The sequence below is a fragment of the Streptomyces sp. NPDC056144 genome (assembly GCF_042264145.1).
Lineage (GTDB): Bacteria > Actinomycetota > Actinomycetes > Streptomycetales > Streptomycetaceae > Streptomyces.
Genome location: NZ_JBHJVF010000003.1, coordinates 112605 through 168536 on the forward strand (window position 1 = coordinate 112605; position 55932 = coordinate 168536).

Here is a 55932-nt window from a genome sequence, read left to right on the forward strand (position 1 = left end):
GGCGGGGAGTGGACATCGCGTTCACGCCCCGGCGGGTCTCCGTCGGGGACGTGTTCCCCGTCTTCCTCCCGTACGAGCCCCTGTACGAGGGCTTCACCTTTCTCGTGGTCCGGAGCGGCGGCCTGGCCATGAGCACCGACCCCACGGGAGGAGTCGCCTGCCGCCCGCTGCCGACGGGGCTGCGCCTTCGGCGGGTACGGCGGCAGCTGCGCACGGACCCGGGCCCCGGCGCCGGCGGCGGAGGACGGTCCTTCCACCAGTACCACCTCGCCGAGTGCGAGACGGACGACGGGCGCACCCTTCTCGTCGCCGGGTACCTGCCCCAGCTCGAACGGCTGGCCGGGGCGCTGCTCAGTTCATCCGCGCCCGAGCCGCCGTCGCCCGCCGCCTGATCGTCGTCGCCGAGTCCGGGTCCACCGCGTCCATGATCTGCGCGTACGCCTCCATCTCCACGGCTCCGGTGAGGAAGTCCCCCCGCTGTACGAGCAGTTCGGCCCGCTCGTACCGCAGGCGGGCCGGGTGGGAGGGCAGGAGGAGGGAGAGTTCGACGGCCCAGAGGCCGACGTCGGAGCGTTCGGGGCGGGGGGCCGCCCAGGCGCGGATGTTGTTGAGGACGCGGAGCACGATCGCGCCCGGTTCGGCGGGCCGCAGCATCGAGCGGTCGAGCGCCTCGCCCGTCGCGCTCGCCACGAGGAGCTCCGCGTCCGCGCCGGTCATGCCACGGCCGCCGGCGAAGGGGTCGGCGAGGTCCAGGTCGGCGGGGTCGCCGAAGCCGACGACGAAGTGGCCGGGGAGCCCGAGCCCGTACACGGGAGCGCCCGCGCGGCGGGCGACCTCCATCCAGACGACGGAGAGCAGGATCGGCAGGCCCCTGCGGCGGCGCAGCACCTCGTGGAGGAGCGAGGACTCCAGGCGCTGGTAGTCGGCGGGCACGCCCTCGAAGCCCTCGCGGTCGCCGAGGAGCGCGGCGAGCTCGGCGGCCCAGGCGCCGGTGAAGCGGGTCGCGTACGGGACGAGTCCGGCGAGGCGGTCGAGTTCCATCTCGGCCTCGTCGATGTCCCTGCGGGTGACGGAGGGGTCGGCGACGGCGCCGACGAGCAGGCAGAGCCGCGCGAGGTCGGGCCGCTCGGACCTGGCCTCCTCGGCGAACTCCCGCCGCCAGTCGGGGGCGTCCTCCTCGGGGGAGCCGGGCGGGTGGTCGGAGGGCTCGGGCGCCCCGGACTCGGGCGTGACGAACGGGGGAGCCGCGTACTCGGGGGCGGTGTAGGGCGCCATGTACTCCGGCAGGGCGTACTGGACGGGCCCGGCGGTGTCGTCGGCGGCGTCTCCCGACACCTCTCCGGCCGTCTCTCCCGACACCTCTCCGGCCGTCTCGCCGGGCGCCTCTCCGGTCGCCTCGGCGGGTGCGGGGTCGTCCCCGGCTGGTGGCCCCTCCGACGGCCCCTCGCCGTTCGGCGCGTCCCCCGCCGGGCCGCCCTCGTCCGCCGGTCCGTCCGTCCCGGCTCCGTCCTCCGTCATGCCTCCGTCACGACTCCGTCCATCGGTAGTGGTGGTAGTGGTGATGGACCGCGAAGCCCATCCCGTCGTACAACGCGCGGGCACCGTCGTTGTCCGCCTCCACCTGGAGCCAGGCCGCCGACGCGCCCTCGTCGAGCGCCTGCCGGGCGAGTGCCGTCATGACGGCCGTCGCCAGGCCCCGGCGTCGGTGGTCCGGATCGACCTCGACCGCCATGAAGCCCGCCCAGCGGCCGTCGACCACACAGCGCCCGATCGCCGCCGGTACCTCTCCCGTGCCCGCCACGGACGCGAACCACACACTCGGACCGGAGGAGAGCACCGTACGGACGGCGGGACTCGCCTCCTCGAAGCGCTGGTACCGGCGCAGCCACGACTCGTCGAGCGTCCGGGACAGCCGTACGGCCGGGACGGCGGAGTCGTCGGGGTCCTGGTCGCCGATCGGGGCGAGCGACCCGACCCGCACCTCGGCGGAGACCTCGCGCCGCCATCCGTGCCGGTCGAGGGCCGCGCACAGCAGCTCCTGGGTGCCCTCGGCGCCGGTCGAGGCCTGGACGATCGCGGGCAGCTTCCGGGCCGCGTACCACTCCCGTACGCGGACGAGCGCGTCCGGCACCGGCATGCCGGGATCGCCCAGCGGGAGCGCGGAGTTGGCCCGCCGGGTGAACCCGTCGGCGGCCCTGAGCGTCCACTCCCCGAGCGCCTCGCTCTCGGACGGCTGCCACGCGCGCGCGGTGGCGCGGGCGAGCTCCGGGAAGGTGGCGGCGGGGCCCTTCCGGCGGGCGGGAGCGGGGGGTACGACCTTCCCCGCGACCAGGGAGACCTCGTCGATTCTGACGGTCTCGCCGCTCTTTCGTGTGATCAGCAGCACACCGGAGTTCCACGATGTGAGAACCCCGACCGCGTCGGTGAACTTCTCACCCCTCGTCCCCGAGTCCGTCGTGTACCGAACGGAGACACGTTTCCCCACGTCAGCGCCGGTGATGCGGACTTCGAGCCGTCCTCCGCCGATGATTTCCACAGCTTCTCCGCCCCTCCTGTTCGGATCGCCCCCAAGAACGGAGATACTAGGTGCGGGCATCGACGACGCCGCGCTCCCGCGCAGACCAGCCCTACCGAGGAGGAACGACAGCGTGACTTACGTCATCGCGCAGCCTTGTGTCGACGTGAAGGACAAGGCCTGCATCGAGGAGTGCCCCGTCGACTGCATCTACGAGGGCAAGCGGTCCTTGTACATCCACCCGGACGAATGCGTCGACTGTGGGGCCTGTGAGCCGGTCTGCCCGGTGGAGGCGATCTTCTACGAGGACGACACCCCGGAGGAGTGGAAGGACTACTACAAGGCGAACGTCGAGTTCTTCGACGAGCTCGGCTCGCCCGGTGGTGCCTCCAAGCTCGGCGAGATCGAGCGCGACCACCCCTTCATCGCCGCCCTCCCGCCGCAGAACGGCTGAGAGAACGACCGCGCTTCCGGTCCCGTACGGCCTTCGGTCGCTGTACGGGACCGAGGCGTTTTCCCGTACGTACAGGAAGTGAGAGCCAACCCGTGAGCGCAGTCTCTTCGCGCCTGCCCGTCTTCCCCTGGGACAAGCTGGAGCCGTACAAGAAGACGGCCCTGGCCCACCCCGACGGAATCGTGGACCTCTCGGTCGGCACGCCCGTCGACCCGGTCCCCGCGCTGATCCAGGAGGCCCTGGTCGCGGCGGTGGACTCGCCGGGCTATCCCACCGTGTGGGGGACGAAGGAGCTCCGGGACGCGCTGACGGGCTGGTGCGAGCGGCGCCTCGGGGCGGTCGGCTTCGCCCACGAGAACGTCCTGCCCGTGGTCGGCTCGAAGGAGCTGGTGGCCTGGCTGCCGACGCAGCTCGGCCTCGGCGCCGGTGACGTCGTCGCGTACCCGCGTCTCGCCTACCCGACGTACGAGGTCGGCGCGCGGCTCTGCGGCGCGACCCCCGTCGTCTACGACGACCCGGTCGCCGACCTCGACCCGGCCGCGGTCAAGCTGCTCTGGCTCAACTCCCCGTCGAACCCGACCGGCCAGGTCCTCGGCAAGGACGAGCTGATCCGGATCGTCGCCTGGGCGCGCGAGCACGGCATCCTCCTCTTCTCCGACGAGTGCTACCTGGAGCTGGGCTGGGACGCCGAGCCGGTCTCCGTGCTGCACGAGGACGTCTCCGGCGGCTCGTACGAGGGCATCGTCGCCGTCCACTCCCTCTCCAAGCGCTCCAACCTGGCCGGCTACCGCGCCGCGTTCATCGCGGGCGACGCGGCCGTCCTCGGCGAGCTGCTCCAGATCCGCAAGCACAGCGGCATGATGACCGCCTCGCCCGTGCAGGCGGCGACGGTGGTGGCGCTGGGCGACGACGCGCACGTGGCGGAGCAGCGCGAGCGGTACGCGGCCCGGCGCGCGGCGCTGCGGGCGGCCCTGGAGGCGCACGGCTTCCGGATCGAGCACAGCGAGGCGAGCCTGTACCTGTGGGCGACCCGGGACGAGCCGTGCTGGGAGACCGTGGCGTACCTGGCGGAGAAGGGCATCCTCGTGGCGCCCGGTGACTTCTACGGCGAGGCCGGGGAGCGGTTCGTGCGGGTGGCGTTCACGGCGACGGACGAGCGCGTGGCGGCCGCGGTGAAGCGGCTCGGGTAGCCGGGTAGCCGGGTAGCCGGGTAGCCGGGTTTCCGCACGCCCTGTACGTACGCCGGAGGCCCGGGGAGCAGATGATGCTCCCCGGGCCTCTGGCGTACCGCTGTCTCCGGACTCAGCCGATCGGCAGGCCCGCCGGGAGGCTGCCGGCGCCGACCGGGAGCCCGCCGAGGGAGGACGGGGCGGCGGCGGCCGGGGAGCCCGCGCTCTCGGCGGCGGCGCCGGCGGTCTGGCCGACGGCCTCGCCGGTGGCGCCCGCGGCCTGGCCGGCGACCTCCTGGGCGGCGGGGGTGGCGGTCTTGGCGGTCGCGCCGACGGTCTTGCCGGCGGCCGGGACGGCCGTGCCGACGGCCTCGCTGCCGGTGGCGCCGACGACGCCCGTGGCGGTCCGCGAGGCGCCGTCGACGGTGCTGCCCGCTCCGGCGGCGTCGAGGGCGGTGAGGCCGCCGACGGCGCCCACGGGCGAGCTGTCCAGGGCGCTCGCGGAACCGGCCGCACCGACGACCACGGGGGCTCCGGCCGCGATGAGGAGGGCGGCGCGGGCGATCCGGCGGGTCAGGGGGAGGGACATGGTGCTCCTTCGACGGGGTGCGACGAGTGGTGAGATGTGGTGCTCGGACGCAGTGACAACCGGCCCTGGGGGAGGGTTGGTTGCGGAAGTCGAAGGTAAAGAGTTGGCAATGCGTCGTATTGTCGGGTGGGGAGGAAAGCGGACGAACGCGATCATTGAGCGAGAGAGTGGCGAACCGTCACTTCCCTTGTGGCGCAAGGGGAATGACGGGTCCAACCGTGGCCCGCGGGAGGCGGCGCGAAGTGCCGCGGAAACGCCGGGAATTCGCGCCGGGCGCGTGACACGGGCGAGTGAAGGGCCGTACGGACGAGCGGGCCGAGACGGGCCGGAGCGGTCCGGCGGGCGACTACTTCGCGAGCCGGATGCGGACGTTCGCGGTGTCGGAACCCGTGCCGGACGCGGTGCCGGAGGCCGTGCCTTCCTCGGGGGTCCCCGAGGACTTCTCCCACTCGCCGGACGCGTCACTGGCGCGCCAGACCCGCCCGTCGTACGCGACCTCGACGACGCGGAGCTCGTCCGCCCGCGCGACCGCCCACTGCGCGAGCTCCCACCCGCGCCGCTTGCCCGCCCCCGAGTCCGCCTTCGCGCCGACCGGCACCACGAGCAGCGGCGGCTCCGTCGCCGAGCGGCCCGCGCTCGCGCCACCGGTGACCGTCTTGGGCGCCGCCCGCTCGCCGAAGGCGCGTACCAGCTCCGCCCGCACCTTCGACGGATCGCCGGGCTCGCCCTTCAGGTCGCTCGCCGTGCACGTCAGGGCGGCCGGTGAGCGGCCGGTGAGCGCGGCGGAGAGGAGGGTGGCGTCGGGCTCGTGCTTCGCGTACGCCTGCGGGAAACCGCTCCGCTGCACCTTCTGCGCCGCCACGGTCAGCGGCAGCCGCGAGTACCCCGGGACCTTCTCCAGGCCCTCGTAGAACTTCCCGGCGGAGTACACCGGATCCATGATCTGCGCGGGCGTCCCCCACCCCATCGAGGGGCGCTGCTGGAAGAGGCCGAGGGAGTCCCGGTCGCCGTGCTCGATGTTCCGCAGCGCCGACTCCTGGAGCGCGGTCGCGAGCGCGATCGTCACCGCCCGCTCGGGCAGCCCGCGCGAGGTGCCGACGGCCGAGATCGTCGCCGCGTTGGACGCCTGCTCCGGAGTGAATTCGTACCGGTTGTCACCCGTGCCGACACTGCACCGAGGCGTGCCCTTACTGCCCGTGACCTGATGGAACGCCACGTACGAGGCAAGGCCCGCGAGCGCGACGAAGGCGGCCGCGGTGCGGGCGAGACGACCGCGACGGGCGGGCCGGTCGCGACGGGCGGGGCGGGTGGGCTCGGACACGGGGCCCACCGTACTGGAGGGGGCGTTAGGGTCGGCACATGGCTGACATCACTCCGTACGAGACCCGGCTCGACCTCTCGCAGGACGGAGCCGCGCTCACCGCCGCCCTCGTCGACTTCCCGTCCGTGAGCGGTACGGAGCAGCCGCTCGCGGACGCCATCGAGGAGGCCCTGCGCGCCTTCCCGCACCTCACCGTCGACCGGTTCGGCAACAACGTCGTCGCGCGCACGAACCTCGGCCACGGCGAGCGGGTCGTCCTCGCCGGGCACATCGACACCGTGCCGATCGCCGACAACGTGCCCTCGCGGCTCGACGAGAACGGCATCCTCTGGGGCTGCGGGACGAGCGACATGAAGTCCGGCGTCGCCCTCCAGCTCCGGATCGCGGCGACCGTCCCCGAGCCCAACCGCGATCTCACGTTCGTCTTCTACGACAACGAGGAGGTCGCCGCGCACCTCAACGGCCTGGGGAAGATCGCCGAGGCGCACCCGGACTGGCTGGAAGGCGACTTCGCCGTCCTCCTGGAGCCCTCGGACGCGCAGGTCGAGGGCGGCTGCCAGGGCACGCTGCGGGTGATCCTGCACACCGCCGGAGAGCGCGCCCACTCCGCGCGCGCCTGGATGGGCTCCAACGCCATCCACGCCGCCGCCCCGATCCTGGCCCGCCTCGCCGCGTACGAGCCGCGCAAGCCGGTCATCGACGGCCTGGAGTACCACGAGGGCCTGAACGCGGTCGCGATCCAGGGCGGTGTCGCCACCAACGTCATCCCCGACGCCTGCACGGTCACGGTCAACTACCGGTACGCCCCCGACCGCTCGCCGGCCGAGGCCCTCGCGTACGTCCGCGAGTACTTCGACGGCTGCGGGGTCTCCGAGCTCGTCGTCGACGACGAGAGCGCGGGCGCGCTGCCCGGCCTCTCGCACCCGGCGGCCGAGGCGTTCATGAAGGCCGTGGGCGGCCACGCGATGCCGAAGTTCGGCTGGACGGACGTGGCCCGCTTCAGCGCGCTGGGCGTCCCGGCCGTCAATTACGGTCCCGGCGACCCGATCTACGCGCACAAGCGCGACGAGCACGTCCCGGTGGAGCGGATCCACCACTGCGAGGCGCGCCTCAGGGAATGGCTCACCGCCTGACTTCCGTAATTTCGCGTTTCGTCACCTCTGTCGTCCTAGGCTGACCGGACCAGAAGATCAGTGGATCTCAGTGGATCGGCGGAGGGAGCAGGCCATGGGCATTCCCGAGGGAATGGCGAAGCCCGAGGAGCAGCGACTGGGACCGGTGCTGAGGCGTCGGGAACAGGTCCAGCCGGGCACCACGGACCAGCGGCTCCTTGACACCGAGGGCGACTCGGAGTGGGTGCACACCGACCCCTGGCGGGTCATGCGGATCCAGTCCGAGTTCGTCGAGGGCTTCGGCGCGCTCGCCGAGCTCCCGAGCGCGATCAGCGTCTTCGGCTCGGCCCGTACGAAGCCGGACTCGCCGGAGTACGACGCGGGCGTACGGATCGGCCGCGCGCTCGTCGAGGCCGGCTTCGCGGTCATCACGGGCGGCGGCCCGGGCGCGATGGAGGCGGCGAACAAGGGCGCGCGCGAGGCCAAGGGCGTGTCGGTGGGCCTCGGGATCGAGCTCCCCTTCGAGCAGGGGCTCAACGCGCACGTCGACATCGGCGTGAACTTCCGCTACTTCTTCGTCCGCAAGACGATGTTCGTGAAGTACGCGCAGGGCTTCGTGGTCCTCCCCGGCGGCCTCGGCACCCTCGACGAACTCTTCGAGGCGCTCACGCTGGTCCAGACCCGGAAGGTGACCCGCTTCCCGATCGTGCTGTTCGGGACGGAGTACTGGAAGGGCCTGGTGGACTGGCTGCGGGACTCGGTGGTGGCGGGAGGCAAGGCGAGCGAGCGGGACCTGCTGCTGTTCCACGTGACGGACGACGTGGACGAGGCGGTGGCCCTCGTCACGAAGGAGACCGGGAAGTGACCATCAGCCCCGCCGGCGTTTGAGGCGCGGGGGTCCGGGGGCGGAGCCCCCGGTTTCGGGAAGGGGCGGGGCGGGGGAGAAGGCCCGCCGCAGGCGCCCCCACCCGGCCCCCGCTCCCGCTACGCGAGCCCGCGCCGGGCGACGGCAGGCGCCCGATGCCCGGCGATGGACGCCACCATGTCGAGCACCTGCCGGGTCTCGGCGACCTCGTGCACGCGGTACACCTGCGCGCCGAGCCAGGCGGAGACCGCCGTGGTGGCCAGCGTCCCGAGCACCCGCTCCTTGACCGGCCGGTCGAGCGTCTCCCCGACGAAGTCCTTGTTGGACAGGGAGACGAGCACCGGCCACCCGGTCGCGGCCATCTCCCCGAGCCGCCGCGTCGCCTCCAGGCTGTGCCGCGTGTTCTTCCCGAAGTCGTGCCCGGGGTCGATCATGATCGCGTCCCGCCGCACGCCGAGCGCGACGGCCCGCTCCGCGAGCCCGACCGTGACGCGGAGGATGTCGGCCATGACGTCCTCGTACTCCACCCGGTGCGGCCGCGTCCGCGGCTCCGCGCCGCCCGCGTGCGTACAGACGAGGCCGGCGCCGTACTTGGCGGCGACCTCGGCGAGGCCCGGGTCGACCCCGCCCCAGGCGTCGTTGAGGACGTCCGCGCCGGCCTCGCAGACGGCCGCGCCGACGTCGGCGCGCCAGGTGTCGACGCTGATGATCACGTCGGGGTGGCGCCGGCGGACCTCCGCGACGAACCCGACGGTCCGCCGGGCCTCCTCCTCGGCCGTGACCTCCTCGCCGGGGCCGGCCTTGACCCCGCCGATGTCGATGATGGCCGCGCCCTCGGCCACGGCCTGCTCCACGCGTGCGAGGGCGGGCTCGTCGCGGAAGGTGGCGCCCTGGTCGTAGAAGGAATCCGGGGTCCGGTTCACGATCGCCATGATCACCGGCTCGTGCGGCCCGAATTCACGCCGTCCCAAGCGCAGCATCCCTTTTGTCCTCCCTCGTCTTCGTTCGCCTGCGACCCTAGCTGTCGGTGACGCATGGCACGATCGGCACGGGACGTTTTCCACTCCGGGGAGAGGCGCGCAGTGTTCTGGTTTCTGCTCATCACGATGGTCGTGGTCGTGGCCGCGGTGACACTGGCCGTGGTCGGCGGCGGGGACAGCGAGGTGCTGCCCGAGGTGGCGCCCGAGCAGCTCGTCGACCCGCTGCCGGCGGCCCGTCCGGTCGACCGCGCGGACGTCGAGGCGCTGCGCCTGCCCGTGGCCGTACGGGGCTACCGCATGGCGGACGTGGACGACGTCCTGGTCCGGCTGGGCGCGGAGCTGGCGGAGCGGGACGCGCGGATCGCGGAGCTGGAGGGCGCGCTCGCGGGCGCGGGTGCGAGGTCCGAGGGCGAGACGGAGACCGAGGAGGGCGACCGCGCATGACGACCGACGCGATCATCCCCGGCGCGGCGATCCCGGGCCCGGACGGCCTGCTGCGCTGCCCCTGGGGCCTGTCGACCGAGGACTACACGCCGTACCACGACGACGAGTGGGGCCGCCCGGTCCACGGCGACGACGCGCTCTTCGAGCGGCTCTGCCTGGAGGCCTTCCAGTCGGGCCTGTCCTGGATCACGATCCTGCGCCGCCGCGAGGGCTTCCGGAAGGCCTTCGCGGGCTTCGGGATCGCCGAGGTGGCGGGCTTCGGCGAGGCGGACCGCGAGCGGCTCCTCGCCGACGAGGGCATCATCCGCAACCGCGCCAAGGTCGACGCGACCATGGCCAACGCGAAGGTGCTCGCCGAGTGGTCCCCCGGCGAACTCGACTCCCTGATCTGGTCGTACGCCCCGGAGCCGGGCCGCCCGGCCCCCCGTACGGTCACGGAGGTCCCCGCGATCACCGACGAGTCGACGGCCCTCTCCAAGGCCCTCAAGAAGCGCGGCATCCGCTTCGTCGGCCCGACCACGGCCTACGCCCTGATGCAGGCCTGTGGCCTGGTCGACGACCACGTGGAGGGCTGCCTGGCCCGCGGCGGACGATAGGCGGACGGCGGGAGCCGCCGCCCGCCCGCCCCGGATCGGCCCGTCTCACCTGCCCAGGTACTTCGGCTTCTCCTTGGCGATGAAGGCGCGGACCGCGATCGTGTGGTCCTCCGAGGCGCCCGCGAGGGACTGGAGCTCGTCCTCCTTCTCCAGGGCCTCGGTGAGGGAGTGGTCGGCGCCGTAGGCGAGGGACTCCTTGAGGGCCGCGTAGGCGACGGTCGGGCCCTCGGCGAGGGTGCGGGCGATCTTCTCGGCCTCGGCGGCGAGGTCGGCGGCCGGGACCAGGCGGTTCGCGATGCCGAGCTCGTACGCCTCCTGAGCGGTGATCGAGCGCGGGAAGAGCAGCAGGTCCGAGGCGCGGCTCGCGCCGATCAGGCGGGGGAGCGTCCAGGACATGCCCGAGTCCGAGGTGAGCGCGACCCCCGCGAAGGACGTGTTGAACGCGGCCGTGTCCGCGACGACCCGGAAGTCCGCCGCGAGCGCGAAGCCGAAGCCCGCCCCGGCCGCGACGCCGTTCACCCCGGCCACGACCGGCTTCTTCATGCCCGTCAGGGCCCGCACGATCGGGTTGTAGTGGTCGCGGACGGTGTTCATCGTCTCGCGCGAGCCGGACTCGGCGTCCGCCATGAGCAGACCCACGTGCTCCTTGAGGTCCTGGCCCACGCAGAACGCCCGCTCGCCCGCCGCGGTGAGCAGCACCGCCCGTACGGCCGAGTCCGCCGCCGCGGTTTCGACGGCGTCCCGGAGGGCGACCTTCGCGGCCACGTTCATGGCGTTCATGGCCTCGGGCCGGTTGAGCGTGATGGTGGCGAGCCCGTCGCTCACCTCGTACAGCACCGTGTCGGCCATGATGTGTGGGTTTCCCTTCGCCTCATTGCGTGGTTGACCCCCCAGCATGGCGGAGATCACCCGCGTCGCCCATGTGAGCTGCGTCAAAGAATTCCACCCCCCGGCCCGATCCAGGGCGGCGCAGTATCGCAGGCCGATCGCCGAAATGTGTGGTTTTGCGTGAGCGCGTTGCCCAAGCGATGCGGATCGATGTTGGTCATCGGGTGCTGAGATGCGGGATAATGACCTGGAAGCAATGTGTTCGAAGCCGGTGAAGCGTGCTCCGCATCAACGAGCTGCCCGGCTGACAAAGAGCTGGTTTCAGGAAGGGGAACAAGCATGGCGGCCATGAAGCCGCGGACGGGTGACGGCCCGCTCGAGGTGACCAAGGAGGGGCGGGGCATCGTCATGCGCGTTCCGCTCGAAGGCGGCGGTCGGCTTGTCGTCGAGCTGACCCCGGGTGAGGCCGAGGCGCTGGGCGACGCCCTCAAGCAGGTCGTCGGCTGACGACCGGACCCCTCGATTCCTGAATCACTGCCCCGGACGGTCCACCGTGCCGGGGCAGTGGTGTACCCGGGAGCCTTTACGGGACCCGAGAGTCTGTACGGGGCCCGGAGCCTGTAAGGGGCTGTCAGCCCCGGCGCACCGCGCACAGCAGGCCGTCGCCCACCGGCAGCAGGCTCGGCAGCAGCTCCTGGCTCTCCCGCACCGCCCGGAGGAGCTCCCGTACCCGCAGGACCTCCGGCGGCTGCGCCGCCGAATCGACCGTCCTGCCGTCCGCGAAGACGCCCTCGAAGCAGACAAGACCCCCAGGTCGGAGCAGGCGCAACGATTCAGCGAGATAGTCCAGGTACTCCAGCCGGTCGCCGTCGCAGAAGACGAGGTCGTACCCGCCGTCCGCGAGCCGCGGGAGCACGTCGAGCGCCCGCCCCGGAATGAACCGCGCCCGGTTGCCGGCGAAACCCGCCGCACGGAACGCCGTCTTCGCCAGCTGCTGACGCTCCGGCTGGAGGTCCACCGTCGTCAGGACCCCGTCGGGCCGCATCCCGAGCAGCAGATAGATGCCCGACACGCCCGTGCCGGTACCGATCTCCGCCACCGCCTTGGCACCCGCCGTCGCCGCGAGCAGGCGCAGCGCGCCACCGGCGGAGGGGGACACCGAGGGCAGCCCTGCCTCCCTGGCCCGGTCCCGGGCCCAGCGCAGAGCCTCGTCCTCGGCGACATAGGCGTCGGCGAACGACCAGCCCGTCTGCCGGTTGGCGGTAATGGCCCTCTCCTGTCCCCGTAGTTGACGCAACGGTGACTGTATCCGCTGTCAGCGGGAACCCGCAGATGGGACCGGGCGTTCACAGGAGGCAGGACGCGACAGCGGGAGCCGGGCGAGTCCCCTCCCAAATTCGCGTAAAGATTCTTATCCGGAGCTAACGGGCGAGGTGGCTATGGTAGGGACTCCACTGGACACCACCAGAGCCGACAGGGGAGGTGCGGCTGCGCCTGTGGATCGGGGAGGACGGCTTCGACGTCTTCTCAGGTCGGCGGGTGAGCCGAAATCCGTGACAAACACCGCTGACCGAATCCGCACCGCCGACTCCGCACCCACCACCGCGACCTTCGCATCGGATGCGGAATCGCAGGCGTGGACCCCTCCCACGTGGGAGGAGATCGTCAGCACGCACAGTGGCAGGGTCTACCGCCTCGCCTACCGCCTCACGGGCAACCAGCACGACGCCGAGGACCTCACCCAGGAGGTCTTCGTCCGCGTCTTCCGCTCGCTGTCGACGTACACGCCCGGCACCTTCGAGGGCTGGCTCCACCGCATCACCACCAATCTCTTCCTCGACATGGTCCGCCGCAAGCAGCGCATCCGCTTCGACGCGCTCGCCGACGACGCCGCCGAGCGGCTCCCCAGCCGTGAGCCCTCCCCGCAGCAGGTGTTCAACGACACCCACTTCGACGCCGACGTGCAGCAGGCCCTCGACACCCTCGCGCCCGAGTTCCGCGCGGCCGTCGTCCTCTGCGACATCGAAGGACTGTCGTACGAGGAGATCGCCGCGACCCTCGGCGTGAAGCTCGGCACCGTCCGCAGCCGCATCCACCGCGGCCGCTCCCACCTGCGCAAGGCCCTGAAGCACCGCTCGCCCGAGGCCCGGGCGGAGCGTGCGCTGGCCACCGTCGGATGGGAGGCCGGGACAGCGTGAGCGGCACACGTCCCTCCTCGTCGAGTTCCGGGTCCGCGGAGCACCACCTCGGGGACCGGCTCGCCGCGCTCGTCGACGGCGAGCTCGGCCACGACGCCCGCGAGCGGGTGCTCGCGCACCTCGCGACCTGTCCGCGCTGCAAGGCCGAGGCCGACGCGCAGCGCACCCTGAAGAGCGTCTTCGCGGCCGCGGCGCCCCCGCCGCCCTCCGAGGGCTTCCTCGCGCGCCTCCAGGGGCTGCCCGGGGGACCAGGTGACCCGTCGGGCGGACCCGGAGGACCCGGTGCCCCCCGCGGGCCCCTCGAAGAGCTCCTCGGCACCGCCGTCCTGAAGTCCGACGGCTTCGCCACCGCCGCCGTCGTCACCCCCGGCGCAGGCCGCTCCACCGGCGGCTTCCGGGTCCACGAGGTCGGCGACCGCGCCTCCGGCACGTCCGGGCGCGGGCGACGCTTCGCCTTCGCGGCGGCCAGCGCGGTCTCCTTCGCGGCCATCGCCCTCGGCGGCACGCTGCCCGCGGAGACCTCGCTCACCGCGAGCGGTCGCGGCGGCCAGGGCGCGGGCAGCGCCGTCACCCCGGTGCGCACCTCCACGTCCGGCGGCGCGGGCGGGACCACCGCCGCCGTGCGCGGAACGCGCTCCGGCGAGCGCGGCGCCCAGTCCGTCGCCGAGGAGCCGCTCGTCCCGCTCACCGCGCGCACCGGCGCGGGCACCGCTCCCTCGGGCGCGGTCCCGGCGGACGTGCGGGGCTCCGGCAACCTGCCGATGGTCCAGGCGCGGCTCCAGACCCAGGCCATGCAGTCGTTCTTCGCGCTCTCGCCGTTCATACGGCCGACGCATCCGGCCCTGGATCTGTCCTTCGCCCCTGAGCCCGGCCCCGTGGCAAGCCCGACGAACGTGCCTCTCGGCTCCCACCGCTGACCCCCGACCTGGTTGAATCCAGGGACAGCGACGCCCGCGTCAGGGGGCGCGGACGGGTCAGCGGTTGCGGGGAGAGCATGAACGACGGGAAGCCGAACTGGTGGAGCCGGCCTTCGACGGCACCGGAGCCGCCCCGGGAGCCGGCACCTGCCCCGGCGCCCGAGGGGTCCGACGGCGACTTCCCGCTGCCCGCGCCGCAGCCGTCGGCAGGTGACATATCCGGGGCGGCCGAGCCGGCCCCTTCGGCCGTACCGGCCGAGCCGACCGACACCGCCACGCGGCCCGACCCGGCGGACGCCGCGCCCGCCGTGCGGGACCACGCGGCGCCCGCCGCGTCGACGGACGACCCGGCCGAGCCCCGCGACACCGCCGTCCTTCTGACGAAGGGTGAGTCCGCCGCGGCCGCCGAGGGCTCCGCCCCGGCAGGGGCGGACCACGCGGCTTCCGCCGCATCAGCGGAGACGCCCGGCGTCGAACCGGCGCCCGCCGCCTCCCCGACTCCCGCCGAGCCCGCCGCCCAGGCTCCGGCCGAGCCCGCCGCCCAGGCTCCGGCTCCCGCCGAGCCAGCCGCCCAGGCTCCGGCTCCCGCCGAGCCAGCCGCCCAGGCTCCGGCCGAGCCCGCCGCCCAGGCTCCGGAGGCCGCGCGGCCTCAGCCGCTTCACGCGCCCGACGAGTACCGGACCCCGCCGTACGGCGAGCCCGGGCCCTGGGCGCCCGCGCCGCCGGTGCAGCATCCGGCCGCCGCCCCGGCCCCCGCGCCCGGTGCCGTACCCCCGCCGCAGGGCGCCGTTCCCCCCGCACCGCCGCAGCAGGGCGGGGGCGCGCCCTGGATGCAGTACGACCCCTGGGGCGGGCCCGCCGCCCCGCTGCCCGTCGCCGCGAAGAAGAAGTCCCGCAAGGGGCTCGCGGTCGCCGGGGCTCTGGTGTTCGCGCTGATCACCGGCGTGATCGGCGGCGGCATCGGCGCGTACGTCGAGCGGAACAACGGCCTCACCACCGTCGAGCTGCCCCAGGCAGAGGCCGGGGAGCTCGACCGGGCCCCCGACAGCGTCGCCGGGATCGCCGCCGGTGCCCTGCCCGGCGTCGTCACCCTGCACGTCAGCGGCGGCGGCTCCGCCGGTACCGGCACCGGCTTCGTCCTCGACACCAAGGGCCACATCCTCACCAACAACCACGTGGTGGACGCCGCCGAGTCCTCCGGCGAGATCTCGGTGACCTTCTCCAGCGGCGAGACCGCCCGCGCCAAGCTCGTCGGCAAGGACACCGGCTACGACCTCGCCGTCGTCCAGGTCACCGGCGTCTCCGGCCTCAAGCCGCTCGCCCTCGGCAACTCCGACAACGTCCGCGTCGGCGACCCCGTCGTCGCCATCGGCGCCCCCTTCGACCTCTCCAACACCGTCACCTCCGGGATCATCAGCGCCAAGGAGCGGCCGATCACCGCGGGCGGCGAGAAGGGCGACGGCACGGACATCAGCTACGTCGACGCCCTCCAGACCGACGCGCCGATCAACCCCGGCAACTCCGGCGGCCCGCTGCTCGACTCCAAGGGCCGTGTCATCGGCATCAACAGCGCCATCCGCGCCGCGGGCGGCGGCGGTTCGGGCGACGGCGAGGGCAGCGCGAGCCAGCCGGGCTCGATCGGCCTCGGCTTCGCGATACCGATCAACCAGGGCAAGCGGGTCGCCGAGGAGCTCATCAACACCGGCAAGGCCACCCACCCCGTCATCGGCGTGAGCCTCGACATGCAGTACCAGGGCGACGGCGCCCGGGTCGGCGAGAAGGGCAAGGACGGCGCCGCCTCCGTCACGCCCGGCGGCCCGGCCGCCAGGGCGGGCCTCCGCCCGGGCGACGTCATCACCAAGGTCGACGGCCAGCGGGTGCACAACGGCGAGGAGCTGATCGTGAAGATCCGCGCCCACCGCCCCGGCGACCAGCTGGAGCTGACGCTGACCCGCGGCGGCAAGGAGCTGATCAAGACCCTGACCCTGGGCTCCTCGCAGGGAACCTGACAGATCCTGACGGACTCATACGGACCAGACGGAACCCGACCGCCATGTGGTGGTCGCCACGAGGTACCCGACCGACAGGTTCGGCGGGTACCGTGGACCGGGCCTCGGACCGGCGAGAAGGAGCTACTAGGTGTTCAGCGACATAGGCGCACTCGAGCTGGTGACGCTCGTCGTCCTCGCCGTGCTCGTCTTCGGGCCGGACAAGCTGCCCAAGGTGATCCAGGACGTCTCGCGCTTCATCAGGAAGGTCAAGGACTTCTCCGACAGCGCGAAGGAGGACATCCGCAGCGAGCTCGGCCCGGAGTTCAAGGACTTCGAGTTCGAGGACCTCAACCCGAAGACGTTCCTGCGCAAGCAGATCGACGGGAACGAGGACCTGCGGGAGCTCAAGGAGCTGCGCGGCACCTTCGACCTCAAGAAGGAGATCAACGAGGTCGCCGACGCGGTCAACGGCCGCGAGACGGCCCCCGCGGCCGCGCCCGCCGCCCCCGCGACCGTCAACGGCTCCTCGCCCGACCTCCTCAAGAAGCAGGACAAGCCGGACGCCGGCGAGCGCCCGCCGTACGACTCCGACGCCACCTGACGACGGCCTGTCACCGAACGACTGCGTCCCGGTGGCTATCCTCCCTCTGTTGACGGATCTGTCGACGGATCGAGGAGGCTGCCGGAATGACGACGACGAGTCGGGTGGAAGCCGAGGGGTTTCTGCGCGCGCCCTTCGCCTGGTACGGGCTCGACGAGGCGTTCACCGGGCCTCGCCGGCTCATGCAGGTCGGTACGGCGGCGGACGGTTCCGTCCAGTACGGCTCCGTCGGCCACGGTGACGAGCCGTCGATAAAGTCCGAGGCCGGCGGCGCGGAGAAGGAGCGCTTCGCGGTCGTCGTGACGGTCGCGGCGAGCCCGGTCCGCAGGACCGGTGACGGTACGGGCGTGCTCGACGCCACCACGGTCTCCTCGGCCGCCTGGCTGGCCGGCTCCGGGCTGCTCGTCCACACCTGGCCCGCCTCGCTCGACCACGTGACCCGGGACAACTGGCTGGACCAGCAGACCGAGACGGCGTTCGAGCTCGCCGACGACCTCGACGGGCCCGCCTGGTCGGTCCTGTCGCTGCCCGTCGACGGCGTCCCGATGCCCTTCCACTACCGCGAGACCGAGTTCGGCTGGGTCCTCGCCGGATCGGCCGCCGGGGTCCACCTGGGGGCGTACGGGCGGGGGATGAGCGCGTACGGGCTCGGCTTCGCGCAGATCCCCGACCTGGACGCGTACGCGTAGACGTAGACGCGGGACGTGGACGTACGAGAAGGGGCGCCCCCGGTTCACGGGGGCGCCCCTTCCTGCCGTACGGATCAGAACTTGTTGCGCGGGGTGATGCCCAGGCTCATGCCCGACAGGCCGCGCTGACGGCCGCCCAGCTTGCCCGCGATGGCGCGCAGGGCCGCGCCGGCGGGGGAGTCGGGGTCGGAGAGGACGACCGGCTTGCCGTCGTCGCCGCCCTCGCGGAGCCGTACGTCGATCGGGATCGAGCCGAGGACCGGGACGGTCGCGCCCGTGGTCTGGGTCAGGCCGTCCGCGACCTTCTGGCCGCCGCCCGTGCCGAAGACGTCCACCATTTCGTCGCAGTGCGGACACGGCAGGCCCGCCATGTTCTCGACGACGCCGACGATCTTCTGGTGCGTCTGCACCGCGATCGAGCCGGCCCGCTCGGCGACCTCGGCGGCCGCCTGCTGCGGGGTGGTGACGACGAGGATCTCCGCGTTCGGGACGAGCTGCGCGACCGAGATCGCGATGTCGCCGGTGCCCGGGGGCAGGTCGAGGAGGAGGACGTCGAGGTCGCCCCAGTAGACGTCGGCGAGGAACTGCTGGAGCGCGCGGTGGAGCATCGGGCCGCGCCACACGACCGGGGCGTTGCCCGGGGTGAACATGCCGATGGAGATGACCTTCACGCCGTTCGCCGACGGCGGCATGATCATGTTCTCGACCTGGGTCGGACGGCCGTCCGCGCCCAGCATGCGGGGCACGCTGTGGCCGTAGATGTCGGCGTCGACGACACCGACCTTGAGGCCGTCGGCGGCCATCGCCGCGGCGAGGTTGACGGTCACGGAGGACTTGCCGACGCCGCCCTTGCCGGACGCCACCGCGTACACACGGGTCAGCGAGCCGGGCTTCGCGAAGGGCACCTCGCGCTCGGCGCCCGTGCCGCGCAGCGCCGCCGCCAGCTCCTTGCGCTGCTCGTCGCTCATCACGTCGAGGGTGACCTCGACGCCGGTGACGCCCTCGACCCGGGACACGGCCTCCGTCACGCGCTGCGTGATGGTCTCGCGCATGGGGCAGCCGGAGACGGTCAGGTAGACCGTGACGGCGACCCCGCCGTCCGGACCGATCTCCACCGACTTGACCATGCCGAGCTCAGTGATCGGCTTGTTGATCTCAGGGTCGTTCACCGTCGCCAGTGCTTCGAGCACCGCGTCTTCCGTAGCCATACGGACGATGGTACGGCGCCGGGCACCGGCCCATGGAGGCGTGTCAATGGTCGGGTACGTCACTTCCGTACGCGTCGTCCGGCGGGAATAGATCGCGCCGCTCCTCCCGGCGCTCCTCGTACCGCTCCTCGTACCGTTCCTCCAGCCGTTCCTCCAGCTCCTTGACCATGTCCTGGAGCTCGGAGCGGATCCAGTCGCGGGTGGCGACCTCGCCGAGGCCCATCCGCAGCGCGGCGATCTCCCGCGTCAGGTACTCGGTGTCCGCGATCGACCGCTCGTTCTGCTTCCGGTCCTGTTCGAGGTTGACCCGGTCGCGGTCGTCCTGCCGGTTCTGCGCGAGGAGGATCAGCGGAGCCGCGTACGAGGCCTGGAGGGACAGGACGAGGGTCAGGAAGATGAACGGGTACTCGTCGAACTTCAGCGACGCCGGCGCGAAGATGTTCCACGCGACCCAGACGACGATCGTCACCGTCATCCAGACGAGGAACCGGCCCGTCCCCAGGAACCGGGCGATGCGCTCCGAGAGCCGCCCGAAGGCCTCGGGGTCGTACTCCGGCAGCAGTCTGGCCCGGCGCTCGCGCGGGAGGTCGAGCCGGATGCGCGCCATCGGCCGCTCCCGGTCCCGGTCCCTCTCCTGCTGACGCTCAGCGGCCATGCGTGGTCCCCTCCTGGTGGAACTCGGTCTCGCGCCAGTCCTCGGGCAGCAGGTGGTCGAGCACGTCGTCGACGGTGACCGCGCCGAGCAGCGAGCCGCTCTCGTCGACGACGGGCGCGGCGACCATGTTGTACGCGGCGAGGTAGCTGGTCACGGCGGGCAGCGGGGTGTCCGGGCCGAGCGGCGGCAGGTCGCTGTCGATGACCGAGCTGACGAGCGTGAACGGCGGGTCGCGAAGCAGCCGCTGGAAGTGGACGGTCCCCAGGTACTTGCCGGTCGGCGTCTCGTCCGGCGGCCGGCAGACGTACACCTGCGCGGCGAGGGCCGGCGACAGGTCCTGCTGGCGGACCCGGGCGAGCGCGTCCGCGATGGTGGCGTCCGGGCGCAGCACGATCGGCTCGGTCGTCATCAGACCGCCCGCGGTGTTCTCCTCGTACGACATCAGGCGGCGTACGTCGGCGGCGTCGTCCGGCCGCATGAGGGTGAGGAGTCGTTCCTTCTCGTCCTCGGGGAGCTCGGAGAGGAGGTCGGCGGCGTCGTCCGGGTCCATCGCCTCCAGGACGTCGGCGGCGCGCTCCTCCTTGAGTTCGCCGAGGATCTCGATCTGGTCGTCCTCGGGGAGCTCTTCGAGGACGTCGGCGAGCCGGTCGTCGTCGAGGGCGGCGGCGACCTCGACGCGCCGCTTGGGGGAGAGGTGGTGCAGGGCGTTGGCGAGGTCGGCGGGGCGGAGCTTCTCGAAGGTGGCGAGGAGGTTCTCGGCGCCCTGGCCGTGCTCCTCCAGGGAGAAGCCGGTGACGGCGGACCACTCGACGGTCAGGGTCTCGCCCTTGCGGCTGAGCACCCCGCCCTTGCCCTTGCGGACGAACACCTTGTCGATCGACCAGTCGCGGCGGGCGGGCAGCCGCTGGATGGCGACGTCGAGGACGGTGACCTCCTCGCCCGAGTCGACCAGGGTCACCCGGCGGTCGAGGAGCTCGCCGAGGACGAGCCGCTCGGTGGGGCGGCGCTCGAAGCGGCGCATGTTGACCACGCCGGTGGTGATGACCTGGCCCGAGGCGACGCCGGTGATCCGGGTCATGGGGACGAAGACGCGGCGGCGGCTGAGCACCTCGACGACCATCCCGAGCAGGCGCGGGGGCCTGTTGCCGACGCGGAGCATGGCGACGAGATCGCTGACGCGGCCCACCTGGTCGCCGACGGGGTCGAAGACGGGGACTCCCGCGAGGTGGGAGACGAAGATCCGGGGGGCGCCTGCCGCCATGCCACGCGCCTCCTGGATGCCGCACGATTCGAGTCGTCGCCGGAGCGGTGTCCGGCCGGTGGCATTGCTTTGCCGGGGATTGCAGAGCTTTGCCGGGTTCAGGCTAGCCCGTGCCGATCATCCCCGCTCCGGCAGCGCCTCCGTCCGGCTGGCCGTCGGCGGCTTCATCCGGCCCGGGTACGCTGCGGTCTGCCGTCCCCCCACTCGGCCCGGAAAACGGACCCGGACATTCCGAACGGTCCGGACAGGGCCGTCCACGGCACCCCCTCCGACGGGCCTCCCCCGCCCACCGCCCCTTCTCCGCCCTTCGCCCCCACGACTTCGAGAGGCAGCGCTGATGGCCGTACGTTCCCCGGCGTCGCGTATCCGCAGGACCGTCGCGCCCCTGGCGCTCTGTGCCGGTCTCACGGTCGGGATCGGCGCCTGCGCCGCCGATCCGGACGAGGGGACCAACGGGGTGGGCAGGCTCTCCGCCCCCGAGATCGAGCAGAAGGCGCAGACCGCGGCCGACTCCGCGAAGGCCGTACGGCTCGCGGGCACGCTGGTCAGCAAGGGCGGCACGTACAAGCTCGACATGCGGCTCAAGCCGGACGGCGCCACCGGCTCCGTCGCCACGAAGAACAGCACCTTCGAGCTGCTCCGGGTCGGCGACGCGCTCTACCTGAAGGCCGACGCCGACTTCTGGGCGCACGAGGGGAAGGCGGCCGAGGAGCCGACCGACGCGGACGAGGAAGCCGCCGACACCCTCGACGACATGTACGTGAAGGTGCCGCAGGACGACCCCACGTACAAGCAGCTGCGCGGCTTCACCGAGATGGACGTGCTCCTGGACGGCCTGATCGGGCTGCACGGCACGGCCGTCAAGGGCGACCGCGACCAGATCGGCGGAGTCCGTACGGTCAAGGTCAAGGGCGGCGAGGGCGGCGAGGGCGGCACCCTCGACGTGGCCCTCGAAGGGACGCCGTACCCGCTCAGGTTCGCGCGCGGAGGGGGAGCGGGCGTCGTGGTGCTCTCCGAGTGGAACAAGGAGTTCCCGCTGGAGGCGCCCTCCCAGGAGGAGACGCTCGACTACGGCATGCAGCTCCCCCGCACCTGAGAGCTAGCCGCGCTTGCGCTTCTTCTTCAGGAGCAGCTTCGGGAGCGCCGCCGGGACCGGCCGGCGGGTGATCGCCGCCGACGGCAGCGGTACGGCGGCGAGGGAGCCGTCCGGCAGCTCGGTCGTCGAGGCGACCGGGTCGAGCCGCAGGACCCGGCACTCGCGCGCCCAGCGGTCCGGCATGGCCTCGCCGTCGGAGGCGTTCAGCCGCTTGCCCTTGAGTTCGGCGACGGCCGCGTCCCACTCCTCCGTGCGCGGGGCGATCTCGCGCACCGAGGCCGTCCAGGCGACGATCCGGCCGCCCTTGTCCTTGCTGCGGACGGTCACCTCGGCCGTACCGCCGTCGGCGAGGCCGGGGAGCGGCTGTTCGCCGGGGCCGTCGCCGACGACGTGCGCCGCCCCGTCGTGCCAGACGTGCCAGAGGGCGCGGGAGGGCCCGGTGCCGCGCACCCAGACGAGGCCGGACTTCTTGGTGGCCTCTTCGACGAGGGCGCCGGTGAGCAGGGTGTCGGTCATGGGCCGAAGCCTATCCAGGGCGGACCGGGCGGCCTACAGCCAGCCGTTGCGCTTCAGGGTGCGGTGGATGGTGAGGCAGACCGCGATGATGCCGGTGAGCACCATCGGATAGCCGTACTTCCAGTGGAGCTCCGGCATGTGGTCGAAGTTCATGCCGTAGACGCCGCAGACCGCCGTGGGGACGGCGACGATCGCCGCCCACGAGGTGATCTTGCGCATGTCCTCGTTCTGCGCGACGGTCGCCTGCGCCAGGTTGGCCTGGAGGATCGAGTTGAGGAGCTCGTCGAAGCCGACGACCTGCTCCTGGACGCGCGCGAGGTGGTCGGCGACGTCCCGGAAGTACTTCTGGATGTCGGGGTCGACCAGCCGCATCGGCCGCTCGCTGAGCAGCGCGAGCGGGCGCAGCAGCGGGGTGACGGCCCGCTTGAACTCCAGGACCTCGCGCTTGAGCTGGTAGATCCGGCCCGTGTCCGTGCCGCGCGTGGAGCCCTTCTTCGCGGCCGGCGAGAAGACGTCGATCTCCAGCTGGTCGATGTCGAGCTCGACGGCGTCGGCGACCGCGATGTAGCCGTCGACGACGTGGTCGGCGATGGCGTGGAGGACGGCGGACGGGCCCTTGGCGAGGAGCTCGGGCTCGCCCTGGAGGCGGTGACGGAGGTTGCGCAGGGAGCCCTGGCCGCCGTGCCGGACGGTGATGACGAAGTCGGGGCCGGTGAAGCACATGACCTCGCCGGTCTCGACGACCTCGCTGGTCGCGGTGAGCTCGGCGTGCTCGACGTAGTGGATCGTCTTGAAGACGGTGAAGAGCGTGTCGTCGTACCGCTCCAGCTTGGGCCGCTGGTGGGCGTGGACGGCGTCCTCGACGGCGAGCGGGTGGAGCCCGAACTCGGCCGCGATTCCGGCGAATTCGGCCTCGGTGGGCTCGTGGAGCCCGATCCAGGCGAAGCCGCCGCTCTCCCGCACCTGGCTCATCGCGCCCCGGGGCGTGAGGCAGGAGCGGTCGTCGACCCGCTGCCCGTCGCGGTAGACGGCGCAGTCGACGACGGCGCTGGAGGCCGAGGAGTGGTCGCGGGTGGGGTCGTACGCGGTGTACGTGGTCGGGGTCTTGCGCAGGCCGGGCCGCAGGCTCGGACGGACGGCGGCGCGCAGGTCACGGATCATCGACATGGGCATGCTCCCTCACGGAGTGGCCGTCGGCGCGATGCGTGGCACAGCCCGGAATGGGGACGTGGAGCTACGTCGTCCACAAAGCGGGCGGCACCGGGGAACCACGGTGACGGCGTTCGCTACAAGACAGGCAAAGGCGAAGTTGCTCTTCCGTCGAGCGAGATGCCGGAGGCGCGGGTCCGTACGGGACCCGGGAATCACCGGAGAGAAGACCGCACCGGGCGGGGGTGCGAGACGGCGGAAGAGCGGCTGGTACTGCCCGACCGACTTCGGTCCATCGCAGTCCCACCTCCTCCGGCCGGTCCCCCGTGGGGGATGACGTGTGACGAGTAATCAGGAGTTCGGGACTCCCGACCAGCGGCCAAGACTATCAGCCGACAGAGGGTCAATCCTTGACTTTGCCCGTTCCATACGCGCTTTATGCTCAACCCATGGGAGAAGTTCTTGCTCTGGTCGAGGCCCGGCTGCGGACGGCGCTCGGCGAACCGGACGCGCGGGCCGCGGTGACCTTCCTCGGCACCGATCGGATCGAGGTCCTCCGCTTCGTCGACCGCGGTCCCGAGGGCGACCTCGTGCGGTACGCGACCCTCGGCATGTCCGCCGCGCCGATGGCGGACCCGACCTCGGCGCTCGCCGACCCCGTCAAGGGCCCGCGCGCCGAGCTCGTCCTCACCGTACGGGCCGGCCTCGCCGACACCGACAAGGTGCTGCGCCCCCTCGCCGTCCTCGCCGCCACCCCGCAGGTCGAGGGGGTGATCGTCGCCCCCGGCGCCTCGCTCGACGTCGGCGAGCCCCTCTGGCCCGGCGCCTCCTTCAGCTCCGTCCTCGTCGCCGAGTCCGGCGGGCTCGTCGAGGACCTGGAGCTCGACGACCCGATGGATCCGGTGCGCTTCCTGCCGCTGCTTCCCATGACCTCGAACGAGGCCGCGTGGAAGCGGGTGCACGGGGCGCAGGCCCTAGAGGAGCGGTGGCTCGCCAAGGGGACGGACCTGCGGGATCCGCTGCGCAAGTCCGTCGCCCTGGACTGACCCCGGAAGGGGGCGCGAGGGGCGCGGGGGCGGGTTCCGGAAGGGGCCCGTGTGGCCTCTGTGGGCACTGCGGGTGAACGGCTCGGGCCGGACGGGTGATCGTCCCCCGGTGTCCTTGACGCGGGGCACGAGGGGTAGGACCGTTGAGCCCTATGAGGGGCGAACCCAGTTGTCCGAAGTGCGGTGGCCGGGTCAGGGCGCCCGGTCTCTTCGCCGACTCCTGGCAGTGTGACGTGCACGGCTCGGTGCACCCGCTCCAGCCCGTGATCCCGCCCAGTGTCGAGGCCCTCGGCGTCGTCGTCCACCGCTCCCACGTGCCCGTGTGGATGCCGTGGCCCCTGCCCGTCGGCTGGCTCTTCACCGGGGTCGCGTACGCCGGGGACGACCGCAGCGGCGGCCGCGCGACCGCCGTCGCCTGCTCGGGACCGGGACCGCTCGGCGGCATCGGCGAGCTGATCCTCGTCGCCGAGGAGCTCGGCGTCGGCCTCGGCGCGCGGTACGCGGGCATCGACGGCCCCGACCCCGGCTCCGGCATGGCCATCGACAAGCCGCCGGCCGCCAAGGTGCTCGCCGCCGGCCGTCCCACCCCGCTCTGGCACGTCACCGGCACCCCGCCGGACCGCGCCGTCTTCGCGGGCGAGGCGCGCGGCCTGTGGCTCTGGGCCATCGTCTGGCCCGAACAGTCGGGCCTCCTCATGTACGACGAGCTCGTCCTGACCGACCTGCGCGACGCCGGCGCCGAGGTCGAGCTCCTGCCGTGCGGCGCGCTCACCCCCAGGCTTCTGGGCCCCTGACGGCCCTCCGCGCTCTCTGACGGTCCGTACGGGAGTGTTCGATTCGCCCGTTATGCTGGAGCGTCCCTCGTCCGTCCCGAGCCCCCGGAGTACCGCGTCGTGCGCATCGACCTGCACACCCACTCCACGGCCTCCGACGGTACGGACACGCCGGCCGAGCTCGTCAGGAACGCGGCCGCGGCCGGGCTCGACGTCGTCGCGCTCACGGACCACGACACCACCCGCGGCCACGCTGAGGCGATCGCCGCGCTGCCCGAGGGCCTGACCCTCGTCACCGGCGCCGAGCTCTCCTGCCGCCTCGACGGCATCGGCCTGCACATGCTGGCCTACCTCTTCGACCCCGAGGAGCCCGCGCTCCTCGCCGAGCGCGAGCTCGTCCGCGACGACCGCGTGCCGCGCGCCCGCGCCATGGTCGGCAAGCTCCAGGAGCTCGGCGTCCCCGTCACCTGGGAGCAGGTCGCCCGCATCGCGGGGGACGGCTCCGTCGGCCGCCCGCACGTCGCCGAGGCGCTCGTCGAGCTCGGGGTCGTCCCCGACGTCTCCGGCGCCTTCACGCCCGAGTGGCTCGCCGACGGCGGCCGGGCGTACGCCGCGAAGCACGAGCTCGACCCGATCGAGGCCATCCGGCTGGTCAAGGCCGCCGGCGGCGTCACCGTCTTCGCGCACCCGGCCGCCGTCAAGCGCGGCCAGGTCGTGCCGGAGAGCGCGATAGCCCGGCTCGCCGACGCCGGTCTCGACGGCATCGAGGTCGACCACATGGACCACGACGAGGCGACGCGCGCGCGGCTGCGCGGGCTCGCGAAGGAGCTCGGTCTGCTGACCACGGGCTCCAGCGACTACCACGGCAGCCGCAAGACCTGCCGCCTCGGCGAGTACACGACCGACCCCGAGATCTACGGCGAGATCACCCGCCGCGCGGCAGGGGCCTTCCCGGTCCCCGGCGCGGGCGGAACCGCCTAGGTTCTGTCCGGCGGATCAGGGCCTAGCTCCTTCCGGGGGCCACGGCAGGCCGGCGTGGTGTTCCCTCCGCGCCGGGCCGTTCCCGCGCGCACACCTGTCGTCCGCGCGTGACCCACGGTCCCGGGCGCCCTCGCGCGCCCGCTCCCGCCCAGGCCGGCGCCCCCCGTCTCCGTACCCTCACGCCACTTCCGGCGCACGCGCGCCCGTCATCCGGAATCTGTCATTCCGGAATGCCGGCGCGACACCCCACCGTTCGACCTCTCCCGCAAGGCACCCTCACCGTGTTCGACGCCGCCGTCTTCGGCTCGCTGTTCCTGACCCTCTTCGTGATCATGGACCCCCCGGGGATCACGCCGATCTTCCTCGCCCTCACCTCCGGCCGCCCGGCCAAGGTGCAGCGACGCATGGCCTGGCAGGCCGTCGCCGTCGCCTTCGGCGTCATCACCGTCTTCGGTCTGCTCGGCCAGCAGATCCTCGACTACCTGCACGTCTCCGTCCCCGCGCTGATGATCGCGGGCGGTCTGCTCCTGCTGCTCATCGCGCTCGACCTGCTCACAGGCAAGACCGACGAGCCCAAGCAGACCAAGGACGTCAACGTCGCCCTCGTCCCGCTGGGCATGCCGCTGCTCGCCGGGCCCGGCGCGATCGTCTCGGTCATCCTCGCCGTCCAGCACGCCGACAGCGTCTCCGCGCAGATCTCCGTCTGGTCCGCCATCGCCGCGATGCACGTCGTGCTCTGGCTGACCATGCGCTACTCGCTCGTGATCATCCGGGTCATCAAGGACGGCGGCGTCGTCCTCGTGACCCGCCTCGCCGGCATGATGCTCTCCGCCATCGCGGTGCAGCAGATCATCAACGGCGTCACCCAGGTCATCCAGAACGCCTGATCCCGGCCACCGCCGGGTACCACTGCGCCCCCGTACGGATTCCGCGGTGCGGAGTCCATGCGGGGGCGCGGTGCGTGGTGTGGACCTGGCCGGTTACGAGGCCGAGGTCTCGGCGGGGCGGATCCAGATGCGCTGGCCGACAGCGGCGGCCTGCTGCACGATCCGATTGACGGAGGCGGCGTCCACAACGGTGCTGTCGACGGGCGTGCCGTCGATGTCGTCCAGTCGCAGAATTTCGAAGCGCATGGGCTTCTCCCTTCGTCTGAGTTGATCCTCCTGGAGGAGAACTGGGTTACGTAGATCTCCAACGGACGGCATCGCGCAAACATTCCTTACGCTAAGGAAAATTTTCGGATGACTAAATACTGGCTGGTAGAAAGGGCCGTATGAACGACGAGGACACGATCGGCGCCCGGCTTGAGCGCACCAATGAGCTCCTGCAACGGATGCTTGCCGAGGTCGCCAAGACCCCCTCCACCCACGCCATCTTCGTCGACGCAGGTTACGTCTATGCTGCGGCCGGGTTGCTGGTGACGGGAACCGAGGACCGGCGCTCCTTCGACCTCGACGCCGAGGGCCTCATCGAGGCCTTCATCGACAAGGCCCGCACGATCTTCGCCGACAGCCGGCTCCTGCGCGTGTACTGGTACGACGGCGCCCGGCGCCGCATCCACACGCCCGAGCAGCAGGTCATCGCCGAGCTCCCCGACGTCAAGGTCCGCCTCGGCAACCTCAACGCCAACAACCAGCAGAAGGGCGTCGACTCCCTCATCCGCACCGACCTGGAGTCCCTCGCCCGCCACCGCGCCATCAGCGACGCCGCCCTCGTCGGCGGCGACGAGGACCTCGTCTCGGCCGTCGAGGCCGCCCAGGGCTACGGGGCGCGCGTCCACCTCTGGGGCATCGAGGCCGCCGAGGGCCGCAACCAGGCCGAGGCCCTCCTCTGGGAGGTCGACAGCCAGCGCACCTTCGACCTCGACTTCTGCCGCCCGTACGTCACCCGCCGCCCGGTCACGACGTACGAGAACGAGGGCGAGCCGCCGCCGTCCCGCGAGGAGGTCCGCTTCGTCGGCGCGCAGATCGCCGCGACCTGGCTCGCCGAGCGGGGCCGCGACCGGCTCGCCGAGCTCCTGCCCGGCGCGCCCTACCTCCCGGGCCCCGTCGACCAGGACCTCCTCGTCGAGGCGGAACGCCTGCTCAGCCGCTCCCTGCGCGGCCACGCCGCCCTCCGCAGGGCCCTGCGGGACGGCTTCTGGCAGCACCTCAAGACGCAGTACTAGCACCCGTACGAGTGGGGGTACGGGCGTCTCCGTCTCCGTCGACCCGGTCCCAGAAGGCCGTCAGCCGCTCCGCCAGCTCGCGCGGATGCGAGACGTTGGGGGAGTGGCCGGCGCCCGCGACCACCGTGTGGTGCGCGCCGGTACGGGCCGCCGCCGCGGCCAGCTCCACCGGCGGCCACACCATCTCGTCCGTCCCGTACGCGAAGTGCAGCGGCATCCGCAGGCCGAGGAGTTCCTCCGTACCGTCCCTGGTGGCGACGAGCAGCCGCCCCGCGCCCGACAACTGCGCGATCCGGGTCCGCATCCAGCGCCGCCGCAGGAAGCGCGTCAGCTCCGGCGCGTCGACCGCGCCCGGCTCCTCACCACGCGCGTCGAGACGGCACATCGCCTCCCAGACCCGGTCCTTCGGCAGCACCGCGAGCGCGCCCCGCAGCACCCGCACGCGGACACGCTGCGGCCGGGCCACCCGGCCCGTGCCGGAGGAGAGCAGGGTGAGCGAGCGGAAGGCGGCCGGGGCGAGCGAGGCCGCGGCGCGGGCCACGAGCCCGCCGAAGGAGTGACCGAGCAGATGCGCGGGCCCGTCGCCGAGGGCGGCGGCCTGCGCGACGGCGTCCAGCGCGAGCGCCCTGCGACGGTACGCGGCCCGGCCCCGGGGCCCGGGCGTCTCGTGCTGCCCCCGCCCGTCCACCGCCACCGCCCGGTACCCGGCGTCGGAGAGCGGCCCGAGCAGCGCGAGGAAGTCCTCCTTGCTGCCGGTGTACCCCGGCAGCAACAGCACCGTCCCCCGCCGCTCGCCCACCGGAGCCGTGTCGAGCACGGCGAAGTCACCCCGCGCGGTGACCAGGCGACGGGCCTGGGTGCGGGGCGGGAGGTCGAGGGACCGGGGCTTGCTCATACCCGGACTGTAATCCCGCCGGCCACGGACAGCCTTTTCGGGCCGGACAGCCCTTCCGGGCGGGGGAGGCCCCGGGTGCAGGTCCGCCGGGGTCCTGTGGGCTCGCGCGGGGGAGGGGCGGTGCGTTGGGGGCTTGGTGCACGGCCCGCGCGGGAGGGTGCGTGGCCGTGACGGCCGGTCGCTGGGGTGGGGGCGCGCCGGGGAGGCCCCGGGGCCCCTGGCCCTGCGGGCCGGGCCCGGGGGTCGGAGGCTCGCATGCGGGGCGGTGGCGGCGGGTGGCTGGACGGGCGCCGGAACGGCCGTGCGGCCCGTCCCTTTTCGGGGACGGGCCGCACGGGCTGTGCTGGGTCGGGCGGGGACTCAGTCCTCGGCCTTGGCCGCTGCCTTCTTGGTGGTGCGGCGGCGCGGGGCCTTGGGGGCCTCCTCGGCCGGGGCCTCGGTGGCGACCGGCTCGGCGGCGGCCTTCTTCGTCGTCCGGCGACGGGTCGGCGTCTTCGGCTCCGAGGCGTCGGGCGCCTCGGCGACGACGGCCTTCTTCGTGGCACGGCGGCGAGGAGCCTTCGGGGCCTCCTCCGTCACCGGAGCCTCGACGACCGGCTCGGCCGCGGCCTTCTTGGCCGTCCGGCGACGGGGAGCGGCCTTGGGGGCCTCCTCGACGGCCGGGGCCTCGGTGACGACCGCTTCCGCGGCGGCCTTCTTCGTCGTCCGGCGGGCGCGCGGGGCCTTGGGGGCCTCCTCGGCCGGGGCCTCGGTGGCGACCGGCTCGGCGGCCGCCTTCTTCGTCGTGCGGCGACGGGCGGGGGCCTTGGGGGCCTCCTCGGCGACCGGAGCGGCCTCGGCGACCGGGGCCGCCTCCTCGACGACGACGACCGGCGCGGCCTCGGCGGCGACCGGCGTACCGGCGGCGCGGCGGGCCGTGCGGCGGGCGCGCGGGGCCTTGGGGGCCTCCTCGACGACCGGCGCGGCGGCGACGGGCGACTCCACGACGATGACCGCGGCGGCCTCGGCGTTCACCGGCGAACCGGCGGCGCGACGAGCGGTGCGGCGGGCGCGGGGGGCCTTGGGGGCCTCCTCGACGACCGGCGCGGGCTCGGCGGCCGGGGCCTCGGCGACCACCGGAGCGGCCTCGGGGGCGCCCGGCGAGCCGGCGGGGCGGCGGGCCGTACGGCGACGACGCGGGGCCGGAACCTCGGCCGTGACCTCGGGTGCGGCCTCGACCGCGACCTCGGCGGCCTTCACCGGCTCGGCGACCGGCTCCGCGACGGCCTTGCGGGCCGTGCGACGGCGCGGGGCCTTCGGGGCCTCCTCGGCCACGGGGGCGGCGACCGGCGCGGCCTCGGCGGCGGGCGCCTCGGCGGTCCGGGCCTTGCGCAGCGCGGCGGCGGCGGTCTCGACCGTCTGGAAGGAACCGGTGTCCTCAAGGGGACGGATCACGCGGGGGCGACGACGGCGCGGAGCCGGCGCGGCCTCCCGCGCGGCCGGGGCCTGGGCACGGGCCGGGGCCTGCGTCCGGGCCGGAGCGGCCTGAGCCGGGGCGGCCTGAGCCTGAGCGGGAGCCGCGGGCGCGGCGGCCTGCGGGGCGTCGGCGCGGCCGCCACGGGAGCGGCGGCGCGGAGCCCGCGCCTCGGCCGGGGCCTCGGCGGCGGGAGCCGGGGCGGCCTGCGCCACCGGAGCCGCCTTGACGGGCTCGGCGACCGGCGCGGCCTCGGCGACCGGCGCGGTCTCCGCGACCGGCGCGGCCTCGGCCGCCGGGGCGGCGTGCTGCGTGGACTGGGGTACCTGCGCGGTCTGCGCGACCGGGACGCCGCCCTGGCCGTTCGGACGGGTACGGCGACGACGGCGCGGAGTGCGCGGGCCCGACTCGGCCGCGGCGTCCGCGGTCACCTCGGCGGCCGGAGCCGACGCGGCGGGAGCGGTCGCGGTGACCGGAGCCGTCGTGGTCGGGGTCGCGGCCTCGTCGAGCTCGCTGCCGCCACGGGTACGACGACGCTGACGCGGCGTACGCGTCCGGGCCGGGCGCTCCTCGGTCTTCTCGGCGCGCTCGGCGCCCTTCGGACCGCGGCCACGACGGCCGCCGGGCTCGCCCAGGTCCTCCAGCGTCTCCGCGCCCAGACCCGCGCGGGTCCGCTCGGCGCGGGGCAGGATGCCCTTGGTGCCCGCCGGGATGTCCAGCTCCTCGTACAGGTGCGGGGAGGAGGAGTACGTCTCGACCGGGTCGTGGAAGTCGAGTTCGAGGGCCTTGTTGATGAGCTGCCAGCGCGGGATGTCGTCCCAGTCGACCAGCGTCACGGCCGTGCCCTTCGCTCCGGCGCGGCCGGTGCGGCCCACGCGGTGGAGGAAGGTCTTCTCGTCCTCGGGGGACTGGTAGTTGATGACGTGCGTGACGCCCTCGACGTCGATGCCGCGCGCGGCGACGTCGGTGCAGACGAGCACGTCGACCTTGCCGTTGCGGAAGGCGCGGAGCGCCTGCTCGCGGGCGCCCTGGCCGAGGTCGCCGTGGACCGCGCCGGAGGCGAAGCCGCGCCGCTCCAGCTGCTCGGCGATGTCGGCCGCCGTGCGCTTCGTGCGGCAGAAGATCATCGCGAGCCCGCGGCCGTTGGCCTGCAGGATGCGGGAGACCATCTCCGGCTTGTCCATGTTGTGCGCGCGGTAGACGTGCTGCTTGATGTTGGCGACGGTCGCGCCCTCGCCGTCGGGCGAGGTGGCCCGGATGTGCGTGGGCTGCGACATGTAGCGGCGGGCCAGGCCGATGACCGCGCCCGGCATGGTCGCCGAGAACAGCATCGTCTGACGCTTCGGCGGAAGCATGCTCATGATCTTCTCGACGTCGGGCAGGAAGCCCAGGTCGAGCATCTCGTCGGCCTCGTCGAGGACGAGGACCTTGACCTTCGACAGGTCCAGCTTGCGCTGGCCGGCCAGGTCGAGCAGACGACCGGGGGTGCCGACGACGACGTCGACGCCCTTGTTCAGCGCCTCGACCTGCGGCTCGTACGCACGGCCGCCGTAGATCGCGAGCACGCGGACGTTGCGCACCTTGCCGGCGGTCTGGAGGTCGTTGGTGACCTGCGTGCACAGCTCGCGGGTCGGGACGACGACGAGCGCCTGCGGGGCGTCGGTCAGCTGCTCGGGCTTGGCCCGGCCGGCCTCGACGTCCGCGGGGACGGTGACGCGCTCCAGGATGGGGAGGCCGAAACCGAGGGTCTTGCCCGTGCCGGTCTTCGCCTGGCCGATGACGTCGGTGCCGCTGAGGGCGACCGGGAGGGTCATCTCCTGGATGGGGAAGGGGGTGACGATACCGACGGCCTCCAGGGCCTCGGCCGTCTCGGGGAGGATTCCGAGCGATCGGAAAGTCGTAGTCAGGGTGCTGCCTCTTCTGTGGACGCGGCGCGACGCGAAAGACGGGGGTCGTACCGTGTCGGGACTCTTCCGCCCGGATCGTGAAGATCACGGGCAGGTGACACGGGACCACTGCCGTCGCTCGAGCGTCTTACCGCTGAGGGTGACCCTTCCGCGGGTCCGCCGGAAGGGCTGTCGGGCCGGAGCCGATCGGGGCACCGACCGGGCATCCTCATTCATGAGTCGGCCCACCGTGTACGTCCGAACGTGCGAAAGCATGTCCGCATACTCAGCAGGCGCCTTATCACTGTACCCCGGATTCGCGCATGTGTGTTGGGAGAAAACGTGATGAGGGCACGGTCACACTGACTGACCAGGACCTTCCCCGGCCCTTCGGGGAGCCGGGAGCGGGCTATTGTGCGCTGCATGGAGACGCCTGACAACGCCACACCGACCGGGATCGCCGCCGAGGACTGGGCCACCGCATCCGCCGACCCCCAGTACCGCGCCGCCGTGATCGACCTCCTCGGCGCGCTGGCCTACGGAGAGCTCGCGGCCTTCGAGCGGCTCGCCGAGGACGCCAAGCTGGCGCCGACCCTCGCGGACAAGGCGGAGCTGGCGAAGATGGCCTCCGCCGAGTTCCACCACTTCGAGCAGCTGCGCGACCGCCTCGCGGCCGTCGACGCCGAGCCGACCGCCGCGATGGAGCCCTTCGCCAAGGCGCTCGACGACTTCCACCGCCAGACCGCTCCGTCGGACTGGCTGGAGGGCCTGGTCAAGGCGTACGTCGGCGACTCGATCGCCAGTGACTTCTACCGCGAGGTCGCGGCCCGCCTGGACTCGGACACCCGCGGGCTCGTCCTGTCGGTGCTCGACGACACCGGCCACGGCAACTTCGCCGTGGAGAAGGTCCGCGCCGCCATCGAGGCCGACCCGCGCGTCGGCGGCCGGCTCGCGCTCTGGGCGCGCCGTCTGATGGGCGAGGCCCTCTCGCAGGCCCAGCGCGTGGTCGCCGAGCGCGACGCGCTCTCGACGATGCTCGTCGGCGGCGTCGCGGACGGCTTCGACCTCGCGGAGGTCGGCCGGATGTTCTCCCGCATCACGGAGGCCCACACCAAGCGCATGGCCGCGCTCGGCCTGGCCGCGTAACGCTCGTAGCGGCGCTCGTAGCAACGCTCGTACGAGGAGGGCGGCGGTGGACTCACACCGCCGCTGAGCGTCGCAGCCGCCGTGCGGCCGGACGGATCAGCAGCGAGAGCAGCACCGCCGCCACCGCCACCGCGCCGATCAGCGTCGCGAGGAAGTGGCCCGGTCCCAGGGCTCCGTGGGTGACGAGCGCGCCGAATACTCCGCCGAGCGCTCCGGTCATGAGGACGGTCCCCCGGGAGGGGAGACGGCCGCCCAGTCTGTGCAGGGCGACCCAGGCCAGGGCGAGACCGAACAGGGCGGAACCGAGGGCTTCCAGGAACACTGCTGATCACCTCGCGGGTGCTGCGGGGCGGGTGGTGCGGTCGACGACTTCCTACCCCGACGGCCCGGAAGACAATCCTCCCCGCCACTCTGACGTGCACGAAAGGCCCGGCGGACCGATGCGGTCCGCCGGGCCTTTCGCCGGAATCCTCAGAGGGCGCCGAAGCCCACCCGACGCACGGCGGGCTCGCCGAGCTCCACGTACGCGATCTTCTCGGCCGGGACGAGGACCTTGCGGCCCTTCTCGTCCGACAGGCTCAGCAGCTGCGCCTTGCCGGCCAGCGCGTCGGCGACCGCGCGCTCCACTTCCTCGGCGGACTGCCCGCTCTCCAGAACGATCTCCCGGGGTGCGTGCTGCACGCCGATCTTGACCTCCACGGCTATGTCCCTCCGAACGGTCAGCGTTGCGCGATCTTCGCGCCGTACGTTGCCCACATTAGCCCGGTGAGGGGACGCCCACGCCTCAGCGCGGCACGCCAAGAGCGAACACGGGCCGATCAGTGGCCCTCGGCGCTCAGCTGCCCCTCCACCGGGTGCAGCGGGAAGCCGGCGATGCCGCGCCAGGCCAGCGAGGTCAGCAGACCCACGGCCTTGTCGCGCGGGATCTGGGACTCGCTCGACAGCCAGTAGCGCGCGACGACCTGCGAGACACCGCCGAGACCGACCGCGAGGAGCATCGACTCCTCCTTGGCGAGACCGGTGTCCTCGGCGATGACGTCCGAGATCGCCTCGGCGCACTGGAGGCTGACCCGGTCCACGCGCTCGCGCACGGCCGGCTCGTTGGTCAGGTCCGACTCGAAGACGAGACGGAAGGCGCCGCCCTCGTCCTCCACGTACGCGAAGTAGGCGTCCATCGTCGCCGCGACCCGGAGCTTGTTGTCCGTCGTCGAGGCCAGCGCCGTGCGCACCGCGTGGAGCAGGGACTCGCAGTGCTGGTCGAGCAGGGCGAGGTACAGCTCCAGCTTCCCCGGGAAGTGCTGGTAGAGGACGGGCTTGCTGACGCCCGCGCGCTCGGCGATGTCGTCCATGGCGGCCGCGTGGTAGCCCTGGGCGACGAAGACCTCCTGGGCCGCGCCGAGCAGCTGGTTCCGCCGCGCACGACGCGGGAGGCGCGTGCCCCGAGGGCGTGCTGCCTCTGTCTGCTCGATGGCGCTCACGCGGCCTCCAAGAATTCGATCCATGCGCTGTCCGCGCCGCGCCGACATCGTACTTTTGGGTAACCCGGCTGTGCGCGGTGCGAACGCAGAATTTCACGGACCGGACACTCTGGTCGACCCATTGGTTCAGGGTTGAACCGAACAAATCAGCGGTAGTCGTCCTCGTCCAGGGCGACGACCCGCGCCTGGTCGGACGCGTCGGCCTCGTTCGCCGAGTCGTTCTCGACGTGCGTGAGGGGCTCGTCCTCGCGCTGCTGGAGCTCGGTGTGCTGCTCGGCGGCGTCGGCCTCGGGGATCTCCTGGTCGAGCGCGACGACCTCTTCCGTGGCGAAGGTGTCCGGCTCGGTCGGATCGACAGTCATGCGGTTCCTTCCGGCGCTCGGGGTCGAGGCGCTCCGACGACCTTCCCTTGACCCTCTTCTTCCGAGCGTAGGAGCACACGCGCCGTGCCGCACACGCACCCGTGACCGCATGGGGCCGAACCTGTGACAGCACCCACACACGTGACCGCGTGATCGTCTCGTAATATTGCGGCCATGTCCTCGACCGAGCTGCCGGAAACCCGGACCGCCGCCGCGAAGCAGGCGCCGCGCATCCGCGACGTACGGGTCGCCGACGGCGAGGAGCTCCGCTCCGTCGGCCTGCCGGGGCTCACCCTCACGGTCCGCTCCCGGCCCGGCGTCCGTCCCGGACTGCCTCCCGCGCTGTTCGTCCACGGCCTCGGCGGCTCCTCGCAGAACTGGTCGGCGCTCATGCCGCTGCTCGCGGACGTCGTCGACGGCGAGGCCGTCGACCTCCCCGGCTTCGGCGACTCCCCGCCGCCCGACGACGGCAACTACTCGGTCACCGGGCACGCCCGCGCCGTCATCCGGCTCCTCGACGCCGGCGGCCGCGGTCCCGTCCACCTCTTCGGCAACTCGCTGGGCGGCGCCGTCGCCACCCGCGTCGCCGCCGTCCGCCCCGACCTGGTCCGCACCCTCACCCTGGTCTCCCCGGCCCTGCCCGAGCTGCGCGCCCAGCGCTCCGCCCTGCCGACGGCGCTCATCGCGGTCCCCGGCGTCGCCTCCCTCTTCGCGAAGCTCTCCCGGGACTGGACGCCGGAGCAGCGCGTGCGCGGGGTGCTGGCGCTCACGTACGGAGACCCGCGCCGGGTCACCGACGAGGCCGTCCGGCACGCGGTCGAGGAGATGGAGCGCCGCCTGGACCTCCCGTACTTCTGGGACGCCATGGCCCGCTCCTCGCGCGGCATCGTCGACGCGTACACGCTCGGCGGTCAGCACGGACTCTGGCGGCAGGCCGAGCGGGTGCTCGCGCCGACGCTGCTCGTGTACGGCGGACGGGACCGGCTGGTCTCGTACCGCATGGCCCGCAGGGCGGCCGCCGCCTTCCGGGGCTCGCGACTGCTGACGCTGCCCGACGCGGGGCACGTCGCGATGATGGAGTACCCCGAGACGGTCGCCCAGGCCGCGCGGGAACTGATCGCCGATCAGGGCGGGAGCTGAACCGGGGCGTGGGACGACATAGTCGCAAGGGCGCCGCGCCCTCGGTGGAGGACACCGGGCGGCAGGCGGCGGCCGGACGGACGGCGGGCCCGACCCCGCCCCAGGCCGCGACCCAGGCCCCGGCTTCGGCCCCGGCTCCGGCTCCCGGTACGGGCCGACGGCGCCGGGCGCCGGGCGCGGGCCAGGAGACCACCGCCGGGTACGGAACCGCCGGGTACGCATCCGGTGCGTACGGCACGCCCGCGCACGGCACCCCGCGCCACGGCACCCCCGCGCACGGCACGCCCGTGCACGTCACCCCCGGCACCCCCGCCCACGGCATCCCCGTCTACGGGACCTCGCCGGTACGGGGCGGGCACCCGCAGCACGACGAGGCCGGGGCCCCGAGGCTCTCGGCGTACGGCGGGCACGGCACCCATCGGCGTACCCCCTCCTCCCCGCGGGATACGCAGGACACACAGGGCACCCCCTTCCTTCCCGGCCCCCGGCGCGAGCTCCGCACCGACGCCGACGCGCTCGACGGGCTCGACGCGCCCGTCGAGGAGACGGCCGAGGAGCCGGCCGGCCGGGTCCTCAAGGGCCGCACCCTGACCGGCATCGCGGCCGCCGCCGTCACCACCGTCCTCGCCGTCGTCGTCGCCGGCCAGGTCGCCGACCGGCCGACGGCCTCGTCGGGCGCCACCCGCGCCGCCGACCGGCCGGCCGAGCGGGCCTCCGGCGACACCTCCGCCTCCCGCTCCGACGACCGGGACGCCCCCGCGAAGCCCTCCGCCGCCCCGTCCGCCTCGGCCTCCGCCTCCGCGGCGGCGCCGAAGCCGACGTACGAGCAGCTCATGACCCGCCAGTTCCCGATCGACCCCAAGCTCAAGGGGTCGGGCGAGTTCGAGGCCGTGCCGGGCTTCCAGAAGGCGCCCGGCAAGGGGCGGCTCGTGCGCTACCGGATCGACGTCGAGAAGGGCATCGGCCTCGACCCGGTGCTCTTCGCCTCGGCGGTGCAGAAGACCCTCAACGACGAGCGGAGCTGGGCCGGTCAGGGCGCGATGGCCTTCGAGCGGATCTCCAGCGGGAACCCCGAGTTCGTCATCACGCTGGCGAGCCCCGGCACCACGGGCGCGTGGTGCGCGAAGTCCGGTCTCGACACGACCGTCGACAACGTGTCGTGCGACTCGGCCTCCACCGAGCGCGTGATGATCAACGCCTTCCGCTGGGCGCAGGGCTCGGAGACCTTCGGGCCGAAGGCGATGTACGCGTACCGCCAGATGCTCATCAACCACGAGGTCGGCCACCGCCTCGGGCACGGGCACGTGAGCTGCGACACCCCCGGCGCGCTGGCGCCCGTCATGCAGCAGCAGACCAAGTCCCTGAAGGTCAACGGCATCCAGTGCCGCCCCAACCCCTGGGTGTACCCCGGCAGTTGACGACTGACCCTTCGTGATCGCACCGCCGCGTAGCGCGACGGAACGCGACCGGAGGAGGAAAGTTACGTGCATTCACCCCTTCCGGTGGTGGGGCGGCCCACCCGCCGGCGCCCCCCCCGGTTGTCCGCGTAAGGTGTTACCCCGGCGAGTGACCCGCCCCACCGTGGGCGCCGGCAACGGGGAGAGGGGGTGGGTGGTGGGGGGGTTGGGGCTGCTCACGGAGGGCGGTTTCCCGGGCGCCGCCGGCGCGTCCGGGCTGTGGTGCGACCGGCTCGTCCGGGGGCTCGGGCAGCACCGGTTCGAGGTGTTCGCTCGGGACGGCGAGCCCTCCCCGGAAGGCCTCCCGCCGAACGCGCGGATCGTCCGCACCGCCGGCCGCCCCGCCGCGACGAGCCTCATCGAGCGGGCCGCCTTCGGCGAGGACCGCGTGTCCCGCAAGGCGTACGGCCGCAGGGACCGGCGCCGGTTCACGGAGGCGTACCGCGCGCTGGCCGACGGCATCTGCGCCGAGGACCCCCACGAGACCTCCTTCCCCACCGGGCTCCACGCCCTCGCGGACCTCGCCCGCGAACGCGGCGGCCTGCCCGGCGCGCTCCGCTCCGACGACGCCGTCCGGACCCTCGAAGCCGCCTGCCGCGCCCCCGGCGCACGCCGGACGGTCGCCGCGGCCGGCCTCCCCGACCACCTCGCCTTCGCCGACCACCTGGAGCGCGCCCTGCGCCCGCTCTCCTTCGACTGGTACGCGGAGGACGCGCTCGGCGCGGTCGACGTCTGCCACGCGACCGCGGGCGGCACGACCGCCCTCCCGGGCCTCCTGGCCAAACGCTTCTTCGGGACGCCGCTCCTGGTCACCGAGTACGGGGTCGGGCTCCGCGCCCACTACCTCGCGACGGACGCCGCCGACCGCCCGGCGCCGCTGCGGGCGCTGCTCGCCGCGCTGCACGGCCGGCTCGCCGCGGAGACGTACCGGCAGGCCGCCGTCCTCACCCCCGGCGACGCCCACGCCCGGCGCTGGCAGGAGCGGTGCGGGGCCGACCGGGCGCGGATCAGGACGGTCCACCCCGGGATGGCGGCCGAACGGTTCGCCGAGGTCGGCGAGGACGAGGAGAGCGGGGACCCCGCGACGCTCGTGTGGATCGGGCGCGTCGAACCCGCCAAGGACCTGGTCGCGCTGCTCCACGCCTTCGCCGACATCCGGGCGCGCCAGCCCGACGTCCGGCTGCGGATCGTTGCCGTGCCGCGCGGGGGCGGGCACGGCGAGCACCGGGGCAACACGTACCTCGCGCACTGCAAGACGTTCGCGGCGCAGCTCTTCCCCGACGAGGCGGCGGGCGCGCACGCGGTCGGCGAGAACCCGGTCACCTTCGAGGAGCTCGGCGGGCCCGAGGCGCCGACCCTGGAGGACACGTACGCCTCCGCGGCGGTCGTCGTCCTCTCCAGCGTCGTCGAGGGCTTCCCGACGAGCCTCGTCGAGGCGATGTTCTGCGCGCGGGCCACGGTGTCCACGGACGTCGGCGCGGTCGTCGAGGTCATCGGCGGCACCGGGCTCGTCGTGCCGCCGCGCAACCCGCGCGCGCTCGCCGACGCCTGCCTGGCGCTGCTGCGGGACCCGGAGCGCCGCTACCGGCTCGGCGCGGCGGCCCGGGCCCGCGCGCTCGAACTCTTCACCGTCGAACAGAACCTCGCCGCGTTCCGCGGCATCTACCTGGAGCTCCTCTCCCACGCGCCGGTACGCCACCGCCCCGGGGACGGCGTCCCCTTCGCCCACCCGGCCGAGGCGCACGTACCCGGCAGCTGGACGCACCCGGCGCCGATGACGGCGGCCACAGGAGCCCCCGATGCCTGAAGGAGACACCCCGATGCGCGGCCCTGCCGCCCCCACGAGCCCCGGAGCCTGGGACCCGCACTCCAGAGCCCTCCTGGACACCACCTCCACCGTCGCCGCCCCGATAGCCCCGCCCTCGGCGGCGGGACACCCGCCCGTGTACGGGACGGCCGACCGTCCCGTACACGACTCCGCCGAACCGGCCCTCGGGCTGCCCGACGCCTGGGCGCGGCCCCGTCCTGCCTCCGACGAGCCGCCGGTCTCCGAGGAGCCGCCGGCCTCCGACGAGCCCCCGGCCCTCACGGCGCGGCCCGTCGGCGGCGGTGCCGACCTGCCCGGACCTCCCGTGGCCGGGGCCGCCTGGCGGCGCGGGCACGGGAACGGGAACGGGGACGGGGCGGTGGCCGGCGGGGTCCGGGTGCGGCGCGGGAACGCCGACCCCGTCAAGGTGCTCATGCACCGGCACCGCGAGCTGTGCGAGCGGGCCGTCGACCCGTTGGAGATCGCCGCCGGTCTGGAGGCCCAGGGGTTCACCGACCGGACCGCCGCTCGGTTCCGGCACCGGGACGTGTTCTCGCTCGCCGAGGAGCTGTACGCGCGCGTGCCGCGCGGGCGCGAGGCGCCCCTCGCGACCGCCACGGGCGAGCCGGTCCGCGCGCCCTGGGTGCTCGCCGCGTTCGCGCCCGGCGCCGCCGCCGCGCTCGGCGGGCTCGGGCTCGCCCTCACCCACGGGGCCCCGCGCGTCGCCGTCGGCGTCGCCGGTGCCCTCGGGCTGACCGGCGCGCTCCTCCTCGCCGTCCGGCGCGGCCCGCTGCGCGCCCCCGGCGGCAGGGCCGTGCCCGCCGCCGGACTCTGGACCCTCTGGCTCCTCGCGTACGCCGTCGCCGGCGACGGGCTCCTCGCCCAGGTGCTCGCCGGCGGTCCCGACGGACGCTGGGAGCTCGCCCCGGGTCCGCTCCTCGCGCTGGCGCTCGCCGTCGCCCCCGCCACCTGGTGCGCGCACCTCTTCGCGAGCCGGGCCCGTCGCCGCCTCGCCGAGAGCCGGGGGCTCGCCGACTTCGCCGCCCGGGCGAGGCCGCTGCTCCTCGGCACCGTCACCCTCCAGCTCCTCGCCCTCGCCGGGCTGCTCGCCCTCACCGGCTTCAGCCCCGGCGCCCTCGCCCTCGGCGCGCTCCTGCTGCTCGCCCGGCTCCTGACCGTCCACGGCTTCCCCGAGACGGCCACCGCCGCGCTCGCCGCCACCTGCGCCGCCGAGGCGCTCGCCCTCGCGAGCGTCCTCGCCGCCCGCGTCCCCGCCCCCGGATTCGACGCACTCGCCGCCCCCGTGCGGGCCCTCGTCGACGCCGCGGGACCCGGGGCCGTCCCCACCCTCGTCTGCGGCGCCGCCGCGCTCGGCCTGCTGGCCCACGCGACCGGCGCCCTCGCCAGGGCCTCCGCCCACGCGACCCCCTGAGCCCCCGTGCACCCGCGGAGCCGACGCCGCGGGCGCACCTCCACCACCCCTCTCATCCCGTCTCATCCCGCAAGGAGAACGAAGACCATGACCCCTCGATCCCAAGGACCGGCCGGTCGGCACACAGGGGCCGCACGATGAGGGTGCTACTGCTCGGAGCCAACGGCTTCATCGGCCGCTTCGTCGCCGACCGGCTGCTCGCCGACCCGGCCGTCCACCTCACCGCCCTCGGCCGCGGCGACGACGCCGACGTCCGCTTCGACCTCGCCACCGGGAGCCCGGGCGCGCTCACGCGCTTCCTGGACGCCGTCCACCCCGGCGTCGTCGTCAACTGCGCGGGCGCCACCCGGGGCGGCGCCCGCGAGCTGACCCGGCACAACACCATCGCCGTCGCCACCGTCTGCGAGGCCCTGCGCCGCAGCGGCTGCGGCGCCCGGCTCGTCCAGGTCGGCTGCGCCTCGGAGTACGGGCCGAGCCAGCCCGGCTCCTCCACCGCCGAGGACGCCGTCCCGCGCCCCGGCGGCCCCTACGGGGTGTCGAAGCTCGCCGCCACCGAGCTCGTCCTCGGCTCCGGCCTCGACGCCGTCGTCCTGCGGGTCTTCTCGCCCGTCGGCCCCGGCACCCCCGCCGGCTCCCCGCTCGGCCGCCTCGCCGAGGCGATGCGCCGCGCGATGCAGGCCGGGGACGGCGAGCTGAAGCTCAGCGGCCTCGGCGTGCAGCGGGACTTCGTCGACGTCCGGGACGTCGCCAGGGCCGTCCACGCGGCCTCGCTCTCCGCCGCCCAGGGCGTCGTCAACATCGGCACCGGCCGCGCGGTCCGGCTCCGCGACGCCGCCGCCGTCCTCGCCCGGGTCGCCGGATACTCCGGCAACCTCCACGAGCTGGACGGCCCGCACGGCATCCCGCAGCGCCCCATGATCGGCGCCCCCCGCACCGAGGGGACCATCGCCGACCAGCTGGCCTCGGCCCCGTACCCGTACCCCGACGGCTGCGGACCCTGGCAGCAGGCCGACGTGCGGACCGCCCGCGACCGGCTCGGCTGGCGGCCCCGGATCAACCTGGAGGAGTCCCTCGCCGACATCTGGATGGAGGCGGCGTGTCGCATCTGACGACGACCGCCGCGGAGACCGGGGCCGTCCAGGCCCTCGGGGTGGGCGTCCCCGGCTACGCCCACCCCCTCCTCGCCCCCGTCGAGTGGGCCGAGCTGACCCGCCCCGGGACCCCCGTCCACTGGGCCGTGCTCAACGTCGCGAACGGCCCCGGCAGCCGTCCCGACCCGCACTGCCTGGCGGCCGCCGGCAGGCTCCGCGACGCCGGGGTCCGGCTCCTCGGCCACCTCGACCTCGCCCACGGCTCCCGGCCGCTGGGCGAGCTGGTCGCGGACGCCGAGCACTTCCGCGACTGGTACAAGGCCGACGGCTACTACCTGGACCGCGCCCCCGCCGACCGGGCCGACCTGGCCGGGACGCGGCGGCTCACGGACCGCCTGCGGGCGGTGCTCGGCGGGCCCGGTGACGGGTCCCATCTCGTCCTCGGGCACGGCACCCACCCCCACCCCGGCTACGCGGAGACCGCCGACCAGCTGGTCACCTTCTCCGGCGCGTGGGTGGACTACCGCTGGTCGCAGGTGGCGGAGTGGACCGCCGACTACCCGGAGGCGAAGTTCGTCCACCTCGTCCACGGCATCCCGCGCACGCACCTCGACGAGGCGCTGCGGATCGCCCGCTGGCAGGGCGCCGGGACGATCTTCTTCACCGACCGGCCGGGTGATCGCTCCGGCTCGTCGGGGCCGCAGGGACAAAGTGACCCATTCCACTCGCTGCCCGGCTACTGGGACGAAATCGTCTCGCGGATCGGACCGGGTGTCTCGGAATGAGAAGGGCCGTGGCAGTGTTACGGGGAGAACAACCGTACTGACATACCGACCACCGGAGTCCCCGTGTCGCTGCCACCCCTGGTCGAGCCGGCTGCCGAGCTCACCGTAGACGAGGTCCGCAGGTACTCCCGCCACCTGATCATCCCGGACGTCGGGATGGACGGGCAGAAGCGGCTGAAGAACGCCAAGGTGCTGTGTGTCGGCGCCGGTGGCCTCGGCTCCCCGGCGCTGATGTACCTGGCCGCCGCCGGCGTGGGCACGCTCGGCATCGTGGAGTTCGACGAGGTCGACGAGTCGAACCTCCAGCGCCAGATCATCCACAGCCAGTCCGACATCGGCCGCTCCAAGGCCGCGTCGGCGCGCGACAGCGTGCTCGGCATCAACCCGTACGTGAACGTGATCCTCCACGAAGAGCGGCTCGAGGCCGAGAACGTGATGGACATCTTCAGCCAGTACGACCTGATCGTCGACGGCACGGACAACTTCGCGACGCGCTACCTCGTCAACGACGCGGCCGTGCTGCTGAACAAGCCGTACGTCTGGGGTTCGATCTACCGCTTCGACGGCCAGGCCTCGGTCTTCTGGTCCGAGCACGGCCCCTGCTACCGCTGCCTCTACCCGGAGCCCCCGCCGCCGGGCATGGTCCCGTCCTGCGCCGAGGGCGGCGTCCTCGGCGTGCTCTGCGCGTCGATCGGCTCCATCCAGGTCACCGAGGCGATCAAGCTCCTCGCCGGCGTGGGCGACCCGCTGGTCGGCCGCCTGATGATCTACGACGCCCTGGAGATGCAGTACCGCCAGGTGAAGGTCCGCAAGGACCCGAACTGCGCGGTCTGCGGCGAGAACCCGACCGTCACCGAGCTCATCGACTACGAGGCCTTCTGCGGCGTCGTGTCCGAGGAGGCCCAGGAGGCGGCGCTCGGCTCCACCATCACTCCGAAGCAGCTCAAGGAGTGGATGGACGACGGCGAGAACATCGACGTCATCGACGTCCGCGAGCCGAACGAGTACGAGATCGTCTCGATCCCGGGCGCGCGTCTGATCCCGAAGAACGAGTTCCTCATGGGCACCGCCCTCCAGGACCTCCCGCAGGACAAGCGGATCGTCCTGCACTGCAAGACGGGTGTCCGCAGTGCGGAAGTCCTCGCCGTGCTCAAGTCCGCGGGCTTCGCGGACGCCGTGCACGTCGGCGGCGGCGTGATCGGCTGGGTCCACCAGATCGAGCCCGAGAAGCCGGTCTACTAAGAGCGGTACGAAGAAGGGCCCGCACTCCTGGCGAGGAGTGCGGGCCCTTCTCGCTGCTCAGCCGCAGGTCGTGCCGTACGCCGGGACCGTCCCCTTCAGGAGGTACGCGTCGACCGTCCGCGTCACGCACGGCGAGGTGCCGTACGCCCCGTGCCCCTCGCCCTTGTTCGTGACCAGGATCCCGACGCCCTCGCCGAGCTCCGCCGCCATCTTCTCCGCGCCCTCGTACGGAGTCGCCGGGTCGCCCGTCGTGCCCACGACCAGGACCGGGGCCGCGCCCGGGGCGCTCGCCTCCGGGGTCGCCCGCTCGCCCTTCACCGGCCAGTCCGCGCACCAGCCGGCGGTGTCCCAGGCGAGGAACGCCCCGAAGACGGGGGAGAGCCTCCGGAACTCCGGCAGCAGCGCCTTCGCCTCCTCGGCCGTCGGCCGAGCGGAGGAGTCGGCGCAGGAGATCGCCCGCTGGGAGTGCGACTGGGTGGAGTAGTGGCCCGAGGCGTCCCGGTCGTTGTACGAGTCGGCCAGCGCGAGCAGATAGGCGCCGCTGCCCCGCTCGGCCTGCTCCAGGGCCTGGGTGAGGACCGGCCAGTTGGCCTGCCCGTACAGCGTGACCGCGATGCCGGTGAGCGCGAGGCCGTCGGTGAGCTTCCGGCCGCCGACCTTCAGCGGCTCCCGGTCGAGGCGGTCGAGCAGGCGCGTGATCCGCGCCGTCCCCGCCTTCGGGTCCTGGCCGGTGCTCTTCAGGTAGTTGTCCAGGGCCCGCTGGAAGCCGACCGTCTGGTGGCGGGCGTGCGCGGTGGCGTCGGCCGTCGGGTCGACGACCGCGTCGAGGACGAGCCGGCCGACGTTCTCGGGGAAGAGGTGCGCGTAGGTGCCGCCGAGCTGCGTCCCGTACGAGATGCCGAAGTAGTGCAGCTTCTCGTCGCCGAGGACCTGCCGGATCAGGTCCAGGTCACGGGCGGTGGCGCTGGTCGTCGTGTACGGGATGACGGCGCCGGAGCGGCGGGCGCAGCCGGCGCCGAAGTCCGCGCCGTCCTTCAGGTACGCGGCCTCCTCGGCGGGAGTGTCCGGCGTCTGGTCGACCGAGGCCTCGGCGGCGGCCTGGGCGGCGTCGTCCCGGCAGACCACGCCGGAGCTGCGGCTCACGCCCCGCGGGTCGAAGCCGACGAGGTCGTAGCGCTCGCCGAGGGCCGCGTACTCGGCGGCGGCGCGCGGCAGGATGTCGACGCCGGAGCCGCCGGGGCCGCCGAAGTTGAAGAGGAGCGAGCCGATCCGTCCGCCGGAGCCGGTGGCCTCCTTGCGGATCAGGGCGATCGGGATCGTGGCGCCCTCGGGCTTCGCGTGGTCGAGCGGGACCTCGACGGTCGCGCAGCGCCAGTCGGAACCGGGACGCTCGCCGCCCTCGGGGGCCGCGCAGCGCTTCCACGAGGGGCGCTGGGCGGTGAGGGCGGCGGGGAGGGGCGGGGTCGCGGCGGAAGCGGTGGGCTTCGCGTCGGTGGTGGGCGAGGACGTGGTGGGGGTGGAGGGTTTCGGCGCGGCCGCCGAAGGCGCCTCGTTCGTACAGCCCGCCACCGCGAGCAGGAGGCCGGTCACGGCCAGTGCGGTCACGCGTCCACGTATGAGCATGTGTTCCCCCAGGTTCCCGGCAAGGCCGCCCATCCTAGGGGGCGTTCATTTGCAGACGGTGCCCGAGGCCGGGGCCTTGCCGTTCAGGAGGTAGGCGTCGACGGCCTTCTTCACGCACGCGTTGCCGCCGTTGTACGCGCCGTGCCCCTCGCCCTCGTACGTGAGCTCCACGCCGACGCCCTTGCCGAGCGCGTTGACCATCGCGCGCGTGCCCTCGTACGGGGTCGCCGGGTCGCCCGTCGTGCCGACGACGAGGATCGGGGCCGAGCCGGGGGCGGAGACGTCCGGGTGGTCCCAGGCGCCGGGCACCGGCCACTGGGAGCAGCCGGCGAGGGCCCAGCCCATGTAGTCGCCGAAGACGGGGGAGGCCTCGCGGAAGTCGGGGAGGCGCTCCTTGGCCTGGCCGAGGGTGTAGCGCTCCTTGAAGTCGACGCAGTTGATGGCGGCGTTCGCGGCCTGGATGTTGCTGTACCTGCCGTTCTGGTCGCGGCCGTTCATCGCGTCGGAGAGCGTGAGGAGGAGGGCGCCGTCGCCGCCGTCGGCCGATTCGAGGCCCTGCTCCAGGTAGGTCCAGTAGTCCTTCGAGTACAGGCTCTGCGCGATGCCGTTGAGGGCCTGCGTCTGGGTGAGGTCGCGGTTGCCGATGCCGGGGATCGGCTTCTTGTCGAGGGCGGCGAGGAGGTCGGTGACGAAGGACTCGACCTCGGCCACGCTCGTACCGGGCAGGGTGCACTCCTCGCCGCGGTCCACGCAGTCCTGGGCGAAGTTGTCGAGGGCGAGCTGGAAGCCCTTGGCCTGGCCGATGGCGCCGTCCTCGACGCCGGCGTCCGGGTCGACGACGGCGTCGAAGACGGCCCGGCCGACGTTCTTCGGGAAGAGGTGGGCGTAGACGCCGCCGAGTTCGGTGCCGTACGAGATGCCGAAGTAGTGGAGCTTGTCGTCGCCGAGGACCTGGCGCATGAGGTCCATGTCGCGGGCCGCGTTCTCGGTGCCGACGTGGGGGAGGGTGGGGCCCGAGTCCTTCTCGCAGCCGGCCGCGTACTTCTTCTGCGCGTCGGACAGGGTCCGTTCCTCGGCGGCGTCGTCCGGGGTGAAGTCGAGCGCGTAGTAGGCGTCGAGCTCCTTGTCGGTGGCGCAGTCGACGGGGGCGCTGCGGCCGACCCCGCGCGGGTCGAAGGAGACGAGGTCGTAGCGGCCGCGCAGGGTCTCGTAGTCGGAGGCGAAGCCGGGGAGGCCGGTGATGCCGGAGCCGCCGGGGCCGCCGAAGTTGAAGAGGAGCGAGCCGATCCGGGCGTCGGCGTCGCGGGCCTTGGCGCGGATGAGGGCCAGCTCGATCGTCTCGCCGTCCGGCTGCGACCAGTCCAGCGGGGTCTGGAGGAAGGAGCACTCCCAGGCCGTGCCGCCGGGCAGCGGGGAGGGCGCGGAACCGCCGCCCTCGGCGGCGGAGGGCGCGGGACAGGCGGCCCAGGCGAGCTTCTGCGTCGCCAGCGCGGAGGCCCCCTGCGAGGTTCCCGCCGAGGCCCCGGCGGAGGCGTCCGTCGTCGTCGGGGCCGCCGTGTCGTCCCCGCCGTCCGAGCACCCGGCGGCGAGCAGCACGGTCGTGGCGGTGAGCAGGGCGGCCCGACGGGCGGCACGCCGGGCGGCGCGCTGGGTGGCGGAGATCGGCATAGGCCCATCGTGGGCCGCGACCCGGACCTCCGCGCGGGGCGGAGGTCCAAGTGGGGCACGGGCCGTGGTTACAGCGCCTGGCGCTTCGTCAGCCAGTTGAAGCAGATCCACCCGGGGAGCACCGGCAGCCACAGGGTGAGGAGGCGGTAGAGCAGCACCGCCGGGGTCGCGACCTCGGCGGGCAGACCCACCGCGATCAGACCGAGGGTGAGCGCACCCTCGACCGCGCCGACACCGCCGGGCGTCGGGGCCGCCGAGCCGAGCGCGTTGCCTGCGAGGAAGACGACGGCCACGCTCGCGTAGCTGATCGTCAGGGCCCCGTCGCTGAAGGCCCGGATCGAGGCGTCGAGGCAGAGGACGAAGACGCCGGTGAGGAGCAGCATGCCGCCGATGCCGGTGACCAGCTTCATCGGCCGCTGGAGCACGTCCAGCATGCGGGGCACGACACCGGCGAAGAGCGAGCGCAGCCGGGTCGAGACGAACTTCCGCATGAAGGGGATCGCCGTCACCACGAGGACGAGGACCGCGACCGTGAGGAGGCCGGCGATGACGGTCCTCGACGGGGTGAAGGACTGCGACTTCTCCGTACCCGTCAGGTAGCCGAAGGAGAGGAGGAGCAGGATGTGGCAGCCGAGGCCGAACAGCTGGGACGCGCCGACGCTCGCGACGGCGAGGCCGGGGCGGACGCCCGCGCGCTGGAGGAAGCGGGTGTTCAGGGCGACGCCGCCGACCGCCGCGGGGGCGACGATCTTCACGAACGAGCCGGCCACCTGCGCCGCCACCGTCCGCCAGAACCCGACCCGCTCCGGGACGAAGCCGAGCAGGCTCATCGCCGCCGCGATGTAGCTGATCGCGGAGAAGAGGACGGCCGCGGCCACCCAGCGCCAGTCGGCCTCGCCGATCGTGGACAGCGGCGTCTTGGAGATCTGTGCGAACAGGAAGTACGCGGCGATCGCGCCGGCGATCATGCTGAGCAGCGTCCGCGGCTTGATCCGCTCCAGGCGGACCGGCTCGACCGGCGCCTGCGGGCGGATGAGGAGCACCTGCTGCCGGATCTGGGCGAGCAGGTCCTCCTCGCGGGCCTCGTCGAGCGCCGTGTCGAGGGCGCGTTTCTCCGCCTTCTTGTCGGCCTTCTTCTCGGCCTTCGTCTCGGCCCGTACGGCCTTCCGGTCGGCCGCGGCCTCGGCCTTCGCGAGCTCCCGCTCGTGCTTGGCGGCCTCGGAGGCGGCGAGGACGGCCTCGCGCTCGCGCTGCGACCGCTCGCGGGCCAGCTTCCGCAGCGTCGCGCGCGTGGAGCGGCTCAGCGCGATCGGCTGGAGCAGCGGCATGCAGTCGGCGACGGTGTCGGGCCCGAGGACCTCCACGGCCGCCGCGACCGCGCGCTCGGCCCCGACCCGCAGGCCGAGGGTGGTGAGGAGTTGCGCGATGTCCATGCGCAGGATCAGGTCGCCCGCGGCGATCTCGCCGCCGCGCAGGTCGGTCAGGAAGACCCTGCCGGAACGATCCACCAGGATCGCGTCGCCCGCGAGCCTGCGGTGGGCGATCCGGCGCGACTGGAGCGCCTTGACCTGGCGCCAGGCGCCCTTGACGAGCTCGTCGGTGATCTCCTTGTCGTCCAGGGAGTCCAGGCTCCGGCCGCCGATGTGCTCGTACACGAGCATCACGGCGTCCGGGCCGAGCTCCGAGGTCGCGATCAGCTTGGGCGCGTTCGCCCCGGCGGCGATGGCCGCGTACGCGAGGAGCGCCTCCTGCTCCAGGGCCTGGCGGAGCGAGACGATCGAACGCCGGGTGCTGATCGTGCGGAGTGTGATCCGCCGCCAGGCCCGGTAGAAGAAGCCGTGCGCCTGCTGCTCGCGGTCGACGACGGTGACGTCGAGCGGCGGCCCGGCCTCCAGGGTGACGATGTACCGGCGGCCCCGGTCGCCGATGTCCGAGGCGTCGGGGACGCCCTCGGCGCGCAGCGCCGTCACGGGACGGAAGCCGACCCGGCGGAGGCCGGCGAGGAGCGTCTGGCCGGTGGGCCGGACGTTCGGGGAGCCGACCGCGTACAGCGTGCCGTACGCCACCGTCCAGCCGATGAGGACGGTCAGGATGATCGAGAGCGCGGTGGTGTAGCCGGCCACCAGCATCGTGAACGCGTCGACCAGCAGCACCGCCCAGAGCGCGATCCGCCAGCGCGGCCTGCGGGCCATGCCGACGGCGGTCATGTACGCGATGACGGGGGCGAGGTAGTTGTGGACGGGGTCGGTGAGACCGCCGCCGGACTGCGGCTGGGTCAGCGCGTCCTGGATGGTGCCGGGGGCGGCCTGGGCGACCCACAGGTCGGTGGCGAGGGTGACGCCGTGCGCGAGGACGGCCGCGAGGACGCCGTCGGCGATGCGCAGCCCGTCGCGTTTGATCAGGCGCTCGATGGCGAAGGCGACGGGGAAGAGCAGGACGGCGATGGAGGAGACCAGACCGGCGATCTTGACGAAGACGTCGGGGGCGCCGACGGCTCCCTTGTTGATGTCCTCCTCGAGACCGGAGGTCGTCGCGTGCGCGAAGGCGGCCACGGCGATGACGAGACCGATGGCGAGGAGACCGGCGAGCAGCCGCATGAGGTCGGAGGGCCGGTGGACACGGGCGGCGAGCAGGGGTTCGTCCCCGGAGACCCGCTCGGGAAGGCCCGCCTCGCCCCCCTCGGGAGGTTGGGTGTCCTGGCCCATCACTGTGTCGTCCGTCCCTGCGTGCGCGTGGCGTGCTTCTCGTACGTACTCGTGTTCGTGCGTGTTGTGTGCTCGGTCGTCGTCCCTCGTAGGCTCGCGCTCTCGCTGTACGTCTGTGTCTGCTTGTCGCTCTTGATCTCGTATCACCAGTCACCGCCCGCACGATGGTGGCACGAAGAGCCGCCGGACGGAGGCATCAGGGCCATGTCGGTGGGGTGAGGCAGGATGACACGGATGAGTACGGAGGAACCCGTGGGGGACACCGGAGAACTGCCCGCGTACGCGGAGCGGGTGCTCGACGTCGCCGACACGATCCCGCCCGGGCGGGTGATGACCTACGGCGACGTGGCCGAGTGGCTCGGCGAGGGAGGGCCCCGGCAGGTCGGCCGGGTGATGGCGCTGTACGGCGGTTCGGCGCCGTGGTGGCGCGTGGTCCGCGCCGACGGGACGCTGCTCCCCGGCCACGAGCTGCGGGCCCTCGGCCACTACCGCGAGGAGGGCACGCCGCTGCGGGAGGCGGGCGCGGCGGCGGAGGGACACGTGCCGAAGATCGACATGCGGCGGGCCCGGTGGGACGGACGTCACACGTGAGGAGGTTCGGTACGGAGCGGGGCTCGGCGCGGACGCCTTTCGCGTAACGTCGATGGTCGCGTCTCGCGCGACGACGCCCGACGAAGCCGGACGTCTCACCCGCACCACCCGTACCACCCGCACTGCTTCCCTTCCCAGGACCGGCGAACCACGTGAGCTCCTCCTCCACCACCCGGCACACGCCGCACCAGGGACAGCCGTACCCGGGTTCGGGCCGGCAGCGGACCACGGGGGCGTACCGGCTGGTGCGAACCGCGCCGGCACCGGTGGACCCCCCTCAGCTGGACGCAGTGCAGAGGGAAGTGGTTGACCACACCGGCGGACCACTTCTCGTCCTCGCCGGACCGGGCACCGGGAAGACGACGACGCTGGTGGAGGCGGTCGCGGCCCGGATGGAGAGCGGAGCGGACCCCGAGCGGCTCCTCGTCCTCACCTTCAGCCGCAAGGCGGCGGTCGAGCTCCGCGACCGGATGGCGACGCGGCTCGGCGGCCGGCGCCCGCCGCAGGCGACGACCTTCCACTCGTACTGTTACGCCCTCATCCGCGCCCACCAGGACGCGGACCTCTTCGCCGAACCGCTGCGCCTCCTTTCCGGGCCCGAGCAGGACCTCGCCGTGCGCGAGCTGCTCGCCGGCCAGATCGACCTGGAGAAGGCCGGGCTCGGGCGGGTCGGCTGGCCCGACGAGCTGCGCGCCTGCCTCACCACGCGGGGCTTCGCCGACGAGGTGCGGGCGGTCCTCGCGCGCTCGCGCGAGCTGGGCCTCGGCCCGGACGCCCTGGCCCGCTTCGCGGACCGGGTCGGCCGCCCGGACTGGAAGGCGGCGGCCGGCTTCCTCGCCGAGTACCTCGACGTCCTCGACCTCCAGGGCGTCCTGGACTACACGGAGCTGGTCCACCGGGCGGTCCTGCTGGCGGGCGAGGCCCCCCTCCCCGAGTACGACGCCGTCTACGTCGACGAGTACCAGGACACGGACCCGGCACAGGTCCGGCTCCTGCACGCCCTGACCGGCGGCGGACGGCGGACGGTCGTCGCCTTCGGCGACCCGGACCAGTCGATCTACGCGTTCCGGGGCGCCGACGTGAACGGCATCCTCGACTTCCCGGCGGCGTTCGGCGGCGCGGACGTCCGCGTCCTCGGCACCTCGCGCCGGGCGGGCGCGGACCTCCTGGCCGCGAGCCGCCTGCTGACCCACCGCATGCCCCTGACCCGGCTGCCCGCCGAGAAGGTCCGCGCGCACCGCGAACTGACGGCGGCGCGGCCGGGCGGCCGGGCGGAGGCGTACACGTACCCGACGGCCTCGGCGGAGGCCGAGAACATCGCCGACCTCCTCCGCCGCGCCCACCTGGAGGACGGCGTCCCCTGGCAGGACATGGCCGTCCTGACCCGCGCCTCCGCCACCCTCCCCGCCCTCCGCCGAGCCCTGACCTCGGCCGGCGTCCCGGTGGAAACGGACACGGCCGACACCCCCCTCCGCCACGAACCCGCGGTGGCTCCCCTCCTCCTGGCACTGCGGGCCATAGCCAGGCCCCACCACCCTGAGCCGGGAGCCGACCGGGTTGTGGGCGAGCCCGAGGCCGGGGCGACCCCGGTTGTGGGCATGCGTTCCGCCGGGGCCGGGGGTACCTCCCAGGCGGAGCTCTGGGGGCGGGTGGGCACAACCGACCACGGCGCCGCACCGTCGGCCCGCTCCTCCGCCCGTACCGCCGCCACCGCTGACGCGGGCCCGGCCTCCGGAGAGCCCGAGCCCGAGCCCGACGGCACCCCGCATGGGGACGGCCCCCCGCACGGGGACGGCGCCACCTGGCTCGGAGTCGAGACCGCGCTCGAACTCCTCGCCTCCCCCCTCGCCGGCACCGACCCCGCCGACCTCCGCCGCCTGGCCCGCGCCCTCCGCGACGAGGAGCGCGCCGCCGGCGACAAGCTCCCGCCCCCCTCCGACGTCCTGCTCGCCCGCGCCCTCGCCGAGCCCGAGCGTCTCGTCGCGCACGACACCGCCTACGCGCGCGGCGCCAAGCGGCTCGGCGACCTCCTCCTCAAGGCCCGCACTCTCCTGGAGGAGGGCGGCACCGCCGAGGAGGCCCTCTGGGCGCTCTGGAGCGGCACCACCTGGCCCGACCGTCTGGAGCGCGCCGCCCTCCGCGGCGGCCCGGCCGGCCGCAACGCCGACCGCGACCTCGACGCCGTCTGCGCGCTGTTCGAGACCGCCGCCCGCGCCGAGGAGCGCGTCGGCGGCCGAGGTGTCCTCAACTTCCTGGAGGAGCTCGACGCCCAGGACATCGCCGCCGACACCCTGACCCGCCGCCACACCCGCCCCGACGCCGTCCGTCTGATGACCGCGCACCGTTCCAAGGGCCTCGAATGGGGGTTCGTCGTGGTCGCGGGCGTGCAGGAGGGCCTCTGGCCTGACCTCCGCCGCCGGGGTTCCCTCCTGGAGGCCGACCGCATCGGCCGCGACGGCCTCGCCGAGCCCCTCACCCCCGGCGCCCTGCTCGCCGAGGAGCGCCGCCTCTTCTACGTCGCCGCCACGCGCGCGCGTGAGCGCCTCGTCGTCACGGCGGTGAAGGCCCCGGCCGAGGACGGCGACCAGCCGTCCCGTTTCCTCACGGAGTTCGGCGTCGAGCCGAAGGAGGTCCCGGGCCGTCCGCGTCGTCCCCTCGCCGTCTCCGCCCTGGTCGCGGAGCTCCGTGCGACGACCGTCGATCCGGCGGCCTCGCCCGCGCTCCGCGACGCCGCCGCGCAGCGCCTCGCGTCCCTGGCCGCGCTCGTCGACGAGGACGGCCAGCCGCTGGCGCCCGCCGCGCATCCGGAGCGCTGGTGGGGCCTGTACGAGCCGACGCGGAGCGCCGTACCGCTGCGCGAGCGGGACCGGCCGGTCGCGCTGTCGCCGAGCGCCCTGGAGAACCTCGCCACCACCTGTTCGCTCCAGTGGTTCCTGGGCCGTGAGGTCAAGGCCGCGGCCCCGGCCACCGCCGCCCAGGGCTTCGGCAACGTCGTGCACGTCCTGGCCGACGAGGTCGCCTCCGGCCGTACGCCCGCCGATCTCGACGTCCTGATGGCCCGCCTGGACTCGGTCTGGGACGCCCTCGCCTTCGACGCCCCCTGGAAGAGCGCCCAGGAGAAGGCCCACGCGCGCGTGGCGCTGGAACGCTTCCTGCGCTGGCACGTCATGGACCGGGGCGGCCGCACCCCCGCCGCGTCGGAGCACGGTTTCGACGTGACCCTGGAGGCGGGGGAGTACGAGGTCCGCATCCGCGGCTCCATGGACCGGGTGGAGACCGACGAGCACGGGCGCGCGTACGTCGTCGACTTCAAGACCGGGAAGTCGGCCCCCACCCGGGACGAGGTCGCCCACCACCCGCAGCTGGCCGTCTACCAGCTGGCCGTCCGCGAGGGCGCCCTCGACGAGGTCTTCGACGGCCGCCGCCCGGAGCCGGGCGGCGCCGAGCTCGTACAGCTGCGGCAGGCGGCGCCGAAGAAGGAGGGCGGGGACGCCCTGCCGAAGGTCCAGGCCCAGGAGCCCCTGGCGGGGGAGTGGGTCGGCGACCTGCTCGCCACCGCGGCGGGGCGGGTCCTCGACGAGCGCTTCACCCCCACGACGGGCAAGCACTGCACGACCTGCGCGTTCCGGGCCTCGTGCAGCGCCCAGCCGGAGGGCCGCCAGGTCGTGGAGTAGCGACGGCGCGGGCCCCGGCGTGACGAACTGTCACATGATCTGTGTGGAGCGTCACGCTCCGTTTATGCAACTTTTGCCGATACCCGCGAGTCACATCCCTGTACGGCCGCCATAAGGGCGCCGTAAAGCGAAGCTGTGAAGAACGCCGTGAGGGGTAAGCGCATGAGGGCCAACCGGAAGCTCTGGACGACCGCGACGATCTGCGCGGTCGTGGCCGTGGGGGTCACGGGCTGTTCCCAGGGCGAGGACAAGGCCGCCGATCCCTTCAAGGGGCTCACGGCGGAGGCCATCGCCGACAAGGCCGTCGACACGACGAAGGCCGCCACCGCCTTCCGCATGAACGGCACCGGCACGACCGACGGCGAAGAGATGACCGTCGACTTCTCCGTCGACGCCAAGGGCACCTGCAAGGGCTCGATGAAGTCCGCCAAGGGCGGCGAGGCCCAGGTCATCGGCACCGCCGACACCAGCTACATGAAGGGGAACGAGGCCTTCTGGCGTTCCTCCGGCGGCGAGGAGGGCGCCTCGGGCCCCGAGACCGACGCCATGTCCACCGCGCTCAAGGGCCGCTGGCTGGCGATGCCGGCCGGCGCCGACGGCGACACCGCCGACTTCTGCGACCTCAAGTCGATCGTCAAGGACATGGACGAGGACACGCCCCGCAAGGGCATGACCCGCGGCGACGACGCCGACGTGGACGGCAAGGCCGCCGCCACCCTGGTGAAGAAGGGCGACAAGGGGGAGACCACGACCTTCTACGTCGCGAAGGACGCCGCGAAGCCGTACATCCTGCGCGTCGTCGAGACCGGCGGCAAGGAGCCCGGCACCATGAACCTCAGCGACTTCGACAAGCCGGTCACGGTCACGGCCCCGCCGGCCGGCGAGACCCTCGACATGGAGCAGCTGATGAAGACCCTCTCCGCCTCCTGACGGCTTCACCGTCCGCAGAAGTAGCGGCCACGCGCGCGCGGAGCGACGCTGGTGGGAGCCTCGGGGAATCCGCGAGGAGGCTCGCATGGCGCCCCAGCCCCAGCCCCAGCCCCAGCCACACTCCCACCCCCGCTCCCGCTCCCGTCTCCACGGGAGGCTCCGCGCCGCGGCCGTCGTCTGCGCCGCCGTCGCCGTCGCGGGCCCCGCGCCCGCGGTGACGGCCTGGGCGGCGGCGCCCCCGGCGCGCGCACAGGCGGCCGCCCCTTCCCCGGACCCCTTCGACGGTCTCTCCGCCGACGAGATCGGCGATCGCGCGGTGGCCGCCACCCAGTCCGCGACCTCGCTGCGCATGACCGGCCGGGTCGTCGCCGACGACCAGCCGCTCGACATCGACTTCGCCCTCGACGACGGCGGCGACTGCACCGGCACGATGGCGATCGAGGGCG

Annotated in this window: 53 protein-coding genes (2 of these 53 running past the window's edge); 31 read left to right on the top strand and 22 right to left on the bottom strand. The window is 73.5% G+C overall.

The genetic code is table 11. The features are described from left to right. Positions 1-392, top strand: partial view of a hypothetical protein gene (locus tag ACFC0Z_RS11345; RefSeq protein WP_376435347.1) — the final stretch only. 763 nt of this gene lie to the left of the window's left edge; 392 of the gene's 1155 nt are visible here — the last part of the coding sequence; the start codon falls outside the window, past its left edge; its stop codon occupies positions 390-392. Here the strand turns inward: ACFC0Z_RS11345 and ACFC0Z_RS11350 are convergent. Then, positions 352-1275, bottom strand: a complete 924-nt coding sequence (locus ACFC0Z_RS11350) for a tetratricopeptide repeat protein (RefSeq protein WP_376436641.1) — start codon at positions 1273-1275, stop codon at positions 352-354. The genes ACFC0Z_RS11345 and ACFC0Z_RS11350 overlap by 41 nt on opposite strands. A gap of 250 nt (positions 1276-1525) precedes the next feature. Further along, positions 1526-2536, bottom strand: coding sequence for a GNAT family N-acetyltransferase (locus ACFC0Z_RS11355; protein WP_376435350.1), 1011 nt, complete (start codon positions 2534-2536; stop codon positions 1526-1528). A 112-nt stretch (positions 2537-2648) separates the two neighbouring features. On the opposite strand from ACFC0Z_RS11355, the gene fdxA reads away from it, so the two are divergent. Both fdxA and dapC read left to right on the top strand, forming a co-directional pair. Beyond that, on the top strand, positions 2649-2969 hold the full coding sequence (gene fdxA / locus ACFC0Z_RS11360; RefSeq protein ID WP_015035968.1) for a ferredoxin: 321 nt from the start codon (positions 2649-2651) through the stop codon (positions 2967-2969). Between the two features lie 92 nt (positions 2970-3061). Next, positions 3062-4159 carry a succinyldiaminopimelate transaminase gene (gene dapC, locus ACFC0Z_RS11365; RefSeq protein ID WP_376435352.1) on the top strand — a complete coding sequence of 366 codons (1098 nt, stop codon included), beginning with the start codon at positions 3062-3064 and terminating at the stop codon, positions 4157-4159. A gap of 112 nt (positions 4160-4271) precedes the next feature. On the opposite strand, the gene ACFC0Z_RS11370 is transcribed toward dapC, so the two are convergent. After that, positions 4272-4727, bottom strand: coding sequence for an ATP-binding protein (locus tag ACFC0Z_RS11370; protein WP_376435355.1), 456 nt, complete (start codon positions 4725-4727; stop codon positions 4272-4274). A gap of 346 nt (positions 4728-5073) precedes the next feature. After that, positions 5074-6057 carry a hypothetical protein gene (locus ACFC0Z_RS11375; RefSeq protein ID WP_376435357.1) on the bottom strand — a complete coding sequence of 328 codons (984 nt, stop codon included), beginning with the start codon at positions 6055-6057 and terminating at the stop codon, positions 5074-5076. 29 nt (positions 6058-6086) lie between these two features. Here ACFC0Z_RS11375 and dapE point away from each other — a divergent pair, with 29 nt between their 5' ends. Together dapE and ACFC0Z_RS11385 are read left to right on the top strand one after the other, a co-directional pair. Further along, positions 6087-7181, top strand: coding sequence for a succinyl-diaminopimelate desuccinylase (gene dapE, locus ACFC0Z_RS11380; protein WP_376435360.1), 1095 nt, complete (start codon positions 6087-6089; stop codon positions 7179-7181). 94 nt (positions 7182-7275) lie between these two features. Further along, positions 7276-8025 (top strand): TIGR00730 family Rossman fold protein, encoded by a 750-nt coding sequence (locus ACFC0Z_RS11385; RefSeq protein WP_376435363.1) that lies wholly within the window; start codon positions 7276-7278, stop codon positions 8023-8025. Positions 8026-8144: 119 nt separating this feature from the next. Here the strand turns inward: ACFC0Z_RS11385 and folP are convergent, their stop codons facing one another. Further along, positions 8145-9005, bottom strand: a complete 861-nt coding sequence (folP, locus tag ACFC0Z_RS11390) for a dihydropteroate synthase (protein WP_376435365.1) — start codon at positions 9003-9005, stop codon at positions 8145-8147. A 102-nt stretch (positions 9006-9107) separates the two neighbouring features. Here folP and ACFC0Z_RS11395 point away from each other — a divergent pair, with 102 nt between their 5' ends. Then, positions 9108-9449, top strand: a complete 342-nt coding sequence (locus ACFC0Z_RS11395; RefSeq protein ID WP_376435368.1) for a hypothetical protein — start codon at positions 9108-9110, stop codon at positions 9447-9449. After that, positions 9446-10045 carry a DNA-3-methyladenine glycosylase I gene (locus tag ACFC0Z_RS11400; protein ID WP_376435370.1) on the top strand — a complete coding sequence of 200 codons (600 nt, stop codon included), beginning with the start codon at positions 9446-9448 and terminating at the stop codon, positions 10043-10045. The genes ACFC0Z_RS11395 and ACFC0Z_RS11400 overlap by 4 nt, the downstream gene beginning before the upstream one ends. 45 nt (positions 10046-10090) lie before the next feature. Here ACFC0Z_RS11400 and ACFC0Z_RS11405 read toward each other — a convergent pair whose 3' ends face one another. Then, a complete protein-coding gene (locus tag ACFC0Z_RS11405) occupies positions 10091-10894 on the bottom strand; it encodes an enoyl-CoA hydratase/isomerase family protein (protein WP_376435371.1) in 804 nt (267 codons plus the stop codon). A gap of 318 nt (positions 10895-11212) precedes the next feature. Here ACFC0Z_RS11405 and ACFC0Z_RS11410 point away from each other — a divergent pair, with 318 nt between their 5' ends. Continuing rightward, entirely contained in the window at positions 11213-11380 is a 168-nt protein-coding gene (locus tag ACFC0Z_RS11410) for a DUF3117 domain-containing protein (RefSeq protein ID WP_360811654.1), read from the top strand. Between the two features lie 124 nt (positions 11381-11504). Here ACFC0Z_RS11410 and ACFC0Z_RS11415 read toward each other — a convergent pair whose 3' ends face one another. Next, entirely contained in the window at positions 11505-12170 is a 666-nt protein-coding gene (locus ACFC0Z_RS11415) for an O-methyltransferase (protein ID WP_376435374.1), read from the bottom strand. Between the two features lie 142 nt (positions 12171-12312). On the opposite strand from ACFC0Z_RS11415, the gene sigE reads away from it, so the two are divergent. From sigE to ACFC0Z_RS11440, 5 genes are all read left to right on the top strand, one after another. Further along, entirely contained in the window at positions 12313-13071 is a 759-nt protein-coding gene (gene sigE / locus ACFC0Z_RS11420) for an RNA polymerase sigma factor SigE (RefSeq protein WP_360811650.1), read from the top strand. Further along, positions 13068-13988, top strand: coding sequence for a zf-HC2 domain-containing protein (locus ACFC0Z_RS11425; protein ID WP_376435377.1), 921 nt, complete (start codon positions 13068-13070; stop codon positions 13986-13988). Before sigE ends, ACFC0Z_RS11425 begins: the two co-directional genes overlap by 4 nt. A gap of 77 nt (positions 13989-14065) precedes the next feature. Continuing rightward, positions 14066-15997: a S1C family serine protease gene (locus tag ACFC0Z_RS11430; RefSeq protein ID WP_376435379.1), complete on the top strand. Its 1932-nt coding sequence runs from the start codon at positions 14066-14068 to the stop codon at positions 15995-15997. 130 nt (positions 15998-16127) lie between these two features. Next, entirely contained in the window at positions 16128-16580 is a 453-nt protein-coding gene (locus ACFC0Z_RS11435; protein ID WP_376435383.1) for a sec-independent translocase, read from the top strand. Positions 16581-16666: 86 nt separating this feature from the next. Next, positions 16667-17269: a hypothetical protein gene (locus ACFC0Z_RS11440; protein ID WP_376435385.1), complete on the top strand. Its 603-nt coding sequence runs from the start codon at positions 16667-16669 to the stop codon at positions 17267-17269. A 74-nt stretch (positions 17270-17343) separates the two neighbouring features. On the opposite strand, the gene ACFC0Z_RS11445 is transcribed toward ACFC0Z_RS11440, so the two are convergent. From ACFC0Z_RS11445 to ACFC0Z_RS11455, 3 genes are read right to left on the bottom strand one after another with little or no spacing between them, the layout of a single operon-like run. Then, entirely contained in the window at positions 17344-18477 is a 1134-nt protein-coding gene (locus ACFC0Z_RS11445) for an Mrp/NBP35 family ATP-binding protein (protein ID WP_376435388.1), read from the bottom strand. 43 nt (positions 18478-18520) lie between these two features. Then, on the bottom strand, positions 18521-19132 hold the full coding sequence (locus tag ACFC0Z_RS11450; protein WP_376435390.1) for a DUF1003 domain-containing protein: 612 nt from the start codon (positions 19130-19132) through the stop codon (positions 18521-18523). After that, entirely contained in the window at positions 19122-20393 is a 1272-nt protein-coding gene (locus tag ACFC0Z_RS11455) for a magnesium transporter MgtE N-terminal domain-containing protein (protein WP_376435392.1), read from the bottom strand. Before ACFC0Z_RS11455 ends, ACFC0Z_RS11450 begins: the two co-directional genes overlap by 11 nt. A gap of 337 nt (positions 20394-20730) precedes the next feature. Here ACFC0Z_RS11455 and ACFC0Z_RS11460 point away from each other — a divergent pair, with 337 nt between their 5' ends. Next, positions 20731-21489 carry a hypothetical protein gene (locus tag ACFC0Z_RS11460; protein WP_376435395.1) on the top strand — a complete coding sequence of 253 codons (759 nt, stop codon included), beginning with the start codon at positions 20731-20733 and terminating at the stop codon, positions 21487-21489. A 3-nt stretch (positions 21490-21492) separates the two neighbouring features. On the opposite strand, the gene ACFC0Z_RS11465 is transcribed toward ACFC0Z_RS11460, so the two are convergent. After that, positions 21493-22005: a hypothetical protein gene (locus ACFC0Z_RS11465; RefSeq protein ID WP_376435397.1), complete on the bottom strand. Its 513-nt coding sequence runs from the start codon at positions 22003-22005 to the stop codon at positions 21493-21495. 33 nt (positions 22006-22038) lie between these two features. Further along, entirely contained in the window at positions 22039-23172 is a 1134-nt protein-coding gene (locus ACFC0Z_RS11470) for a magnesium and cobalt transport protein CorA (protein WP_376435400.1), read from the bottom strand. A gap of 431 nt (positions 23173-23603) precedes the next feature. Here ACFC0Z_RS11470 and ACFC0Z_RS11475 point away from each other — a divergent pair, with 431 nt between their 5' ends. The 4 genes from ACFC0Z_RS11475 (at position 23604) to ACFC0Z_RS11490 (ending at position 26841) form a co-directional block, all read left to right on the top strand. Beyond that, a complete protein-coding gene (locus ACFC0Z_RS11475; protein WP_376435403.1) occupies positions 23604-24200 on the top strand; it encodes a suppressor of fused domain protein in 597 nt (198 codons plus the stop codon). Positions 24201-24352: 152 nt separating this feature from the next. Then, positions 24353-24994: a DUF6758 family protein gene (locus ACFC0Z_RS11480; RefSeq protein WP_376435406.1), complete on the top strand. Its 642-nt coding sequence runs from the start codon at positions 24353-24355 to the stop codon at positions 24992-24994. Positions 24995-25093: 99 nt separating this feature from the next. Continuing rightward, entirely contained in the window at positions 25094-25954 is an 861-nt protein-coding gene (locus tag ACFC0Z_RS11485; RefSeq protein ID WP_376435409.1) for a PHP domain-containing protein, read from the top strand. A gap of 281 nt (positions 25955-26235) precedes the next feature. Continuing rightward, on the top strand, positions 26236-26841 hold the full coding sequence (locus tag ACFC0Z_RS11490; RefSeq protein ID WP_376435412.1) for a MarC family protein: 606 nt from the start codon (positions 26236-26238) through the stop codon (positions 26839-26841). A 93-nt stretch (positions 26842-26934) separates the two neighbouring features. Here the strand turns inward: ACFC0Z_RS11490 and ACFC0Z_RS11495 are convergent, their stop codons facing one another. Beyond that, a complete protein-coding gene (locus tag ACFC0Z_RS11495) occupies positions 26935-27087 on the bottom strand; it encodes a hypothetical protein (protein WP_376435415.1) in 153 nt (50 codons plus the stop codon). Between the two features lie 140 nt (positions 27088-27227). Between ACFC0Z_RS11495 and ACFC0Z_RS11500 the strand changes: the two genes are divergently transcribed. Next, complete coding sequence (locus tag ACFC0Z_RS11500) at positions 27228-28121, top strand: NYN domain-containing protein (RefSeq protein ID WP_376435418.1); 894 nt, start codon at positions 27228-27230, stop codon at positions 28119-28121. On the opposite strand, the gene ACFC0Z_RS11505 is transcribed toward ACFC0Z_RS11500, so the two are convergent. Beyond that, complete coding sequence (locus ACFC0Z_RS11505) at positions 28105-29016, bottom strand: alpha/beta fold hydrolase (protein ID WP_376435420.1); 912 nt, start codon at positions 29014-29016, stop codon at positions 28105-28107. The genes ACFC0Z_RS11500 and ACFC0Z_RS11505 overlap by 17 nt on opposite strands. A gap of 360 nt (positions 29017-29376) precedes the next feature. Beyond that, the gene (locus tag ACFC0Z_RS11510; protein WP_376435422.1) at positions 29377-32283 is read right to left on the bottom strand and encodes a DEAD/DEAH box helicase; all 2907 of its coding nucleotides are present in this window, start codon (positions 32281-32283) and stop codon (positions 29377-29379) included. Between the two features lie 495 nt (positions 32284-32778). On the opposite strand from ACFC0Z_RS11510, the gene ACFC0Z_RS11515 reads away from it, so the two are divergent. Continuing rightward, positions 32779-33501 (top strand): ferritin-like fold-containing protein, encoded by a 723-nt coding sequence (locus ACFC0Z_RS11515; RefSeq protein ID WP_376435425.1) that lies wholly within the window; start codon positions 32779-32781, stop codon positions 33499-33501. Between the two features lie 52 nt (positions 33502-33553). Here the strand turns inward: ACFC0Z_RS11515 and ACFC0Z_RS11520 are convergent, their stop codons facing one another. From ACFC0Z_RS11520 to ACFC0Z_RS11535, 4 genes are all read right to left on the bottom strand, one after another. Continuing rightward, positions 33554-33823 (bottom strand): hypothetical protein, encoded by a 270-nt coding sequence (locus ACFC0Z_RS11520; protein ID WP_376435428.1) that lies wholly within the window; start codon positions 33821-33823, stop codon positions 33554-33556. A 149-nt stretch (positions 33824-33972) separates the two neighbouring features. Next, positions 33973-34200, bottom strand: a complete 228-nt coding sequence (locus ACFC0Z_RS11525; RefSeq protein WP_189800025.1) for a DUF3107 domain-containing protein — start codon at positions 34198-34200, stop codon at positions 33973-33975. A gap of 119 nt (positions 34201-34319) precedes the next feature. Next, entirely contained in the window at positions 34320-34979 is a 660-nt protein-coding gene (locus tag ACFC0Z_RS11530) for a TetR/AcrR family transcriptional regulator (protein WP_376435431.1), read from the bottom strand. A gap of 146 nt (positions 34980-35125) precedes the next feature. Then, positions 35126-35341, bottom strand: coding sequence for a hypothetical protein (locus ACFC0Z_RS11535; RefSeq protein WP_376435434.1), 216 nt, complete (start codon positions 35339-35341; stop codon positions 35126-35128). Positions 35342-35515: 174 nt separating this feature from the next. On the opposite strand from ACFC0Z_RS11535, the gene ACFC0Z_RS11540 reads away from it, so the two are divergent. The 7 genes from ACFC0Z_RS11540 (at position 35516) to moeZ (ending at position 44295) form a co-directional block, all read left to right on the top strand. After that, positions 35516-36481, top strand: a complete 966-nt coding sequence (locus tag ACFC0Z_RS11540) for an alpha/beta fold hydrolase (RefSeq protein ID WP_376435437.1) — start codon at positions 35516-35518, stop codon at positions 36479-36481. An 8-nt stretch (positions 36482-36489) separates the two neighbouring features. After that, positions 36490-37899, top strand: coding sequence for a DUF3152 domain-containing protein (locus ACFC0Z_RS11545; RefSeq protein WP_376435440.1), 1410 nt, complete (start codon positions 36490-36492; stop codon positions 37897-37899). A gap of 205 nt (positions 37900-38104) precedes the next feature. Further along, positions 38105-39745 (top strand): glycosyltransferase, encoded by a 1641-nt coding sequence (locus tag ACFC0Z_RS11550; protein ID WP_376435442.1) that lies wholly within the window; start codon positions 38105-38107, stop codon positions 39743-39745. Further along, on the top strand, positions 39738-41177 hold the full coding sequence (locus ACFC0Z_RS11555) for a hypothetical protein (RefSeq protein WP_376435445.1): 1440 nt from the start codon (positions 39738-39740) through the stop codon (positions 41175-41177). Before ACFC0Z_RS11550 ends, ACFC0Z_RS11555 begins: the two co-directional genes overlap by 8 nt. A 137-nt stretch (positions 41178-41314) precedes the next feature. Beyond that, positions 41315-42286: an NAD-dependent epimerase/dehydratase family protein gene (locus ACFC0Z_RS11560; protein ID WP_376435448.1), complete on the top strand. Its 972-nt coding sequence runs from the start codon at positions 41315-41317 to the stop codon at positions 42284-42286. After that, a complete protein-coding gene (locus ACFC0Z_RS11565; protein ID WP_376435451.1) occupies positions 42274-43053 on the top strand; it encodes a spherulation-specific family 4 protein in 780 nt (259 codons plus the stop codon). The genes ACFC0Z_RS11560 and ACFC0Z_RS11565 overlap by 13 nt, the downstream gene beginning before the upstream one ends. A gap of 63 nt (positions 43054-43116) precedes the next feature. After that, positions 43117-44295, top strand: a complete 1179-nt coding sequence (moeZ, locus tag ACFC0Z_RS11570) for an adenylyltransferase/sulfurtransferase MoeZ (protein ID WP_376435454.1) — start codon at positions 43117-43119, stop codon at positions 44293-44295. A 57-nt stretch (positions 44296-44352) separates the two neighbouring features. On the opposite strand, the gene ACFC0Z_RS11575 is transcribed toward moeZ, so the two are convergent. The 3 genes from ACFC0Z_RS11575 to ACFC0Z_RS11585 form a co-directional block, all read right to left on the bottom strand. Beyond that, complete coding sequence (locus ACFC0Z_RS11575; RefSeq protein WP_376435457.1) at positions 44353-45918, bottom strand: alpha/beta hydrolase; 1566 nt, start codon at positions 45916-45918, stop codon at positions 44353-44355. A 45-nt stretch (positions 45919-45963) separates the two neighbouring features. After that, on the bottom strand, positions 45964-47586 hold the full coding sequence (locus ACFC0Z_RS11580; protein WP_376435460.1) for an alpha/beta hydrolase: 1623 nt from the start codon (positions 47584-47586) through the stop codon (positions 45964-45966). A 68-nt stretch (positions 47587-47654) separates the two neighbouring features. Then, on the bottom strand, positions 47655-50291 hold the full coding sequence (locus tag ACFC0Z_RS11585) for a lysylphosphatidylglycerol synthase domain-containing protein (protein WP_376435463.1): 2637 nt from the start codon (positions 50289-50291) through the stop codon (positions 47655-47657). A gap of 225 nt (positions 50292-50516) precedes the next feature. Between ACFC0Z_RS11585 and ACFC0Z_RS11590 the strand changes: the two genes are divergently transcribed. The 4 genes from ACFC0Z_RS11590 to ACFC0Z_RS11605 all read left to right on the top strand — a co-directional run. Continuing rightward, positions 50517-50882, top strand: a complete 366-nt coding sequence (locus ACFC0Z_RS11590; RefSeq protein WP_376435466.1) for an MGMT family protein — start codon at positions 50517-50519, stop codon at positions 50880-50882. 152 nt (positions 50883-51034) lie between these two features. Further along, the gene (locus ACFC0Z_RS11595) at positions 51035-54556 is read left to right on the top strand and encodes an ATP-dependent helicase (RefSeq protein ID WP_376435469.1); all 3522 of its coding nucleotides are present in this window, start codon (positions 51035-51037) and stop codon (positions 54554-54556) included. Positions 54557-54718: 162 nt separating this feature from the next. Next, positions 54719-55486 (top strand): hypothetical protein, encoded by a 768-nt coding sequence (locus tag ACFC0Z_RS11600; RefSeq protein WP_376435471.1) that lies wholly within the window; start codon positions 54719-54721, stop codon positions 55484-55486. Between the two features lie 85 nt (positions 55487-55571). Beyond that, positions 55572-55932, top strand: the beginning of a protein-coding gene (locus ACFC0Z_RS11605; protein WP_376435474.1) for a hypothetical protein. The gene runs 497 nt beyond the window's last position; 361 of the gene's 858 nt are visible here — the first part of the coding sequence; the start codon lies at positions 55572-55574; its stop codon lies beyond the right edge, outside the window.

Excerpts from the sequence above, each read along its gene's own strand:
- ACFC0Z_RS11350 (WP_376436641.1), bottom strand. The coding sequence starts at position 1,275 with ATGGCGCCCTACACCGCCCCCGAGTACGCGGCTCCCCCGTTCGTCACG.
- ACFC0Z_RS11370 (WP_376435355.1), bottom strand. The coding sequence starts at position 4,727 with ATGTCCCTCCCCCTGACCCGCCGGATCGCCCGCGCCGCCCTCCTCATC.
- dapE (WP_376435360.1), top strand. The coding sequence starts at position 6,087 with ATGGCTGACATCACTCCGTACGAGACCCGGCTCGACCTCTCGCAGGAC.
- ACFC0Z_RS11385 (WP_376435363.1), top strand. The coding sequence starts at position 7,276 with ATGGGCATTCCCGAGGGAATGGCGAAGCCCGAGGAGCAGCGACTGGGA.
- folP (WP_376435365.1), bottom strand. The coding sequence starts at position 9,005 with ATGCTGCGCTTGGGACGGCGTGAATTCGGGCCGCACGAGCCGGTGATC.
- ACFC0Z_RS11400 (WP_376435370.1), top strand. The coding sequence starts at position 9,446 with ATGACGACCGACGCGATCATCCCCGGCGCGGCGATCCCGGGCCCGGAC.
- ACFC0Z_RS11405 (WP_376435371.1), bottom strand. The coding sequence starts at position 10,894 with ATGGCCGACACGGTGCTGTACGAGGTGAGCGACGGGCTCGCCACCATC.
- ACFC0Z_RS11410 (WP_360811654.1), top strand. The coding sequence starts at position 11,213 with ATGGCGGCCATGAAGCCGCGGACGGGTGACGGCCCGCTCGAGGTGACC.
- sigE (WP_360811650.1), top strand. The coding sequence starts at position 12,313 with ATGGTAGGGACTCCACTGGACACCACCAGAGCCGACAGGGGAGGTGCG.
- ACFC0Z_RS11430 (WP_376435379.1), top strand. The coding sequence starts at position 14,066 with ATGAACGACGGGAAGCCGAACTGGTGGAGCCGGCCTTCGACGGCACCG.
- ACFC0Z_RS11440 (WP_376435385.1), top strand. The coding sequence starts at position 16,667 with ATGACGACGACGAGTCGGGTGGAAGCCGAGGGGTTTCTGCGCGCGCCC.
- ACFC0Z_RS11445 (WP_376435388.1), bottom strand. The coding sequence starts at position 18,477 with ATGGCTACGGAAGACGCGGTGCTCGAAGCACTGGCGACGGTGAACGAC.
- ACFC0Z_RS11450 (WP_376435390.1), bottom strand. The coding sequence starts at position 19,132 with ATGGCCGCTGAGCGTCAGCAGGAGAGGGACCGGGACCGGGAGCGGCCG.
- ACFC0Z_RS11455 (WP_376435392.1), bottom strand. The coding sequence starts at position 20,393 with ATGGCGGCAGGCGCCCCCCGGATCTTCGTCTCCCACCTCGCGGGAGTC.
- ACFC0Z_RS11460 (WP_376435395.1), top strand. The coding sequence starts at position 20,731 with ATGGCCGTACGTTCCCCGGCGTCGCGTATCCGCAGGACCGTCGCGCCC.
- ACFC0Z_RS11465 (WP_376435397.1), bottom strand. The coding sequence starts at position 22,005 with ATGACCGACACCCTGCTCACCGGCGCCCTCGTCGAAGAGGCCACCAAG.
- ACFC0Z_RS11470 (WP_376435400.1), bottom strand. The coding sequence starts at position 23,172 with ATGTCGATGATCCGTGACCTGCGCGCCGCCGTCCGTCCGAGCCTGCGG.
- ACFC0Z_RS11475 (WP_376435403.1), top strand. The coding sequence starts at position 23,604 with ATGGGAGAAGTTCTTGCTCTGGTCGAGGCCCGGCTGCGGACGGCGCTC.
- ACFC0Z_RS11480 (WP_376435406.1), top strand. The coding sequence starts at position 24,353 with ATGAGGGGCGAACCCAGTTGTCCGAAGTGCGGTGGCCGGGTCAGGGCG.
- ACFC0Z_RS11495 (WP_376435415.1), bottom strand. The coding sequence starts at position 27,087 with ATGCGCTTCGAAATTCTGCGACTGGACGACATCGACGGCACGCCCGTC.
- ACFC0Z_RS11500 (WP_376435418.1), top strand. The coding sequence starts at position 27,228 with ATGAACGACGAGGACACGATCGGCGCCCGGCTTGAGCGCACCAATGAG.
- ACFC0Z_RS11505 (WP_376435420.1), bottom strand. The coding sequence starts at position 29,016 with ATGAGCAAGCCCCGGTCCCTCGACCTCCCGCCCCGCACCCAGGCCCGT.
- ACFC0Z_RS11510 (WP_376435422.1), bottom strand. The coding sequence starts at position 32,283 with ATGACCCTCCCGGTCGCCCTCAGCGGCACCGACGTCATCGGCCAGGCG.
- ACFC0Z_RS11515 (WP_376435425.1), top strand. The coding sequence starts at position 32,779 with ATGGAGACGCCTGACAACGCCACACCGACCGGGATCGCCGCCGAGGAC.
- ACFC0Z_RS11535 (WP_376435434.1), bottom strand. The coding sequence starts at position 35,341 with ATGACTGTCGATCCGACCGAGCCGGACACCTTCGCCACGGAAGAGGTC.
- ACFC0Z_RS11540 (WP_376435437.1), top strand. The coding sequence starts at position 35,516 with ATGTCCTCGACCGAGCTGCCGGAAACCCGGACCGCCGCCGCGAAGCAG.
- ACFC0Z_RS11555 (WP_376435445.1), top strand. The coding sequence starts at position 39,738 with ATGCCTGAAGGAGACACCCCGATGCGCGGCCCTGCCGCCCCCACGAGC.
- ACFC0Z_RS11560 (WP_376435448.1), top strand. The coding sequence starts at position 41,315 with ATGAGGGTGCTACTGCTCGGAGCCAACGGCTTCATCGGCCGCTTCGTC.
- ACFC0Z_RS11575 (WP_376435457.1), bottom strand. The coding sequence starts at position 45,918 with ATGCTCATACGTGGACGCGTGACCGCACTGGCCGTGACCGGCCTCCTG.
- ACFC0Z_RS11580 (WP_376435460.1), bottom strand. The coding sequence starts at position 47,586 with ATGCCGATCTCCGCCACCCAGCGCGCCGCCCGGCGTGCCGCCCGTCGG.
- ACFC0Z_RS11585 (WP_376435463.1), bottom strand. The coding sequence starts at position 50,291 with ATGGGCCAGGACACCCAACCTCCCGAGGGGGGCGAGGCGGGCCTTCCC.
- ACFC0Z_RS11590 (WP_376435466.1), top strand. The coding sequence starts at position 50,517 with ATGACACGGATGAGTACGGAGGAACCCGTGGGGGACACCGGAGAACTG.
- ACFC0Z_RS11600 (WP_376435471.1), top strand. The coding sequence starts at position 54,719 with ATGAGGGCCAACCGGAAGCTCTGGACGACCGCGACGATCTGCGCGGTC.